Source organism: Reichenbachiella faecimaris (genome assembly GCF_900176375.1).
Lineage (GTDB): Bacteria > Bacteroidota > Bacteroidia > Cytophagales > Cyclobacteriaceae > Reichenbachiella > Reichenbachiella faecimaris.
On record NZ_FWYF01000004.1, the window covers coordinates 288,358 to 346,028 of the forward strand.

Annotated in this window: 58 protein-coding genes (1 of these 58 running past the window's edge); 27 read left to right on the forward strand and 31 right to left on the reverse strand. The window is 40.3% G+C overall.

The window, feature by feature from the left end:
• Positions 1-252, reverse strand: the start of a protein-coding gene (locus B9A58_RS17845; protein WP_084374234.1) for an alpha/beta fold hydrolase. Its footprint begins 630 nt before the window's first position; 252 of the gene's 882 nt are visible here — the first part of the coding sequence; its start codon is at positions 250-252; its stop codon lies off the left edge, out of view.
• Between the two features lie 88 nt (positions 253-340).
• Positions 341-1,987 (reverse strand): dipeptidyl-peptidase 3 family protein, encoded by a 1,647-nt coding sequence (locus B9A58_RS17850; protein ID WP_084374235.1) that lies wholly within the window; start codon positions 1,985-1,987, stop codon positions 341-343.
• 259 nt (positions 1,988-2,246) lie between these two features.
• On the opposite strand from B9A58_RS17850, the gene B9A58_RS17855 reads away from it, so the two are divergent.
• Positions 2,247-2,489, forward strand: coding sequence for a hypothetical protein (locus B9A58_RS17855; RefSeq protein WP_084374236.1), 243 nt, complete (start codon positions 2,247-2,249; stop codon positions 2,487-2,489).
• A 15-nt stretch (positions 2,490-2,504) separates the two neighbouring features.
• On the opposite strand, the gene B9A58_RS17860 is transcribed toward B9A58_RS17855, so the two are convergent.
• Positions 2,505-3,098, reverse strand: coding sequence for an HAD family hydrolase (locus tag B9A58_RS17860; protein ID WP_084374237.1), 594 nt, complete (start codon positions 3,096-3,098; stop codon positions 2,505-2,507).
• A gap of 84 nt (positions 3,099-3,182) precedes the next feature.
• Between B9A58_RS17860 and B9A58_RS17865 the strand changes: the two genes are divergently transcribed.
• The 4 genes from B9A58_RS17865 (at position 3,183) to B9A58_RS17880 (ending at position 6,288) form a co-directional block, all read left to right on the forward strand.
• A complete protein-coding gene (locus B9A58_RS17865; protein WP_084374238.1) occupies positions 3,183-3,419 on the forward strand; it encodes a hypothetical protein in 237 nt (78 codons plus the stop codon).
• Between the two features lie 59 nt (positions 3,420-3,478).
• Positions 3,479-4,156: a molybdate ABC transporter permease subunit gene (modB, locus tag B9A58_RS17870; protein WP_084374239.1), complete on the forward strand. Its 678-nt coding sequence runs from the start codon at positions 3,479-3,481 to the stop codon at positions 4,154-4,156.
• Positions 4,150-4,764 (forward strand): ATP-binding cassette domain-containing protein, encoded by a 615-nt coding sequence (locus tag B9A58_RS17875; RefSeq protein WP_084374240.1) that lies wholly within the window; start codon positions 4,150-4,152, stop codon positions 4,762-4,764. The genes modB and B9A58_RS17875 overlap by 7 nt, the downstream gene beginning before the upstream one ends.
• A 180-nt stretch (positions 4,765-4,944) precedes the next feature.
• Positions 4,945-6,288 carry a serine hydrolase domain-containing protein gene (locus tag B9A58_RS17880; protein WP_084374241.1) on the forward strand — a complete coding sequence of 448 codons (1,344 nt, stop codon included), beginning with the start codon at positions 4,945-4,947 and terminating at the stop codon, positions 6,286-6,288.
• On the opposite strand, the gene B9A58_RS17885 is transcribed toward B9A58_RS17880, so the two are convergent.
• The gene (locus B9A58_RS17885) at positions 6,285-8,906 is read right to left on the reverse strand and encodes a tetratricopeptide repeat protein (RefSeq protein ID WP_084374242.1); all 2,622 of its coding nucleotides are present in this window, start codon (positions 8,904-8,906) and stop codon (positions 6,285-6,287) included. The two genes, B9A58_RS17880 and B9A58_RS17885, sit on opposite strands and share 4 nt — an antisense overlap.
• 142 nt (positions 8,907-9,048) lie before the next feature.
• Between B9A58_RS17885 and B9A58_RS17890 the strand changes: the two genes are divergently transcribed.
• From B9A58_RS17890 to B9A58_RS17905, 4 genes are all read left to right on the forward strand, one after another.
• Positions 9,049-9,666 carry a class I SAM-dependent methyltransferase gene (locus tag B9A58_RS17890; protein WP_084374243.1) on the forward strand — a complete coding sequence of 206 codons (618 nt, stop codon included), beginning with the start codon at positions 9,049-9,051 and terminating at the stop codon, positions 9,664-9,666.
• An 86-nt stretch (positions 9,667-9,752) separates the two neighbouring features.
• Positions 9,753-10,649: a DUF6089 family protein gene (locus tag B9A58_RS17895; RefSeq protein ID WP_084374244.1), complete on the forward strand. Its 897-nt coding sequence runs from the start codon at positions 9,753-9,755 to the stop codon at positions 10,647-10,649.
• Positions 10,650-10,712: 63 nt separating this feature from the next.
• A complete protein-coding gene (locus tag B9A58_RS17900) occupies positions 10,713-11,138 on the forward strand; it encodes an MbcA/ParS/Xre antitoxin family protein (RefSeq protein ID WP_084374245.1) in 426 nt (141 codons plus the stop codon).
• Positions 11,135-11,590, forward strand: a complete 456-nt coding sequence (locus B9A58_RS17905) for an RES family NAD+ phosphorylase (RefSeq protein ID WP_084374246.1) — start codon at positions 11,135-11,137, stop codon at positions 11,588-11,590. The genes B9A58_RS17900 and B9A58_RS17905 overlap by 4 nt, the downstream gene beginning before the upstream one ends.
• On the opposite strand, the gene B9A58_RS17910 is transcribed toward B9A58_RS17905, so the two are convergent.
• Positions 11,559-12,707 (reverse strand): aminotransferase class I/II-fold pyridoxal phosphate-dependent enzyme, encoded by a 1,149-nt coding sequence (locus tag B9A58_RS17910; RefSeq protein WP_084374247.1) that lies wholly within the window; start codon positions 12,705-12,707, stop codon positions 11,559-11,561. The genes B9A58_RS17905 and B9A58_RS17910 overlap by 32 nt on opposite strands.
• 3 nt (positions 12,708-12,710) lie before the next feature.
• Complete coding sequence (locus B9A58_RS17915; RefSeq protein ID WP_084374248.1) at positions 12,711-13,301, reverse strand: sugar transferase; 591 nt, start codon at positions 13,299-13,301, stop codon at positions 12,711-12,713.
• Positions 13,302-13,378: 77 nt separating this feature from the next.
• Between B9A58_RS17915 and B9A58_RS17920 the strand changes: the two genes are divergently transcribed.
• Positions 13,379-14,035, forward strand: coding sequence for a DUF4159 domain-containing protein (locus B9A58_RS17920; RefSeq protein WP_084374424.1), 657 nt, complete (start codon positions 13,379-13,381; stop codon positions 14,033-14,035).
• On the opposite strand, the gene B9A58_RS17925 is transcribed toward B9A58_RS17920, so the two are convergent.
• The 4 genes from B9A58_RS17925 to B9A58_RS17940 all read right to left on the reverse strand — a co-directional run bounded on the left by B9A58_RS17925 (position 14,032) and on the right by B9A58_RS17940 (position 16,877).
• A complete protein-coding gene (locus B9A58_RS17925) occupies positions 14,032-14,601 on the reverse strand; it encodes a pentapeptide repeat-containing protein (RefSeq protein ID WP_084374249.1) in 570 nt (189 codons plus the stop codon). The genes B9A58_RS17920 and B9A58_RS17925 overlap by 4 nt on opposite strands.
• 51 nt (positions 14,602-14,652) lie before the next feature.
• Positions 14,653-15,492, reverse strand: a complete 840-nt coding sequence (locus B9A58_RS17930) for a TolB family protein (RefSeq protein WP_084374250.1) — start codon at positions 15,490-15,492, stop codon at positions 14,653-14,655.
• Entirely contained in the window at positions 15,489-16,145 is a 657-nt protein-coding gene (locus B9A58_RS17935) for an alpha/beta hydrolase (RefSeq protein ID WP_084374251.1), read from the reverse strand. The genes B9A58_RS17930 and B9A58_RS17935 overlap by 4 nt, the downstream gene beginning before the upstream one ends.
• A 75-nt stretch (positions 16,146-16,220) precedes the next feature.
• Positions 16,221-16,877 carry a LysE family translocator gene (locus B9A58_RS17940; RefSeq protein ID WP_245827109.1) on the reverse strand — a complete coding sequence of 219 codons (657 nt, stop codon included), beginning with the start codon at positions 16,875-16,877 and terminating at the stop codon, positions 16,221-16,223.
• A 99-nt stretch (positions 16,878-16,976) separates the two neighbouring features.
• Between B9A58_RS17940 and B9A58_RS17945 the strand changes: the two genes are divergently transcribed.
• Together B9A58_RS17945 and B9A58_RS17950 are read left to right on the forward strand one after the other, a co-directional pair.
• Positions 16,977-19,265 (forward strand): FdhF/YdeP family oxidoreductase, encoded by a 2,289-nt coding sequence (locus B9A58_RS17945; protein WP_084374252.1) that lies wholly within the window; start codon positions 16,977-16,979, stop codon positions 19,263-19,265.
• 128 nt (positions 19,266-19,393) lie between these two features.
• The gene (locus tag B9A58_RS17950) at positions 19,394-21,544 is read left to right on the forward strand and encodes a transglycosylase domain-containing protein (RefSeq protein ID WP_084374253.1); all 2,151 of its coding nucleotides are present in this window, start codon (positions 19,394-19,396) and stop codon (positions 21,542-21,544) included.
• A 79-nt stretch (positions 21,545-21,623) separates the two neighbouring features.
• On the opposite strand, the gene B9A58_RS17955 is transcribed toward B9A58_RS17950, so the two are convergent.
• Complete coding sequence (locus B9A58_RS17955) at positions 21,624-22,154, reverse strand: hypothetical protein (protein ID WP_139793969.1); 531 nt, start codon at positions 22,152-22,154, stop codon at positions 21,624-21,626.
• 35 nt (positions 22,155-22,189) lie between these two features.
• On the reverse strand, positions 22,190-22,726 hold the full coding sequence (locus B9A58_RS17960) for a Crp/Fnr family transcriptional regulator (protein WP_139793970.1): 537 nt from the start codon (positions 22,724-22,726) through the stop codon (positions 22,190-22,192).
• A gap of 222 nt (positions 22,727-22,948) precedes the next feature.
• On the opposite strand from B9A58_RS17960, the gene B9A58_RS17965 reads away from it, so the two are divergent.
• Entirely contained in the window at positions 22,949-24,313 is a 1,365-nt protein-coding gene (locus tag B9A58_RS17965; RefSeq protein WP_084374256.1) for an MFS transporter, read from the forward strand.
• Between the two features lie 48 nt (positions 24,314-24,361).
• On the opposite strand, the gene B9A58_RS17970 is transcribed toward B9A58_RS17965, so the two are convergent.
• Entirely contained in the window at positions 24,362-24,769 is a 408-nt protein-coding gene (locus B9A58_RS17970) for an SRPBCC family protein (protein ID WP_084374257.1), read from the reverse strand.
• Positions 24,770-24,776: 7 nt separating this feature from the next.
• Positions 24,777-25,409: a LysE family translocator gene (locus B9A58_RS17975; protein ID WP_084374258.1), complete on the reverse strand. Its 633-nt coding sequence runs from the start codon at positions 25,407-25,409 to the stop codon at positions 24,777-24,779.
• Between the two features lie 327 nt (positions 25,410-25,736).
• On the opposite strand from B9A58_RS17975, the gene B9A58_RS17980 reads away from it, so the two are divergent.
• From B9A58_RS17980 to B9A58_RS18000, 5 genes are all read left to right on the forward strand, one after another.
• The gene (locus B9A58_RS17980; protein WP_176214835.1) at positions 25,737-27,890 is read left to right on the forward strand and encodes a TonB-dependent receptor; all 2,154 of its coding nucleotides are present in this window, start codon (positions 25,737-25,739) and stop codon (positions 27,888-27,890) included.
• Positions 27,891-27,918: 28 nt separating this feature from the next.
• Complete coding sequence (locus B9A58_RS17985; RefSeq protein WP_084374260.1) at positions 27,919-28,341, forward strand: DUF2141 domain-containing protein; 423 nt, start codon at positions 27,919-27,921, stop codon at positions 28,339-28,341.
• Positions 28,342-28,360: 19 nt separating this feature from the next.
• Positions 28,361-29,029: a tetratricopeptide repeat protein gene (locus B9A58_RS17990; protein ID WP_084374261.1), complete on the forward strand. Its 669-nt coding sequence runs from the start codon at positions 28,361-28,363 to the stop codon at positions 29,027-29,029.
• A 152-nt stretch (positions 29,030-29,181) separates the two neighbouring features.
• Entirely contained in the window at positions 29,182-30,258 is a 1,077-nt protein-coding gene (locus B9A58_RS17995; RefSeq protein ID WP_084374262.1) for a sensor histidine kinase, read from the forward strand.
• A complete protein-coding gene (locus B9A58_RS18000; protein ID WP_084374263.1) occupies positions 30,255-31,010 on the forward strand; it encodes a LytR/AlgR family response regulator transcription factor in 756 nt (251 codons plus the stop codon). The genes B9A58_RS17995 and B9A58_RS18000 overlap by 4 nt, the downstream gene beginning before the upstream one ends.
• 148 nt (positions 31,011-31,158) lie before the next feature.
• Here B9A58_RS18000 and B9A58_RS18005 read toward each other — a convergent pair whose 3' ends face one another.
• Entirely contained in the window at positions 31,159-31,899 is a 741-nt protein-coding gene (locus B9A58_RS18005) for a TrmH family RNA methyltransferase (protein WP_084374264.1), read from the reverse strand.
• 181 nt (positions 31,900-32,080) lie between these two features.
• On the opposite strand from B9A58_RS18005, the gene tamL reads away from it, so the two are divergent.
• The 4 genes from tamL (at position 32,081) to B9A58_RS18025 (ending at position 36,067) form a co-directional block, all read left to right on the forward strand.
• The gene (gene tamL / locus B9A58_RS18010; RefSeq protein WP_084374265.1) at positions 32,081-34,450 is read left to right on the forward strand and encodes a translocation and assembly module lipoprotein TamL; all 2,370 of its coding nucleotides are present in this window, start codon (positions 32,081-32,083) and stop codon (positions 34,448-34,450) included.
• A 4-nt stretch (positions 34,451-34,454) separates the two neighbouring features.
• On the forward strand, positions 34,455-35,345 hold the full coding sequence (hemF, locus tag B9A58_RS18015; protein ID WP_084374266.1) for an oxygen-dependent coproporphyrinogen oxidase: 891 nt from the start codon (positions 34,455-34,457) through the stop codon (positions 35,343-35,345).
• A 114-nt stretch (positions 35,346-35,459) separates the two neighbouring features.
• Positions 35,460-35,873, forward strand: coding sequence for a hypothetical protein (locus tag B9A58_RS18020; RefSeq protein WP_084374267.1), 414 nt, complete (start codon positions 35,460-35,462; stop codon positions 35,871-35,873).
• Positions 35,870-36,067 carry a helix-turn-helix transcriptional regulator gene (locus B9A58_RS18025; RefSeq protein WP_084374268.1) on the forward strand — a complete coding sequence of 66 codons (198 nt, stop codon included), beginning with the start codon at positions 35,870-35,872 and terminating at the stop codon, positions 36,065-36,067. The genes B9A58_RS18020 and B9A58_RS18025 overlap by 4 nt, the downstream gene beginning before the upstream one ends.
• A 101-nt stretch (positions 36,068-36,168) precedes the next feature.
• On the opposite strand, the gene B9A58_RS18030 is transcribed toward B9A58_RS18025, so the two are convergent.
• The 10 genes from B9A58_RS18030 to B9A58_RS18075 form a co-directional block, all read right to left on the reverse strand.
• Complete coding sequence (locus B9A58_RS18030; protein WP_084374269.1) at positions 36,169-36,504, reverse strand: T9SS type A sorting domain-containing protein; 336 nt, start codon at positions 36,502-36,504, stop codon at positions 36,169-36,171.
• Between the two features lie 359 nt (positions 36,505-36,863).
• Positions 36,864-37,436 (reverse strand): hypothetical protein, encoded by a 573-nt coding sequence (locus B9A58_RS18035; protein ID WP_139793971.1) that lies wholly within the window; start codon positions 37,434-37,436, stop codon positions 36,864-36,866.
• A gap of 39 nt (positions 37,437-37,475) precedes the next feature.
• On the reverse strand, positions 37,476-38,282 hold the full coding sequence (gene ispE, locus B9A58_RS18040) for a 4-(cytidine 5'-diphospho)-2-C-methyl-D-erythritol kinase (RefSeq protein ID WP_084374271.1): 807 nt from the start codon (positions 38,280-38,282) through the stop codon (positions 37,476-37,478).
• 74 nt (positions 38,283-38,356) lie between these two features.
• Positions 38,357-39,169 carry an enoyl-ACP reductase FabI gene (locus tag B9A58_RS18045; RefSeq protein WP_084374272.1) on the reverse strand — a complete coding sequence of 271 codons (813 nt, stop codon included), beginning with the start codon at positions 39,167-39,169 and terminating at the stop codon, positions 38,357-38,359.
• 85 nt (positions 39,170-39,254) lie between these two features.
• Complete coding sequence (recN, locus tag B9A58_RS18050; RefSeq protein ID WP_084374273.1) at positions 39,255-40,910, reverse strand: DNA repair protein RecN; 1,656 nt, start codon at positions 40,908-40,910, stop codon at positions 39,255-39,257.
• 106 nt (positions 40,911-41,016) lie between these two features.
• Positions 41,017-41,925: a type IX secretion system protein PorD gene (porD, locus tag B9A58_RS18055; RefSeq protein WP_176214836.1), complete on the reverse strand. Its 909-nt coding sequence runs from the start codon at positions 41,923-41,925 to the stop codon at positions 41,017-41,019.
• Positions 41,906-43,108, reverse strand: a complete 1,203-nt coding sequence (gene coaBC / locus B9A58_RS18060; protein ID WP_084374275.1) for a bifunctional phosphopantothenoylcysteine decarboxylase/phosphopantothenate--cysteine ligase CoaBC — start codon at positions 43,106-43,108, stop codon at positions 41,906-41,908. Before coaBC ends, porD begins: the two co-directional genes overlap by 20 nt.
• 11 nt (positions 43,109-43,119) lie before the next feature.
• A complete protein-coding gene (locus tag B9A58_RS18065; protein ID WP_084374276.1) occupies positions 43,120-43,443 on the reverse strand; it encodes a DNA-directed RNA polymerase subunit omega in 324 nt (107 codons plus the stop codon).
• 2 nt (positions 43,444-43,445) lie between these two features.
• Positions 43,446-44,261: an outer membrane protein assembly factor BamD gene (locus B9A58_RS18070; protein WP_245827110.1), complete on the reverse strand. Its 816-nt coding sequence runs from the start codon at positions 44,259-44,261 to the stop codon at positions 43,446-43,448.
• A gap of 75 nt (positions 44,262-44,336) precedes the next feature.
• Entirely contained in the window at positions 44,337-46,010 is a 1,674-nt protein-coding gene (locus tag B9A58_RS18075) for an OstA-like protein (protein ID WP_084374277.1), read from the reverse strand.
• A 153-nt stretch (positions 46,011-46,163) separates the two neighbouring features.
• Here B9A58_RS18075 and tilS point away from each other — a divergent pair, with 153 nt between their 5' ends.
• The 3 genes from tilS to B9A58_RS18090 all read left to right on the forward strand — a co-directional run bounded on the left by tilS (position 46,164) and on the right by B9A58_RS18090 (position 49,045).
• Positions 46,164-47,498 carry a tRNA lysidine(34) synthetase TilS gene (gene tilS, locus B9A58_RS18080; RefSeq protein ID WP_084374278.1) on the forward strand — a complete coding sequence of 445 codons (1,335 nt, stop codon included), beginning with the start codon at positions 46,164-46,166 and terminating at the stop codon, positions 47,496-47,498.
• Positions 47,491-48,015, forward strand: coding sequence for a cyclic nucleotide-binding domain-containing protein (locus tag B9A58_RS18085; RefSeq protein WP_084374279.1), 525 nt, complete (start codon positions 47,491-47,493; stop codon positions 48,013-48,015). The genes tilS and B9A58_RS18085 overlap by 8 nt, the downstream gene beginning before the upstream one ends.
• A 103-nt stretch (positions 48,016-48,118) precedes the next feature.
• Entirely contained in the window at positions 48,119-49,045 is a 927-nt protein-coding gene (locus B9A58_RS18090) for a malate dehydrogenase (protein ID WP_084374280.1), read from the forward strand.
• Positions 49,046-49,165: 120 nt separating this feature from the next.
• On the opposite strand, the gene B9A58_RS18095 is transcribed toward B9A58_RS18090, so the two are convergent.
• Positions 49,166-50,152 carry a hypothetical protein gene (locus B9A58_RS18095; RefSeq protein ID WP_084374281.1) on the reverse strand — a complete coding sequence of 329 codons (987 nt, stop codon included), beginning with the start codon at positions 50,150-50,152 and terminating at the stop codon, positions 49,166-49,168.
• Between the two features lie 258 nt (positions 50,153-50,410).
• On the opposite strand from B9A58_RS18095, the gene B9A58_RS18100 reads away from it, so the two are divergent.
• The gene (locus B9A58_RS18100) at positions 50,411-51,358 is read left to right on the forward strand and encodes a sugar phosphate isomerase/epimerase family protein (protein ID WP_084374282.1); all 948 of its coding nucleotides are present in this window, start codon (positions 50,411-50,413) and stop codon (positions 51,356-51,358) included.
• 126 nt (positions 51,359-51,484) lie between these two features.
• On the forward strand, positions 51,485-51,877 hold the full coding sequence (locus B9A58_RS18105) for a DUF1801 domain-containing protein (protein WP_084374283.1): 393 nt from the start codon (positions 51,485-51,487) through the stop codon (positions 51,875-51,877).
• Between the two features lie 115 nt (positions 51,878-51,992).
• On the opposite strand, the gene B9A58_RS18110 is transcribed toward B9A58_RS18105, so the two are convergent.
• The 5 genes from B9A58_RS18110 to B9A58_RS18130 all read right to left on the reverse strand — a co-directional run bounded on the left by B9A58_RS18110 (position 51,993) and on the right by B9A58_RS18130 (position 57,580).
• Positions 51,993-52,610: a DUF4386 domain-containing protein gene (locus tag B9A58_RS18110; RefSeq protein WP_084374284.1), complete on the reverse strand. Its 618-nt coding sequence runs from the start codon at positions 52,608-52,610 to the stop codon at positions 51,993-51,995.
• A gap of 224 nt (positions 52,611-52,834) precedes the next feature.
• On the reverse strand, positions 52,835-53,221 hold the full coding sequence (locus tag B9A58_RS18115) for a hypothetical protein (RefSeq protein ID WP_084374427.1): 387 nt from the start codon (positions 53,219-53,221) through the stop codon (positions 52,835-52,837).
• Between the two features lie 11 nt (positions 53,222-53,232).
• Complete coding sequence (locus B9A58_RS20825) at positions 53,233-53,508, reverse strand: CPCC family cysteine-rich protein (RefSeq protein ID WP_084374285.1); 276 nt, start codon at positions 53,506-53,508, stop codon at positions 53,233-53,235.
• 228 nt (positions 53,509-53,736) lie between these two features.
• Positions 53,737-57,195, reverse strand: a complete 3,459-nt coding sequence (locus tag B9A58_RS18125) for a pyruvate carboxylase (protein WP_084374286.1) — start codon at positions 57,193-57,195, stop codon at positions 53,737-53,739.
• Between the two features lie 178 nt (positions 57,196-57,373).
• Entirely contained in the window at positions 57,374-57,580 is a 207-nt protein-coding gene (locus B9A58_RS18130; RefSeq protein ID WP_084374287.1) for a YwbE family protein, read from the reverse strand.
• Between the last annotated feature and the right edge of the window lie 91 nt (positions 57,581-57,671).

Here is a 57,671-nt window from a genome sequence, read left to right on the forward strand (position 1 = left end):
GCCTGGTAGATCCATAGTGACCACCTGATAATCCTTACAAAACTTCGATTGCTGAACATCCCAATAAGACTTATCTATATTCCAGCCATGTACAAACAGCAGAGCTATTTCACCTTCCCCACAAGTAGAATAATTGATCTTGGATTGATTTGTAATCAACGCCTCATTTGTAATTTCCCTTAATGCTTCCTTGTTCGATTGGCAAGATGTCATGAGTATTCCTATGACTAAGAGGCTTGAGAGCTGTTTCATAATGAAAAAGTTAGTTGAACAAAAAAGTCCACTCGAATAAGTGGACTTAAATCTTAATACTAATGCAGACCTTAGCTACTTGAGTTGTCTACAGATTGTCGGCTTGAAGACCTAAGGTTTCAATCCCCTGCTTAAATACAATATCTCTTGGGATTCCAGCAGCCCCCACTCTGTCCAAATCAGTCTGTAGCTCTGGAGTCACTATTCCTTTTTCTTTGAACAAGGCATCCACACCCGCATAGTCTCCATCACCTTGTAATTTCAATATGACACCAGACAAAGAGTTCATTGCCGCTTGAAACTCCTCAAAATTCACTTTGTAGGTTCCATTTTCGGGATTGTACGAAAACGCATTTTGCTCTTTAAAATAATTGAATCGAATCATGTTGGCTTTACCATGTGCACTACTTGCCCCAAATCTTACAGAACGAAAAATACCAGCTAAGAATGTGGTATAATAATCCATCAACTCACCCTCTATTTCACCCTTCTGTTGCAACTGCGTAACCATATACAGTCCCAGAATATCAGCCTTTCCTTCTTCCAATGCGGATCCATGTTCTTTGAGTGCCTGCCTAACCGTACCACTTCCATTCAGTGTATTCTTAATACCCAGGCCATGTGCCACTTCATGAAACATGGTATTCGCAAAAAACGCGTCGAATGTCACGTGCTTACGCTGTGACTGATCAATCAAAAGGTTATTAATTGGCACCATGATTTTATCAAACTTGGCTCTCATGGCATTTTTCAATTGCAACCTACGCGTTCCTTTTTCAAGCTGTACCCTTTCGTCATTTGGCAAATTGATTGCAATGGTTTTACTTCCTGCATTACAATCTCCAGCATAGTACACCACATCATAAGCGTTCAAATCTGAATCTGTGCCCGGGGACTCCTGTTTATATTCGTCTGCTACTGGTAGGTTTTCCTGAAGTTCTGGCAAGAAAGACACAAACTTTGCCAGTCGTTCGCTCCATTCCATATCCTTGATCAGCACATACGCTTCATGAGCAGCTTTATAGTTGTACAATTTATCTTCATAGTTTTCAATAGGACCTACCACAAAATCAATCCTATTCGATTTCATGTTCATCCATTCTAAATCACTTGCTAAATAATCGTCAGAAAGTAGTGCATCAGCTCTCAAACTCAAGTAAATACTAAAGTCTTCATCATCAGCCAATTCAGCGGCTTGCCTTAAAAGATGAGCCGCTTGATTCACCTCTTCTGCAAACGCCACATTAAACGGTACCGTGTATAATTCACCTGCTTCATTTCTCCTTATCAGTGTATAAAGGCTCGTTTTGTCAGGGTCTTTGAAGTCTTCAAACTCCTTTTTTGTCATATCTTCCGGATAGTATTGCGCGCCTGCCGGTTTTTCACCTACTCCGGTCACAAAAGATTCATCACCTCGAAGTCTATCCCAGGGTCCATAATTAATGGTCGCAAATTGACGAGTAGCTTCGTCGGGCAGGCTTTCCAACAATGCATTTTTATCACCATACGCCTCTTTCCAAAAAAGTCCGTCCATTATTTGAGATACCTCCATAAGTATTGGTATCATTTGGCGCTGGTTGTCAGATAATTGGCTCAAATCTGCTGTCAGGGCATATTCTGCATATTCATTGACTCTGCTCACTATATCAATGGACGGTTTTTTCATTGGTGTTTCTTTTGGTGAACAGGAAAAAATCACGACACTCAAAGTCAGGTAGATACTAAAATTTTTCATTTGGATAATGGTTTTGATAGATGGTGAAGATAACAAATGAATGTAGTAATCTAAAAAGCCAATTCCATCAATATTGAATTAATTCAAGAATAATCCATCTGAATTTAATCAAGCCAAGTGTTTAGGTACGTTTTTTGCTGTATCGAACGAAATGAATTGGACAAAACCTAGATAATTAGAAAAATCGGGTTATATTCCATAAAGAAACTAATAACTGACAATTCACGTTTGTTAGTTACATAAACTAGAATTTTTAAGTATGGCGGAGCAAAAGCAAAAAGGAAGACCAGCAACAAAACCAGTAGCACTAAAAGAAGGATATTACATTGAATTAAGAACAAAAGGCTCTAGTTCTGCGATTAAATTACGTAGAAACAGCATGGCCGAAATAGAATTTGCCACTAAGCAATATGAAAAAAGTAAAATAGTAAACTATCTAGGCCAGGTCAAAGATGGCAAATGGATAGATGGAAAAAACAAAGGCAAAAAAACAAGCACCTAATTGCTTTAAATTTTATCACAAGTATTTAGTCACATCAACAACCTTCATACCTGCGGCTTTTGCAGCCTGTATGCCAGGTTTTCCGTCTTCAAATACAGCACAATCCACAGGTCGAACTCCTATTAATTCAGCACATTTCAGAAAAGTTTCTGGATGAGGTTTGTACTGAGTGACCTCGGTAGCTGTGACTACATGTTCGATATATTGTCCAAGTGAGAAGCGCTCAAACAATTCATTCACTACCCTCCTATTGCTACCAGTGCCTATAGCCATTGGCAATTTTCCGTGATAGTCCTTAATGATTTCGAATACTGGCTCTATCATTTGGGTACGTTCTAGATTACGCTCCACAAATGCTTTTTTATCCTCCAGCGCTCGCTCAATATCAAAATTCACAATTCCATAATCTTCTTGTATGATACTCATGGTATCTCTGGTAGGTATACCTCCACGGCTCTCAAATATATCTCTAGGATAATGAATACCATACCGTGCGAGTGCATGATTATATCCGTCGTGATGCAAAGGCATAGAATCGAGGATGGTGCCATCCATATCAAAAATCAGTCCTTTTACGTCTGATGGTACTGGGATATTTATTGTCTGCATTCGTTTATTTTTGCTACAAACCTAAATGGATACGTCACAACAATCAATCCTTTTCCGTTAGATAATTGTTAATACTTATAGCCTATGATTGATCTTAGAATTACAACTAAATTTAAAGAGGAAGAGGCTTGGAAAGCCCAACTCAAAGAATGGTGTGTAGCACATAAGATTACTGAGGATCCATCACTGGACGAACCTATATTGCTCGAAGCCAAGAAAATAACAAAAGGATTGGCAGCCATTGAAACTTTTCTCCAGGAATACAAAGCCTTTATGGATGATTGGTATGATTGCCGATGCGACAAATGGATGGACAAATAGCTTTATTCTACCTATGAAAATTCACTTTTACATCTGCATTCCATAACTTCACAGACTCAATGGAAGATTTCTTGACCCCACTTTGGCTGAGTAGCAAATTAGCACTTATCACTACCTTTTCCCTATTTTTTCTGGCCGTACCTGTTGTATATGGTTTGTCTATGAATAGATTTTTTGGACAAAAATTTCTAAAAGTCATTATTGCCCTGCCACTGATTCTACCCCCCTCTGTTTTAGGATTCTATTTGCTTTTGGCATTCCAACCTAATAGTATGCTTGGTACAGTCTGGAATGCCTTGTTCGACACCCGACTTGCTTTTAGTTTTCAAGGTATTTTGATTGCATCAATCATTTTTAGCCTCCCCTTTATGGTTAATCCGATTTTGTCAGCTATCGAAAACTTACCCCACAACCTAACAGAAGCATCTTATTCACTTGGCAAAACCAAATGGCAGACTTTTTATAAAGTTCTGTTACCTAATGTACGTCCTTCTATTACATCAGCTGCCATCCTCACTTTTGCGCATACCATTGGAGAATTTGGTGTGATTTTGATGATAGGAGGCAATATCCCAGGAGAAACCAGGGTAGCTTCTATTGCAATATTCCATGAACTTGAGCGGATGAATTATGAAATGGCCAACCAGTACGCTGCTGTACTTTTAGGATTCTCATTCATCGTTTTATTTCTAGTTCAGTATATCCAAAAGAATCCAACTCGCCCAATTATATGCTGAAGCTAGATATAAAACTAAATTTTAAAAGCTATCAGCTGCGGTTGAACAATGAAGTTCTACCAGGTGAAACGCTGGGTATATATGGTAAATCTGGAATTGGTAAATCCACACTTTTGAAAGTCATTGCTGGGCTCCAGCCGTCTAATCAAAGTACTATCGATTGTGATGGGAAGTTGTGGAACTCTGGAATAGAAAAAAATCAGGTACTCTCAAAAGATAGGGAAGTAGGCATGGTCTTCCAAGATTTTGCGCTTTTCCCAAATCTGACAGTGAAGGAAAACCTAGAGTATGCCCGAAGAGTTTCTGAGTCGGATTTTCAACAACTCATATCGACATTGGATATCGAAAATATTCTAGACAAAAAGTCGACTGAAATTTCGGGCGGGCAGAAACAGCGTACAGCTATAGGTAGAGCCATTGCCTACAATCCAAGCATCTTGTTAATGGATGAACCATTTGCTGCGCTTGATGATCAAATTAAAAATAAGATCAAGTCATTTCTAAAATCCTACATTTCAGATCAAAGAAAAATAGCCATCATTGCCAGCCATGATCATGCCGATTTAGAATTTTTCACAGATCGAATCATAATGTTTCAAGAAGAATAAATTCGATCCAGCTTACTCTAGCTTTCATCTAAATTTGAAGTTGCCTATTGACGGATTTCAAGATGACCAATATTATGTTTTGAGTCAAATAAAATGATTCTATCAAAACCACTTTAAAATATAAGCGTCAAGCACTAAGTTAGTGCTAATAGAATGTCACCAATTGAATCTAGATGATTTATGAAAATTTTTAAATGGATAATTATAGCCACCCTATCTTGTGGGTTTGTGGCAGGGGTACTCACCTATTACCCCAAACTTGTCATCATGTCTGGTTATTCCGCCAAAATAGCCTGCTCTTGCACTTTCATAGGTGGGCTTGATAAAGAAACGATCTACGCCAAAGAACTAAACTTTAGCCCAGCTAATTTGGTGAAGTTCGAGATTGATACGGCACAACAAACTGTTACTGCTTCTGTTTTTGGATTACAAAAAAAGACTGCAGTTTATCGCGAGGGACTGGGATGTGCTTTGCTGACGGAATTAAAACCAAAAGATGCCTATCGCACAAACCTCAAACTGCACAAAACGCCAGATGACAGTCTCCTCAACTGGTTTGACAACAGAAAGAAACCAACCTCATCAGCTTTATCTACTGCTATAAATAAGGCTTTCACAGAAGTCGACCTTAGAAGCCCTACAAAAAATACCCGTGCGGTTGTGGTCTTGCACAAAGGCAAACTGATTGGTGAACAGTATGCTCCAGAGGTCAATCAAAACACGCCCCTGCTAGGATGGTCAATGACCAAGAGCCTTACTTCCACTCTTATAGGCCTACTAGTTGATCGGCATAAGCTAGACATAGAATCAGTCACTGAAATACCTGAATGGCAAAACGATGAACGATCCAGCATAACCTGGAAGCATTTGCTTCAGATGAACAGTGGACTTCGCTGGAAAGAAGATTATGCAGACCTGAGTGATGCAGTCACTATGTTATTCAACAGTGATGCTATTGGTCAATACGCACTAAGCGTGCCAGCAGAATCCACCCCTGGCACACTATGGAATTACTCCTCTGGCACCAGCAATATACTTTCTAGTCAGATGAGACGATTTTTTAAGACCAAGGATGACTATTTGAGATTTCCATACGACAGTCTATTCAATCGGATAGGTATGTACAGCATGCTCATTGAGACAGACGCTACTGGAGCCTTTGTAGGCTCTTCGTACGCTTGGGCAACAGCCAGGGACTGGGCTAAAATCGGTCAGCTTTATCTTCAAAATGGTGTTTGGCAAGGAGAGCAAATAGTTTCTGAGAATTGGATATCATTCGTCCAAGAACCAGCCGCAGGATCTGAGCAACTATATGGCGGACATTTTTGGATCAATAGTGGTGGGCACTTTCCTAATGTTCCATTGGATGCATACAGTATGAATGGCTTTCATAGTCAGCGAATAATGATTATTCCATCTAAAGATTTAGTCATTGTCAGATTAGGTGTGACTTACAAAAGAGGTGACTTTGATTTTAATGAGTGGTACGGTCAGGTGATCGAGGCAGTAGATAAAGATTACTAATCCTCACACACCAGGCTTTCATACACCTCTTCTCTATAAGCTTCTGAGAATAGTTTGTTGCCATGAGTGTCATAATAAACCACCACATAGATATCGGCCTCAGGCACAGCAGTTTCTGTAAAGTAGAGTTGTACTTCATCATTACCCAAATTCATCACATCATGAAATACTGTTGGGATGATCAACTCTTTTTTGCTATGATATATACCGTATCCTTCTTCCTTTCTAATCAGTAAGATTTTTTCGCTTGGCGAATCTTTAATGAATTCGTAGTAAAGCACATCAGACAAAACAACTTGGCCATCAGACATTTTTACTATTTGCCAAAAGCCATGGTTAAGTCCCAAAAAACTAGAATCAGACCAGTAGGCTATTTGCTCATATCCAGGTTCTACTTTAATCTCATTGTATTTATCCAATAAGCCATATTTTCCATCTTCATTTACAATAAAAAGATCAGAATTATACGATTTGATTTTTTCCTGATAATCCAATCTTAAAAGCACCCGGTCAGTGAAATTATAAGCTCCAAATTTCCCATTGTACAGCACTGGGGCCACGTTATTCTCGGCGACGCTTATGGCATCATACCTAATACGCATGATCAAACGGCCATCCCTACCAACCGCTCCGTATTTGCCATTTTTCTTTACGTAAAAAGCACTATCAGAAATATAACCAAGCTCATCACACTCCAATCTAAATTGCTCAATTCCATCCTTGTATAGAATGTTCTTACCTCCTTCTTTCACAACCAAATAATGGGTGTCTGTTTGAATCTTTGGGCCTATTGACTTGAGGTATTGATCTTCAACAATCTCTACCACCATCTTATTAGGGAAAATAGCCAAACCATCTTTTTCCCTAAAAACGATAGCAATATCCTCGCCCAAGAGCTTAAGAGAGTCAATACCAATGATAGGTTCATCATAAATATTCTTGTTATAGACAAACCATTTTCCGTTTCTGGTAAGTCCAAGCCATTCAGCGTTTTGCAGCACACCTTGATAAACATTTGAAGAAAGCTGGCCAAGCTCGGGGTCAAATGTGGTGTAGCCCTCATCCATCTCTATCACCCATGTTTCGTGACGGGTGTTGATTCTTCTTGTTGATTCAGGTGTAATCACTTCCAAATGATGGTTCAGCAACACTTCAGCATCTTCTAGAAACCCAATAATATATTTATCATTGATGAGTTCAACTTCTTCAAATAGCAATTCCACCTCAAATGACGTGTCTCTTGCTAATTTGATCTGCTCTCTGCTCGAAACTCCAAAATTTTCACCTTGTTGGAATATCCAAAACGAACCCTTTCTGTAAATATCATCAAATGCTGGTCTGATATATTCTTTGCCAGTCACTGACATCACCCCCAGTTTGCCCTCTTTTTCAAAAACCAGCAGACTGTTCTCCACAAGTTCCAGATCCTCATAGCCAGGGCTTAAAAGTCGGAATCCAGATTTATGGATTACACCAACCATTCCTCCTTCTTCCACTGCCAATAACCCACTTCCCAAATCCTCAACCTGCCCGTCATAACCGTCAAAGATGACATCTCCATTACGATTGATCAGCTGTTTAGCACCCTCAGATTCTACAGCAAGCAACTCATCCCAAACACTCCCACATTTGTAGTTGTCCTGAACTCGTTGATAAGACCCTTCTAAAAACACTCGCCCTTCAAGATCCAAAAATTGAAAATTTTCATCGCGCAAAGCAATGGCTAATGATTCCTTATTGAGTTCTTCTAACTGATTCACAGAATCCATGAAATTGGATTTGATTTTTAGATCATTTTCCAAACCAGAAAAAGTCATTCTGTCCAGATAGTAAAGCATATTCAAGGTTCGTGTGGCAAGTACAGGGTTATTATACTTATTAAAAAAATCAATCATACGATCCGAATCCAACTCTCCCACGTAGTCCTCGAAAATTTTCTTTTCGATAGAGTGTCTATAAGGTGTACTTGGTTCTTCTTTTAAAAATCTCTCAAGGTCTTCTATTTTTCCCGATCGAGTTTTATCCTCATAGATCAGCTTATCATATTGAATTTGCGCCTTTTCGACTTGATTGGCCTCTGGGTAATGGCGCATAAAACCGGCATAAACTTGCCAAGTATGCACAGCTTCTACTTCAGCAAAAACCAATTGGTTTCTTAGGGTGACGGCTTGATCAAAATCAGCTGCATCATTGTACAATTGTATGAAATGCTCATAGGCCTCAATGTCGTTCTTAGTAGAGGCCACTGCAAATGCCATACTGTCAATCGCAATCTTCTTGTTTTTCAAATCATATACGTAAAGATCAGCGTCCTCCAATTCATCCAAATGATCTTCGTCTTGCTCCTTGATGTGCTCACAAGCAAATTCAATATAAAAATGAGCAGTATCTAAATGGTACTTTGGATAAGCATCATTGGAATAAAGCAAAGCCCAGACATACTCTGTAGCAGGATTGAGGCTATCTTCCTCCATGGACTTGGTCAAGATATCCTCTGCTTTTTCAAAATCACCCTTTTCATAGGCGCGCATGGCCTGCTTAGTTTTCTCAGCAAAAAGGTTTTGAGAGGAAACACAGCTTAAAAAGAAAATGAAGAAGAAAAGAAAACCTTTTTTCATACTGTCGCTAAATTACATAGAGTCTATGAGACAATCACACAACTGTCTGCATTAGGAGCCCTAGTGGTAGTTTTGAGCTTATATCTCAATTAAACTTTATATCATAAATTCGCCATCATTACCTCAACGTCAATTCCATTCAATGACCATACAGCAACTCAATAAATTTTTAGGAAATATAGATTTGTATCTGCTGGATCAAGTCTTGAAAAACAAAATACGAACAGATGCCAAAATTTTAGATGCTGGCTGTGGAGAGGGACGAAATCTGATCTATTTTCTAAACAATGGATTTGACGTTCAGGGAATAGATCAAAATGCTGATGCCATTCGAATGTTACAGTTCATTGTAGGCTCAACGTACTCGACATACCCTAAGAGCAATTTTCTCATAGGAAAATTGTCAGACCTCCCCTATTCAGCAAATCAATTTGATTATGTAATATGCTCTGCTGTACTACACTTTGCCCAATCCGAAGAGCACTTTTGGCAGATGATAAAAGAATTGGACAGAGTATTGGCAGCTGACGGAATACTTTTCATCAGAATGACCTCAGACATTGGACTGCAAGGGCATGAAAAACTATCGAATGGATTATATCATTTACCAGACGGTAGTCAACGGTTTTTAATTACAAAAAAAATGATTAATACCATGCTTTTCGATCTGGGGTACGTCAAAATTGAACCTGTAAAAACTGTGGTGGTAGAAAATCAACGATGTATGACTACATTGATTCTAAAAAAAACTGAGCAATAGAAAATTGACATTTATAACATAATGCACCCGTCCTCCCGTTATCTTTTCAAGGATTGCATTAAATTTACTGCGTTGTGCAGGTGTTTATGTTGAAAAAAATAATTCTGTTTTCCTTTTTTGTTCTGACCTCTTTGGTCAGTCAGTCTCAAAGCTTTTTGGGATGGCAACTGCATGATCGATATTTTTCAATTTATGCAGGCACAGGCTGGACGGGCTATGTGGGAGACTTGACGAATGGAAGTCCCTTTTCAAAAGGCTTGTCTCATCTTAATTTTGGCATTGAGGCCAGACTACTGACACGAATAGGTGCACGGGTTCAATTCTCCAGATACAAATTGGAAGGCACTGACAAAAATGCGAGCGACAGTTCATTCAATCGACAGCGTAACCTTTCTTTCCATTCTACTAACTATGAGTGGCAAGTAGAAGGGGTTTACTATTTTTTGAAATACAGAGGCAAGTACCACAAGAGACGAACGTATGAGCCCTATCTGGCTGCTGGATTTGGAAAAACCTACTACAATCCTAAAGCTGACTACACGGATGTTAATGATGTGACAACCACGTATGACTTGCGAGACATAGGCACTGAAACTGAGTCTTATGGGAAATCAGCATGGATTATACCAGTCAACCTAGGAGTAAAAGCAGCATTGAACGAGTTTCTCAATTTATCTCTCGATCTGGGTTATCGATTCACTTTCACAGGTTATTTGGATGATGTATATGGAAATTTTGCAGGCCCATTTGATGACGGCTCCATTGAGGCCACTTTGAGCAACAGAAAAAATGAAGTGCCAGAAATCAATGAAGAAGCTTATGATACCTTAGTGCCGGGCGCACAACGAGGCAATAGCAAATATGATGGCTACTTTTTAGTAAATATCAATATTGAATTGTATTTGCCTCAGGACTTATTCAGAGCTAAAAACGGCAGACAAAGAAAAGAAAAAATCCTGGGCAAACCCTCAGCTTACGATTAAGGTAATTTTACCTTTTTAATAGGGTAAGTTTACTTATTCTAGGATAAATGTATATCTTTGAGTATGGGAAAAACAAAACCATACACCTTATCGCTCGATCTTCCAGAAATAGTCTCAGAGCCAGACATTCTATATGCTGTAAGAAAGAACAACATTAATTCTGCTCATATTGGCGCATTGAAGGATCTGTCTGGCTTAAAAGACGACATCCTTTCCTCCACGCTCAATATGAATACAAAGACCTTTAGATCTTATAAATTAGCACCATCACCCATCAAACCTCATGTACAAGAGCATGTGCTTGCCATGCTATCACTTTTTAAGCATGGGATTGCTGTATTTGGTACAAGCACAAAATTTAATCAATGGCTGAGCAAGGTTAATTTTTATTTTGATAATGATGCTCCCTTACATTTTCTAAATACCATCAGTGGAATTATTCATGTAGACCAAAGATTGAGTGCCATACAGTATGGAGACAATGTATGATGGTTTATCGAGTATGTCATGAACGTTTTGCCCATCAGCTGGTTAGTTCCGGGCGACCCAATCGATGGAATCAGCGTGATCAGCATGTCATTTACGCATCAGGCAGCATTTCCTTATGCGCGCTAGAACTACTCGCCCATACCAATGGTATTCGACCTAGTGGGACATTCAAAATCATGCATATTGAGATTTTAGACAGGCCAGAAATTACAGATCTTTCAACTAATTCTCTTCCTCCTGACTGGCATGAATTATCTGCTTACCCAATCACACAGCAAATTGGAAGTCTCTGGTATCAGTCAAAAAAATCTTTGGTTCTTCGAGTGCCATCTGCCATCATCTCGCAAGAATCAAATTTTATACTGAACACAGCCCATCCAAATTTTGACAAACACATTAAACTCAAGGAAATTGCCGATTTTATCTGGGATCATCGTTTTCCCGAAAATTAACCGAGTAGAGGCAAACTGATTTCAATTTTTCTATCACAAAAGATTGTTGTGCACTTGTAAGTCCACACCCCGAAGGCAAACAGAGCCCTCTTTTATATAAACCTTTAGAAATATCACTACCTATCACTTTTTCTTTATCGAAAACAGGCTGTAGGTGCATAGGTTTCCATAATGGACGTACTTCTATGTTGAATGCATTCATTTGGTGAACAATAGATTCAATGTCCACATCCATCTTATCATTAAACAGTATGCAGGTCAACCAACGATCCGATTTTATGTCATTGGCCTCCATTTGAAATTCACACCCAAGAGGCACTAAGGCAGATTGGTAAGTTTCAAAAATTTGCTGCTTCTTTTCTACACGTTCGGACAGGGTCTTGATTTGTGATAGCCCAAGTGCGGCAAGTACATTACTCATTCGATAGTTATAACCTACTGTTTCATGGTGATAGTCAAACGTACTTGATTTGGCCTGTGTGGCCAAGTACAAGGCTTGGTCAGCTTCTTCTTTATGATTGGTCACAAAAGCACCTCCTCCTGATGTAGTAATCAGTTTGTTGCCATTAAAGGACAGTATCCCACGATCAACTATTTTGCCAATTTGTTCACTATTGACAGTGCCTGACAAACATTCTGCAAGATCATGCAGAAGCTTGACGCCATGATCTCTACCTATTTTTTTCAACCGCTTTACGTCGGCAGGCATCCCATACAGGTGAGTAGGTATGATGGCTCTTACTTCTTTGGTTTTGGATAAATAATCTTCAACTAATCCTGGGTCTATATTCCAAGATTCTGCTTCCGCATCTATAAAAACAGGTGTGGCTCCTTGATATTTTATAGGGTTGACAGCCCCGGCAAAGGTGAGATCACTAGAAAGAACCACATCTCCTGTCGACACACCTAAAATTCTCAGCCCCAGATGAAGTGCTGCCGTTCCTGATGACATGGCTACTGCATACTTGAAACCAGTCGCTTGACATATTTCTTCTTCGAACCGCCTTAAATCCGGCCCCATGGGCGCCAACCAATTAGTATCCAATACTTTTTGAAAAGCTTTAATTTCATCTCCGGTCTGATGAGGGGGCGATAAGTAGATTCGTTCTTGCTTCAAAGATCAGCCAATATTTTCTGTGTAACCCATAAACTTTGAGTCAGGTAAATCCTTGCGCTTGCCCTTCACCATTAGCGTGATGGTTTTTAATATAATTTTCAGATCCAGCCAAAAATTCAAATGATCCACATAAAAAGCATCCAAATCAAGTTTCTTCTCCCAACATAATTCATTACCTCCGTTCACTTGCGCCCAGCCAGTGAGGCCTGGCAAAACCCAATGGCGTTTTTTATGAACATCTGAATACAAGTCCAAGTATTCCAACAAGTAAGGTCGAGGACCAATCAGACTCATTTCACCCTTCAGCACATTCCACAATTGTGGTAATTCGTCCAATGAATACTTTCTCAGCCAATTGCCCAACATAGTGACTCTTTGTGAATCGCGTTTTACGCCATCTTTCATGGTTTTGAACTTCAATAATAGAAAAGGTTCTTCTAGCAGTCCAGGTCGTTGCTGTTTAAAAAAAATGGATTTTTGATCCCAATAAACCAAAGCAACCAAAACCAGTAAAAGTGGAAATAGTAAGACCAGCAATACCAAAGCAGCCAGCTTATCAATCACCAATTTCACAGATTTATAGCAAGGAATCATTTTAGTCTGATTATAGAAATCTTTCTATGGTTTCGAACCCATATCTCAAACAAATATATTACGTTTATCCTTCAATTATGACAAAGTACTTACTCCTCTATTCCTGTCTGTTTATCTCCTTTGGTTCTCTTGGTCAGAACCAAGTCCAACTCGCTAAACTCAAGTATGATGGTGGTGGTGATTGGTACTCCAACAAAACAGCCTTACCCAATCTGGCGTCGTTCTGTAACAGACACCTCAGAATGGATTTAGACAAAGTAGATGAAGTGGTCGAAGTAGGTAGCCCAGATATCTTCTTATATCCTTATATCTATCTCACAGGGCACGGCAATGTAGTTTTCAATTCACGGCAAGCAGAAAATCTAAGGAAATATATGATTGCAGGTGGCTTCCTTCATATTGACGACAACTATGGCATGGATCAATTCATCCGCTTGGAAATGAAGAAGGTCTTTCCCGAATTGGAATTTGTGGAATTGCCATTCAATCATCCCATTTATGATCAGAAATTCAAGTTTGAAAATGGCCTCCCAAAAATTCACGAGCATGATGGTAAGCCACCTCAGGGGTTGGGTTTAATCTTTGAAGGGCGTTTGGTGTGTTTCTATTCTTATGAATCTGATTTGGGCAATGGGTGGGAAGATCAGTCCATTTACAATGACCTAGAAAGCAAAAGACAGGAAGCATTAAAAATGGGTGCTAACATCTTGTCTTATGCTTTTATGAATTTTTAATCCACTCGAATATCAAATGTATCGAGTAAACCAATTAATCCATCCCTTGAGAACCTGGCCTTAGCAATTTTATTGTTCAGGGGATTGATGGAAAAATGCAGCGCAGTTCTGAGGTCAGCTTTTTCCAAATTGGTATTGTCGAATTGAGCCTTGGTCAATTTACAATCTAAGAATTTGGATTCGGTCAGGTCTGCTTCTACAAAATCTGCTTCTTCCAAAGTACAAGACTTAAAAGTTGTTCCTTTCAACTTAAGTTGATAAAAGGAAGTCAAATTCATCAAGCACTTTTCAAAATTCATTTCTAATAAAAAAGGGTTGCAGGATGAAAAATCAACTCCTTGCAATTTGCAACCAACAAACTTCACATCTTTAAATGCAGTATCTCCTAATTTTACACCTGAAAAATCGCAATCCACAAATTCACATTCCATGAAAACCCGGTGAGATAAATTCACGGCATTGAATAAACAGTTTTTGAAAGTGCAGCTCTCATACTCCCCTTCAGGAAAGACATCTTGGGAGTAATCTATATTTTCAAAGGTTTGGTCGTAAAAGGATTCAATCATTGTAGGCTATTTAGCCTAGCAATATGGGCATGAATAAGCTAAACAACAAAATCATTGAACCACAAATGAAGGCGCGTAGTTATAGCCGGATCGGGTCAGTTCTGTTTGATTAGTACCGTCTGCATTCATGATGAATATTTGCTGATTATCTCGCTTGTTACCGCGCTCAAATACTATCCATGTCCCATCAGGAGACCATCTTGGCCTGATGTCCAGGAGAGGATCATTCGTTAGGCGTAGGATTTTACCTGAAGCTATATTCATCTTGTAGATTTCCATATTTCCGTCTTGGTTGCCATAGTACAAAATATGCTTTTGGTCAGGCGACAACTGAGGCATTAGTTTGTCACTCTTCCCAGAACTCAATTGGTCTTTATCTGTGCCGTCAGGTTTCATACACCAGATTTGATAATCGCCCGATACTTGGCTTGAATAATAAATGCGCTCGTTCGAGGCCCAAGAAGGCATTGTGCAATTTCCTCCTTCGGAAATTTGCCTGATATTTTCACCATTCGAATTCATCGTAAATATTTCCGACCCACCATTTCTGCTCGACACAAATACAATCCGTAAACCATCCGGAGACCAGGATGGGCTGTACTCAGCACTACTGGCATCTGTCAATTGCTGAAAGTTGGCTGATTCCAGATTCATCAACCAAATCTTCCACCAGCCTTTTCGCTCTGAGGTAAAAACCATGTACTTCCCGTCAGGAGACATTACAGGGCTGCTGTCCTTCCTTGGGTGGTCAGTGATTTGTTTCAACTTTCCATCCTGATTGATGGAATAAATATTGTCATTATTATTTACCTGTCTGGTAAATAAAATCTCATACTGCTGAGCATAAGCTGATTGAACTAAGAAAATTAGAATAGTCAATATCTTTTTCATGGCCTCAATTTATCTAATCTATCCAATAATGGTTGGCCTCTAATATTCAGTAGAAAATGCCCTATGCCAGGGAATATTTCTAGTCGAGAATCAATACCTAAAGATTTTAATTTTGATTGCAGGGATTTGCTGCTCCTCACCCAATAGCCGTCATCCGCTCCCACCAACAACTGTACTTTCACCTCCTCAAGCCGTTTGAAATTGGTGTCAGAAGCGGATACACTAGCTGGCATGCCAGTAACGGAATGGAACAGTTCTGGTGCAGCCATCACTAACTTAAAGACTGGTGAGCTGTTGGCACTAAAACATACTGCATGAAACTTGCCCCCTTCTAAACTATAATTGTCTTTTAGATATTTTCGAATGGCTATCAATGCTTCGATCTGCCCGACACCCAAATAAATAGGTGCATCAATCAAAATCCAGGACTCGTTAGACTTAAAGTCTTTCCAGTAATAAGAACCTTCCAAACTTTCTAATTCTGAAGGCCCTACCACCACAGGGTAATCCTTTCCAGCATCATAAGACCCAGGCAGATGCAAAATGAACTCAACAGTTTTACCAGATTCAGTTTTGGTGGTGATCAGTTCAGATTGTGCTAAAGCACTGCATCCAATCACCAACATAGATAAGGCACTCAAAATTTTCTTCATACCTCTATTTTACTCACCTCGAACGAACGAGTTAATCAGAAAGTGACGAATCGTGAACTTTGGGATAAAACGTACTTACCTAGTTCTACCAAAACTATCTGGCTTATTGACCATTAATGTTAGCAGACCGAGTGTAATATAAATAGTGGCACTGAGGTACTTTTGAATATTGATGAAGCGTATACTGGACTTGAAATACTTCACTATCTTACCAGATAGCAGCACATAACACATATCACTTACAAAGGCTATTACCAAAAATACCAAGCCAAGAAACAAGATTTGAGAAGTGGTACCTCCGCGATCCGCATTGATAAATTGGGGCAAAAAGGCAAAAAAGAAAATAGCTGATTTAGGACTCAGGGTGTTCACAATAATCCCTTCATAGAATATTTTACTTAGCGATTTCTTCTCTGCCTGAATAGATACTATAGGCGTAACTTTATCAGTCAATTTTTTAATGCCCAAATAAATCAAATATATGGCGCCTCCGTATTTTAAAATAGAAAATGCAGTGGCCGAAGCCACCAGCAAAGCCGAGATCCCCACTGCAGCTGCTATCACATGAATCATAGCACCCAGTCCAACTCCCAGAACAGAAACCAATCCAGCCTTATAGCCTTGCTCCATGCTTTTCATCATGATATACAACACAGCTGGCCCTGGTACTACAATCAAAATAGTTGCTGCTGTGATGAACAATAGGATGTTTTCTGGGCTTGGAAAAATCATGGGTATACGGTTTGTTTCGGATAAATATAAATTAGAATTTCAAAGTGAATCAAATGTCACACACTTTACTTTCCATTCACTTTCGTTTAACTTCAACTTATGAATACAAGAAAGGTTGCCATAATCCCACCAGAAGAGTTCGCAAAGCTCAAATATCATGACGCACCCGAGCGTGCCGTGGGTCTGCCTGCAATAAGTTCTACCATGAAGCATATCAGTGAGGAAATGGGAATTATTGATGGGCTTAAGGTACTGAACAAAATGAATCAGCACGGCGGCTTTGACTGTCCAGGCTGCGCTTGGCCAGACCCTGACTATCATCGCTCTGCCTTAGGCGAATACTGTGAAAATGGTGCCAAAGCCATTGCAGAGGAAGCCACCAAAAAACGTGCTGATGCCAATTTTTTCAGACAGCACAGTGTGGAAGAAATGAGCTGCTGGAGCGATTTTCAAATTGGTAAGTCAGGGCGCATCACAGAACCTCTCTACTTAGCAAAGGATAGCTCACACTACCAACCTATTGCCTGGGATGAGGCCTTCACGAAAATTGGAAACAAACTCCAATCACTAAGCAGTCCAGATGAAGCAGCCTTCTATACTTCCGGCCGCACTAGCAACGAGGCGGCTTTTATGTACCAGTTATTCGCTCGGGAGTTTGGCACGAACAATCTCCCAGACTGCTCTAACATGTGTCATGAATCCAGTGGAACGGGATTAAGCAAAACTTTGGGGATTGGCAAAGGGTCTGTGACATTAGAAGATATTTACCAATCTGATTTGGTAGTGGTCATTGGGCAAAACCCTGGAACGAATCATCCACGCATGCTCGCTGCATTGGAAAAATGTAAGCAGAATGGTGGCTCTATCGTAACGATCAACCCTATCAATGAAGCTGGCACCAATGTTTTCATTGATCCACAAAATCCACTAAAAATATTGAAAGGTGGCACCAAACTGGAAGACCTCTACTTACAGGTAAAAATCAATGGGGATGTTGCCCTACTCAAAGCAGCTTTGCTACTCATGCTCAAGGCAGAAGAAGATCGACCAGGAACGGTTTTCGACCATGAGTTTATCGAAAGAAAATGTGAAAACTATCAAGAGTTGATTAATCATCTGCATGAATCAGATTATGGCACATGTGTATTGGAAAGTGGCCTTACTGATGTACAGGTTAGGAAATTTGCAGACTATTTAATTCAAAAGAAAAAAATTATCTTCTGCTGGGCAATGGGACTGACCCAACACGAAAACGGTGTGGAGAATGTGCAAGAAATTGTGAATATTCTTTTACTCAAAGGGAGTATAGGCAAACCTGGGGCAGGCACCTGTCCAGTTCGTGGACATAGCAATGTGCAAGGTGATAGAACCATGGGCATTTGGGAAAAACCAAAAGAGGACTTTCTGACAAAACTTGATGAACGATTTAATATCAAAAGCCCAAGAAGCCATGGCTATGATGTAGTAGATGCTATTCGAGCCATGGATAGCGAAAAGATAAAAGTCTTTATCAGCATGGGAGGCAATTTTATTTCTGCCACTCCTGATAGTCAGTTTACTGGTGCAGCCATGAAGAAGTGCGAGCTGACTATTCAAATCTCTACCAAACTGAATCGATCACATTTAGTGACTGGAGAGGAGGCCATAATTCTTCCTTGTCTTTCCAGATCAGAAGCAGACGAACAAAATGGCAAGCAACAATTCGTCACTACAGAAAATTCTATGGGGGTAGTGCAACAAAGTCTGGGAAGTTTCGATCCTGCATCCTCTGCATTGAAAAGTGAGCCAGCTATAGTTGCTGGATTGGCACTGGCCTCTTTACCCCAATCCAAAACCAATTGGCAGGAAATGATCTCAAACTATGACATCATTAGAACCCATATTGAGGCCGTCATTCCTGGCTTCAATGACTACAATCAAAGAGTCAGAAAAAAAGGAGGGTTCTATCTACCTAACGGGTCTAGAAATGGGGAATTCAATACTGAATCTCAAAAGGCGATTTTCACGGTTAATCCATTACCCAAAAATGACATTGATCCAGACCACTTTATTTTAATGACCATACGCTCTCATGATCAATTCAATACTACCATCTATGGTATGCACGACCGGTATCGAGGTATTCACAACGAGCGAAGGGTAGTTTTGATGAACCCATCAGACTTGGATAATCATGGATTTGAAAAAGGACAAGTGATTCATCTGACTGGTCATTATGGAAAAGAAACCCGTGAAGCCAGAAATTTTAAAATTATTCCTTACAACATTGCCAAGGGCTGTTTGGGGGCCTACTTTCCTGAAACCAATGTGCTGGTACCTATCAATCATGTGGCCAGAGAAAGTAATACACCCGTTTCGAAATTTGTGGAAGTGTCTGTTCACACCTAGCCTATTGGGTTTTTCAGACAAGTCACGCTGATAGAACTTTGACTCCTCACAACTCGCAAATAAATTCTAATCAGAAGGTTTAAAACCCACACAATTTTTCGTGAGTTTTGCGTTCGATTATCCAGTGTATGAGTAATAAGAAGAGAAAGAACCCCAGTGGAAAAAAAGTAAATCAAGCCAGTACATTTAGCCTGCTGATCAATTGGTCTTTACGGCTATTGGTTGTAGCATTAGTGGTTTTTATCTTGTTTTTCAGCGCCGTACATTCAGGTGTATTTGGACCCATTCCAAGTAATGAAGATCTAGAAAACCTGATCAACTCCCAAGCTTCTGAAGTCTATAGTCAGGATGGCAAACTGATCGGCAGGTACTTTCTAGAAAATCGCTCTGAGGTGAAAATAGATAGCATCTCTCCTGACCTCATTCATGCACTAGTAGCGACTGAAGACTCCCGTTTCTACGAACATCATGGTGTGGATCATCAAGGCATGCTCAGAGTATTGGTGAAATCCATCATTCTTGGTCAAAATGCGGGTGGTGGCAGTACAATCAGCCAGCAGCTAGTTAAAAATGTCTTTGGACGTGAAGCGCATGGTTGGATGACCATGCCAGCAGTAAAAGCTCGTGAAGCTGCAATTGCCAATAAATTGAATGAGGTTTATTCCAAAGACGAAATCCTTGAATTGTATCTCAATACGGTTTCCTTTGGTGAAGATACTTATGGTATCAAAACTGCCTGTGAGCGCTTTTTCTCTACCTCTCCTGGTGATATTAAGACTGAACAAGCTGCCGTACTGATTGGGATGCTAAAAGCCCCTCATTCCTATAATCCCAGACTCAACCCTGAAAGGTCTAAAACCAGACGCAATGTGGTTCTGGGTCAAATGGCAAAGGAAGGGTATTTGTCTCCTGACTCTGCTGAAATCCTAAAAGCACTTCCGCTGGAACTCAACTACAACAGAAACATTAGTGAAGCCTCAGCAGCTCAGCACTTGACCCAACACCTCAGACAACGTACCCAAAAGTGGTTGGATGAAAACTCCAATAAAGAAGGAGAATCTTACAGCCTGGAAACAGATGGCCTGAAAATCTATACCACTATAGACTCACGCATGCAGCGATATGCTCAAGAGGCTGTCATTGCACATCTTGACCATCTGCAAAAAGCTTTTGACACTGACCTGAAACAACAAGGCAAGTGGTCAGCTGAAATAGATGCCACTCTACAGTCTGGTTTTTTAATCACAAATCCACACAACGGGCAAGTACTCGCATGGGTAGGCGGACGTGATTTCAAAACTTCTCAGTACGATCATATTTTATCCGAGCGACAAGTAGGCTCAGTATTTAAACCAATAGTTTATGCCAAGGCGTTGGAAGATGGCTATGAACCTTGCGATTTTATTCCCAACAGACAAGTCCAATATACTCAGTATGATGGCTGGACGCCACAAAATTCGGATGGTGACTATACGGGCAGCTATTCCATTCTTGGTGGACTTACTCACTCTATCAACACCATCAGTGTGCAACTCTTGATGGAATCTGGCATTGAAGATGTAATCGAGTTTGCAGAAAGCTTGGGTGCCAAAAGTGATTTGCCAGAAGTGCCCTCCATAGCGCTAGGTGTGGCTAACATGTCTGTAGAAGAAATAAGCAACATTTATACTCCGTTTGCTAACGAAGGCTGGCAGCATCAGCAGGTGATCATCACTCGCATAGAAGATGCAGATGGGCAGGTTCTTTTCTCCAATATACTGGATGCGTCTGAACGTGTAGTTTCAGAGAAGGTCTCCAGACAAATCACTAACATGATGCAATCTGTGGCCAATCAGGGAACTGCCAGAAGGCTTCGTAGTTGGTATGGGATTCAAGGAGCAATAGCTGCTAAGACGGGCACTACACAAAACCATGCGGATGGTTGGTTTGTAGGTTATACGCCTGATTGGCTTGGAGTGGTATGGGTAGGTGCGGACAATCCTGGTTTACACTTCAGTAATATCAAAGATGGTCAGGGGGCTAACATGGCCTTACCCATTTGGTCCAAATTCTACCAAAAAGTAAACGCTGACCCAGAGCTGAGCAAACAATTGCATAGTTCCTTTCCTTTTACAAATGACCTAACATGCGAGCTCTTTCAGGAAGACAACTTCTTACAAAAGACCTTTAGGAAAAAACTAAAAAAAAACAAAGACACTGGGCTAGAAGAATCTGAAGATGCTCAGGAAGAACCCAAAAAGAAGAAACGCTTTTGGGATATTTTTAAGAAGAAGAAGTGAGTCATTTCCAGATTGATATTAAATCATGACATACAAACTACACCTTATAGAGGATTTGAGCTGATGGTATTTCACTAAGCTATGAAGCGAACAAGTAATTGTCAATCGCCTGCTTCCAGTCTTGTAAATCCTGCTGATACATCTGATTGATGTGTGTACGATTCAGTTCGTTACCTTCAGGTGTCAAACCAATGAAAGTATAAGTCACGCTAACCTTTGTTTGGGTGTTTTCAGCTTCGGATTCACACTTGACGGATATAGTCCAATCGCGATGTCGAGTGGATACAAAATACTGGATAAAGTAAGATGCAGGATCGAACTGTATAACCCTCCACAGACAACTTGGTTCTTTATTATCTCCATCAATTGAAAACGTAGTGCCTACTTCTATCACTTCTGTCTCAGGATAAATCAATTTTGGATTCCAGCTTGGCTCCCATTTTCGCTCTTCAAAAGCATCGAACAGGGGAAATACAAGTGTTATATTCTCGTCAATAATGAAAGATGCTGTTTGGCTAATTTTTTCTGCTGCAAATGGTCTTGTATTCATGAGTTCTGATTTTTTGCATCCCATCAGAGATAGGGTTGCTAATATGATTAAATGTTTCATGAGGCAAAATTGGCTCGTGCCTATCTCAATTGCATTTACATTTGTTGAGAAAATCGTTTGCGAGCCCGACTGAGTTGCGTGGGTGTAATGCCGAGGAAGTTTGCCACCAGATAGTGTGGAATGCGGTTGATGAGATTGGGATATTCTTCTAAAAACAGCTTGTACTTTTCAATGGAATCCAGATTGACCAGAGCTACCAAACGGGATTGCAATTGTTGATTCATTTTCTCAAAAGCTCTATTAATAATATCAGTGATCTCTTTATTCTTGTTGACGTGAGACATAACTTCAGAGAAATTTGCCATGGAGATAGTAGTTTTTTCTACTGCTTGCAAATTGATGGTAGCTGCTACATTGGGGATAAAATTTCCTGAAAGAATATCACCTTCATGGTAGAAATGTGTGGTGACTTCATTGCTGTCCTGATCATAGACAAAACCTCTGACCACTCCTTGTTCAATACTACCAATCTTTTGATTCAAATAGCCTTGCCTGATAAAATAATCGCCTTTTTCCAACACCAAGGTCTGATGCAGTGAATCCACGAATTTGTAAGGCTGTGCGATTGGCATGATCATATACTTTCTCTATCACAACAAATATAACCATCCCTAAATGAGGGGCTGTCATCAATATCTATTTACTGCATTTTAGCAGATTAGCATTTGTGATAAAGCATGTTATGCTTTGTCAACCGTCATTTTTAGCTAAAACTAAGTAGTCTACATTTGTAAGTATAAATACGTAATTAAGAACTCAAAATTACGTAAAACCAAATCGAACACTTATAAATTATGCAGACCATTATTTCACAAGAAAAAGCCACTCGAATCAATTTATTCGACCTTGAGTCACTACAAATGCGAACTTTCCACCTTAGTTGGATTGCTTTCTTTTTATGCTTCTTTGGTTGGTTTGCGCACGCTCCACTCATGAATTCTACCATTGGTCCAGATATGGATCTAACCAAGGCACAAAAAATCACTGCATTTATTGCTTCAGTAGGTGTTACTATTTTTGCTCGGCTGATCATAGGAAGTCTTTGTGACAAAATAGGGCCTCGAAAAAGCTATACCTATTTACTGGTATTTGGCGCCTTAGTAGTCGCTGGTTCTTCTTTTGCTTACAACTGGGAAACCTATCTGATCTCAAGAATGGCCATTGGTGTGATTGGTGCGTCATTCGTTATCACGCAATATCATACCACCAAAATGTTTGCCCCCAATGTAGTGGGCATTGCCAATGCCACCACGGCTGGCTGGGGTAACCTTGGTGGTGGTGTAACGCAGGCCATGATGCCCTTGATCGCTTCGGGTATGTTAGCCTTAGGGTTTGCAGAATCCGAACTTTCTAAATGGAGGCCTGCCATGTTTGTCCCAGCATTGATCATGTTGGGTGTGGCGTTCCTTTACTGGAAGTATACCAAAGACACTCCAAAAGGAAACTTTGATGAGGCACCTGAAGAGAAGCCTCAAACTGAAAAGGGCGAATCTGGCCTATTTATGTCTGCTGTGAAAGACAGAAGAGTCTGGATTTTGTTTGCCATCTATGGCGCCTGTTTTGGTCTAGAATTGTTTGTCAATGGTCGTGCTGCTACCTACTACCAAACCAAGTTTGAACTTAATGAAACTACAGCAGGTATGATTGCGGCTCTTTTCGGTTTGATGAACCTTTTTGCACGCTCTATGGGCGGGTGGTTAGGCGACAGATTCTCCAAAACTGGTGGGCTCAGCGGAAGAGTAAAATGGTTGGTGATGGTATTGTTTGCTGAAGGATTTGCCCTTATGCTGTTTTCAAGAATGGATATGTTGGGTTTGGCGATCATTACGATGATCATCTTCTCACTTTTTGTACAAATGGCAGAAGGCGCTACTTTCTCCGTAGTACCATTCATCAATACAAAATCACTGGGAGCTGTAGCAGGCATTGTGGGTGCAGGCGGCAATGTAGGTGCTGTCATGTATGCTCAATTTTTACTGAGAAGTGGGGCTACATTAGAAAACAGTTTCCTGTATTTCGGAATGGCTGTGGTAGCTATTAGTCTACTTGGGCTAGGCATCAAATTTTCTGATGCTGATGAAGCTGCTGCTGTCGAAGAGCAGAAAAAATTAGAAGATATCAAAAAGCAACTGCTATCCAAGCAGAAATTGGCCGCTTAAGATTTTTTGGGTTTAATGTTGTAAAAGCCGGCTCGTTAGTCGGCTTTTTTATGACTTGACGAGTCTGTCAGCTAAGCCATCCAGATAATTATCCCAACCACTATTATGTGCATCATAGCTTTCTTTGGATAAAAAACCAGTATGTTCTAGCTGAACGAGTGTTTGAAGGCCGTCATCCTTGAATATTACGGTCACCATAGTCTGCTCGTCACTTCCTTGCCATTGCCAAGAGTATTTTAGTTTTTCGTTTGGAATTACCTCTTCGAATAGGCCATTCATTACGCCTACTGCCTCGGCAGACTCTGCATACAGGTTCATGACACCTCCAGCCATTGGGTTGCATTCAATTTTTGTTATTGGTGCAATAGTCATCTGCGGTGAAATCCAGGCTTCGAAAAGTTCTTTTCTACCTACAGGTATGCTAAATTTCTTAAGAATGGTCTCTATTCCTTGCATCAAGATTTTACTTTTTAGCCATAGCTAATTTAATTCCTAAACCTATAAACATCATGCCCGTCACACGATCAAGCCAGGTCTTAAATTTGTAATTGGCTCGCATACGACCAGACAAGATAGAAGCAAAGAAAGCCAATAATAAGCACCACACGGTTCCCATAATCAAAAAAGTGAATCCTAGCAGAGAGAACGTCAACGCACTTTGCGAATAACCAGGGTCAACAAACTGCGGAATGAAGGCCAGGAAGAATAAGGCGACTTTCGGATTCAATACATTAGTGAGTACCCCAGACATGTAGATTTTCTTAAGGCTTTTGTTGTTACTGGGGTGATCCAGTTCAAATGAATCCTGAGGCTTAGCTACAATAGACTTGATACCTAAGAATATCAGATAAGTAGCTCCCAAATACTTCACCACCTCAAAAGCCAAAGCCGACTTGGCCAGAATAATAGACAAACCCAGTGTAGCAAAGAGACAATGTACCAGTACGCCCGTAGAGATACCCAATGCAGACATCAGTCCTGCCTTTTTGCCCTGAGAAATGCTTCTCCCTAAAATGTACATGGTATCTGTGCCTGGGGTAAGAATCAATAAAATTCCGGCAATTAGAAATGTTTCAAAGTTGATAATTCCGAACATAGGTTTTGAGTTTAGGTTTTGTTACTTCTGCACATACGAGAGACAAGTATAAAAGTGACATCCCCTATGGTCTATAAATATTCAAGTGCTCAACAGAATTCAGTCTCTTGTATTCTCTGACGCGGAACTAAGTTCCACGTATCTCCTCCCATGACAGTTATGAAAGTCGGTAAAACCGGATTCACCCAAAATTTCACCACCCCCTCTCCGATTCATCCACCTTATCCCCCAACTCATCTGCTTCATTCCCCAGCTTACCTATTTATTATTCTGAATCCTACCTCTATTACTGAGTTTTGGATCATCAAAAAAAAAATTAAAACTCAGATGACCAAATCAATTTTAACTCTAATCTTCCTTGGCACTTCTCTACTCACTGAAGCGACCACGCTGAAAGGACGAATCACTGACCCCAGTGGCGAAGGACTGCCAGGAGTCAATGTATTCATCAAAGACACTTATGATGGGGCTACCACAGATAGGTATGGCAACTATTCGTTTGATACTTACGAAACAGGCGAACAAACTTTAGTTGCCAGCTTCATTGGTTACAAAAAACACGAAGAGACCATAGATCTGTCGAAGACTATCGCACTCAATATTGAATTGAAGGAAGAAGTCAATCGTCTTTCTGGCGTGACTATTACGGCTGGCAGTTTCGAGGCGAGTGACGAGAAGAAGGCAGTAGTGCTCAAGCCACTCGACATTGCCATGACAGCAGGTGCTTTGGCAGATATCCCAGGAGCTTTAAGCAAATTGCCTGGCACCACCACCAATGGAGAAACAGGCAGGCTCTTTGTACGCGGGGGAACAGCTGCAGAGACGCAAGCTTTCATTGATGGGATATTGGTACATAGCTTCTATACACCTGCTCCCAACAATGTACCTTCTAGAAGTAGGTTTTCTCCTTTCCTGTTTAAGGGCACTTTCTTTAGCACGGGAGGATACTCGGCTGAATACGGTCAAGCTTTGTCTTCTGTTTTGTCTTTGAATTCTAATGACATCGCAGACGAGACCAGAACAGACCTGTCTTTTATGACAGTAGGCATGGATGCTTCTCATACTCAGAAGTGGGAAAACGGTTCAGCCTATGGGCAGGTAAACTACACCAACCTAGACCCCTATATGGGATTGATTGATCAGGCTTATGACTGGGAAGATGGCTATACATCACAGAGTGGTACGTTCATGCTTCGTCAGAAACTCAGCAAACACGACATGCTGAAGGTATATACCAACTACGATCACAGTGCCTTTGTAGTCAATCAGCCTAGTATCAATCACTCAGACAATGACCACACTGATATGGTCAACAATAACTTCTACTTAAATACGAGCTACAAGAGAGCGATTGGTGAAAACAGCACGGCCTATATCGGCACTTCTTACGGACGCACCTATACAGACGTTATTTTCAATGAAGCGCATGTAAAAGACACGCAACAGAGTGTGCATACTAAGGGCTACTTCACCTCGGACATCAACAGTATTTCTGTGAAAGTAGGTGGAGAGGTCATCAGTACTAAACACGAAGAAAATACTGTGATAGAAAATGGAGAAACTTTCATTCCAGACTATAGTAATCACCTGTCTGCTGGATTTGCTGAGGCGGATTATTACCTGACCAATAGCTTAACAGTCCGTGGTGGATTGCGCTATTCGCACTATTCCATGTTTAGCGAAAGCGCGATATCTCCTAGACTATCCATGGCCTTAAAAACAGGTGAAAACGCACAGCTATCGTGGGCGTATGGAAAGTTTCATCAATTACCAACTCGAGATCTATTGCTTCGCTCACAGCAAATGAGCTATGAGCGAGCAGACCATTACATGATGAGCTATCAGACCATCAACAATGGTAGAACTTTTCGCTCAGAAGTCTATTACAAGCATTATGATGACTTAGTGAAATTCGATGGCAACGATCCTTACAACCCGACCACCTTCAACAATAATGGCGGCGGCTATGCCCGAGGTATTGACCTATTCTGGAGAGACAGCAAAACTTTCAAAAATGTAGACTACTGGGTATCGTATTCTTACATTGATACCGAAAGAGACTTTAGAGATTATCCGTACCAAGCCAAGCCAACATTTGCTGCTGGACACAACTTCGCTATAGTGTACAAGCACTTTATTCCAGACATCAGAACGCAGATTGGGGCTTCATTCACTTACAACAATGGCCGTCCCTACAACAATCCCAATGAAGATGATTTCAATGGAAATAGGACGAAACACTACGCTGATTTGAGTTTCAATTTTGCCTATTTATTCAAGCCCAACTTCATCGTTTATGCCTCAGCAAGCAACCTACTCGGACGCGACAATGTGTTTGGTTATGAATACGCGGATAATGCCAATTCTAATGGCGTGTACGAATCCAGAGCCGTAGGACAGCCAGCCAAAAGATTTTACTTCATTGGGTTGTTCATAACCCTGACCAAGGACAAGAATAAAAACAACCTTGAAAACTTATAACAACATCATTCAATCAAAATTTAAAGAAATGAAAAAGTCAATTTTAACTGTATTGGGGATAGTGGTAGCCACTCTTTCTATACTCGCATCAGATGGTCAAAATGTACTGACCGTGGTAATTAAAAACGTGCAAGGCTCGGACGGCCTCCTCGAAGTCACTCTCTTCGACTCAGAGGGCAACTGGCTCAAAGAAGGTCAAAAGCAAAAGGTATCTATAGATAGTGGCACTGATGTAAAAGTGGAATTCAAGAATCTTCCAAAAGGTGCCTATGCCGTAGCAGTCATTCATGATGCCAACGCTAATGGTGAACTGGATACTGGTTCTTTTGGAATACCCACAGAGGCTTATGGCTTTTCCAATAACGCCCGTGGTATGTTTGGGCCAGCCGATTTTGACGAAAGTCAATTTGAGCTAAACGGCAACAAACAAATCGAAATCAATATCAAATAACTCTGTTAACATCAAAACTATGAAATCTCTAAATATCCTTATCGTCTTTGTAATTGCTGCGACATTCGCCAATGCACAAAATAAAAAGTATATCAAAACGATGGAATCCAGTATCCCAACCATCTATCAGGCAGAAAGTATCGCAGACTTGGATGCCTCTGCCAACAAGTTTGATCGTATTGGTCAGGCCGAAGCTGATCAATGGGAACCTTACTACTATGCCTCATTGTCGTACGTTTTTAAAGCTTTTAGAATAGAAGATTTGCAAGCCAAAGACCAGATTCTTGATCAAGCCCTGGTTGTACTCGGCAAAGCCTCTACACTTTCGGAAAACAATTCAGAAATAATTGCGCTTCAAGGGTTTATCAATATGATCAAAATTGGGGTAGATCCGGGCACGCGAGGCCAGACCTTGTCTCCCAAGATTATGGCTGACTATGGTAAAGCATTGAAATTAGACCCTAATAATCCAAGAGCCAACCTATTTATGGGACAGATGTTATATGGCACGGCACAATTCTTCGGAACAGGCGTAGACGATGCATGTGCCTTGGTTGATAAATCCATCATGCTATTTGAATCAGAAAAGCCAGCATCTAGCATAGCGCCAAGTTGGGGGTTGCCCAGTGCCCAACAATACAAAAAACAATGCGAAACAGCATTAGCAAAAGCAGAAACTCAGGAATAGCTTTTCAACAGTCAAAGAACTGTCATCACGAGCATGACGAAGTGATCTCAAACGTGAATTAGGATTAGTATTCATGAGATTGCTTCACTTTGTTCGTAATGACGAAAGACTTTTGAACCAGCCTCATTATTTTGCAGCATTCATTTCGACATATGGCAAGCATTACACACTGCAGTAGTATATCTAAGCACCCCAAAGAACTGATCAATAGCTGGTTCACCATTCCTTTTATAGGAGCTTTAGTCATTACCCTAATTTATGATTTTAATAATTTGAAGTCTCAAGAATATGGCGTATTTGTTCAAAGCTGGAGTGTCTCTTATGCCTTTTGGACTGTTCTGGCTAATGGCAACAGTATTATTATCTACTTAATTGACAAACGATGGACTTGGCTTGATCACCCTTATCGACGGGCAGCAATAGGTATCACTAGCATTTTGATTTATACACCGATCGCTTCTTTACTTATCATTTATTGTTTTGTAGAATTTGTCTTGGATGTAAGGTTTCAAATTGTACTGGAAAACAAAAGCATTTTTAGTTTACTCATGGTACCCATGGGAATAACCATATTAGTTGCCTTGTGGGGTCATGGAAGAGTTTTTTTCATTGAATGGCGACAAGCCGCAATTGACGTTGAGCGATTGAAAAACGAAAATCTTAAATCAAAATTCGAAACGCTCAAAACTCAGGTTAATCCACATTTTTTATTCAATAGTTTGAATGCTTTGACTTCTCTAGTCTATGCCGACCAAAGCAAGGCCGTGGAGTTTATCCAAAAGCTCTCCCAGGTCTATCGTTATGTGTTGGATCATCAGAATGACGAAGTGGTACCACTTCAAACTGAAGTAGATTTTCTAAAGTCATTTGTTTATCTCAATACCATTCGCTTTGGCGACAACTTTGAAGTGGTGTACAAAAACATGGATACGTTCTTGGTTAATGAAAACATCCCACCAGTGACCTTGCAAATGCTCATAGAGAATTGCATCAAGCACAATGAAATTTCAAAAAAGAATCAACTGAAAATTACAGTTGAAAGAAAAGACGATCGAATAAGCGTTGACAACAACATCAATCTGATCACTTCAGCTAAGCAGGACTCCAGCGGGCTGGGTCTAAGTAATATCATTTCCAGATATGAAATGCTGTCCGACCAAAAGGTAGAAGTCATTCATTCAAAAGACTCGTTCGAAGTCATAGTTCCTATTCTTTCTCTGGAGTCATGAAAGTATTAATTGTAGAAGACGAAGGCATAGCAGCAAATCGCCTGATCCAGTTATTGGATCAACTGGACAATTCTATTGAGGTGGTCGAGCATTTGGATTCCGTCAAGTCAGTTATCGAATGGTTTCAAACCAACCCTACACCTGATCTTGCTTTTTTCGACATCCAATTGGCGGATGGCTTAAGTTTTGAAATCTTTGAGCAAATAGAGATTAGCTGCCCTATCATCTTCACTACGGCCTATGATCAATATGCCATAGAAGCATTCAAGGTGAATAGTATCGACTACCTCCTCAAACCTATGATGGAAGCTGATTTGCAGCGGGCACTAGAAAAATTCAACAAGCAAAAAGAGTCCATTCCATCCATGGATGTAGCTGCGCTTATGCATCTCATACAGCAACAAAACAAGTCCTACAAAGAACGTTTCGTGATCAAGGTAGGTGAACACCTCAAATCTGTACTTGCAGAAGAAGTGGAAATTTTTCTAAGTGAAAATAAAACCACTTACCTCCTATCCAAAGACTGCAAAAGATTCATCATCGACTTCACGCTAGATCAAATTCAGGAAGCTGTAAACCCCAAGTCCTTTTTTCGTATCAATCGAAAATATCTTATCCATATTGAAGGTATCAAAGACATCATTTCTTATTCCAATAGCCGTTTGAAACTAGAATTACATCACTTCAATGCTGATGACCTGATTGTCTCAAGAGAAAAGGTCGTGTTGTTTAAAAAATGGCTGGATCGCTAAATTCAGAACGTTTATGGCGAGACATTTGATGTCAATCATATCCTAGCTATCTCCAATTGAAATTTTGCACGCCATAAATGGCGAATGAGATTGTAATACCTGACTGCTTCAACTAGCTGCACGGCCTCCAGCACAGGATACTTGTTACTTACGCCTTCAACAACCGCCTAAAATTATCACAGAAAACAGCAGTAGAGACTGCAACATTCAGTGACTCAGCACTGCCATAGCCTGGGATAAAGACTTCTTGCGTAAGATATGGCTTCAAGTCTTCTGATAAACCCTCTGATTCATTGCCGAATACCACTACGGCTGGTTCTTGAAATTTGAGTTTATGAATATTGTCTCCTTGTAAAGTGGTCCCGTAGACATGTTCTGATTGATCCAACAGTTCTGCAAGATCAGTATAGTGAACCCTCACTCTAGCAAAGGAACCCATGGTAGCAGAGATTACTTTGGGATTATAACAGTCCACAGACTCTGATGAACAAACAATCTGCTTGAACCCGTACCAGTCGGCTATTCTAATGACTGTGCCCAAATTGCCAGGGTCTTTGATTCTATCAAAGGCCAATATGGATTGGCTTGTATCTATTTTGGTTTCGTCGGGGATTTTGACCAAAGCCAAGGCAGCATTGTTGGCGGAGAAACTGCCTGCTTTTTTCAAGTCAGCTTCTTTTGTTTCACTGATCAGTTCATGATGGTTTGACAGCAGCTCCTTGTGTTTAGCCATAAAGTCAGTCGTAGCAAAGACTTTAATCACTTCTAGACCTGATTTCAATAACTCTAGCACATTTTTTGCCCCTTCCACGACAAATTGATTTTCCAGTTGCCTGAATTTTTTTAATTGTAGGGATTTAATGAATTTTGACTCTCGATTTGAAATCATCAATTGTTGTGCTTTATTTATCAAAATTTAGCTTTTGCGCGGCATTCACAGAGATCTAAAACCGACAGCTGACATTTTTCCAAACTTAATGGATTATCAGTAAATCAAGGCAATTGATCATCGACTAGACAGAGAAAAGATTAATAATTTCAAACCTTCATATAGGCCAATCCTACTGGTCATGTTCCTGTTGCTTACAGGATGCATGGGTCGTAGATTTTTACCTGCTGGAGAGTCCCTGCTGGTAGAGCAAAAACTGGATGGTGCTGACAAATTGAATAAAGAAGAAATTCAGACACTCTACGCCTACAAGCCCAACAGAAAAATTCTTTTCATTCCCTGGTCTCCTTATGTTGGCATTTACCAACGCGGCCTCAAACGCTATGACTCTGCTAAGTACGAAAGCAATAAAGAAAATATCCGTGCCAAATACAGTCAAAAAATTGCTAAGGCCACCAAAGAAAAAAAGGAGAAAAAACTTCGTACCAAGATGAACAAGAAGCTAACCAAGCAAACGAGAAACATCAAGGAAGGCAACTTTGGTATGCGTATGGGAGAGCCAGTAGCTATATATGATACAGTCAAAGAGAATATCACTGTGCAGAAAATCAAAGGCTACATGGAAACCAAAGGCTATTTCAACTCCAAGGTCTCGTATAGCTCGGAGAACACTTTCAAAATGGTCACCACGGTTTATAAAATAGAAAAAAACCAACCCTACGTGATTGATTCTTTGTTTTACAATATCCCTGACAGTGCCATTTACCAAAAGGTAAAAGAAAGTAATGAAACCTCCTTTTTAAAACTCGATCAGAATTATGAGCAAGCTCATCTGGTAAGCGAGCGAGACAGACTCAATGATCTGATGCTCAATAGTGGTTACTACAATTTCAATCGGCAGTTCATCAGTTTTGTAGTGGATTCTTCCTATCTGGGAGATAAAAAGGTAATTATTGGGTTGAGCATTCGAAATCCAAACAACCAGCCCAAGCACAAAGTCTATACTATAGACTCCGTGATATTCACTACTGATGCGAATATCACAGGCCTGACATCCAATCGACAAACGGAAAAATTTGAGGGCATCACCTATCAGTTCTACAGCAAGAAATACTCAGAAAAAATACTGGATCGAAGAATATTCTTAAAACCAGGGGACCTATATCAAAAATCCAACACACTCGAAACACAGAAGCAACTTTCGAATATGGACATATTCAAGTTCATCAATATCAATTATGACACAACAGGCGGTAAATTCATTTCCAATGTATTCACCAGCCCTCTCAAGAAGTTTCAAACTTCTTCTGAGCTTGGAGTCAATGTAAGCAAGGGTTTGCCTGGTCCATTTTTCAATGCTTCTATTAAAAATAGAAACACCTTCAAAGGTTTGGAAGTGATGGAGCTAAGTGGCCGAGTGGGCTTTGAAGGATTGTCTGGTGCCACTGATACAGACAACCCCTACTCATCCTTGGATTATGGTGCAAACCTGGCTTTCACCTTTCCACAATTCATGATACCCCTTAGTCCTAATTTCAGATCAAAACTGGGTCATCTCAACCCTAAGACCAGACTATCGTTTGGTTTGAATTATACCAATAGGACAGAATACCTGCGATCCAATGTCAATACATCATTGATTCTAAGCTGGCAGAACTACAAAAAACGGCGCAACTATGCACTGAATATTGCGGATATAAGCTTTATTGATTCTAACGTAACTGATGACTATCAAAAATTCTTGGATGACCTTGAAAACAACGGCAACAACCTTAACAACTCCTTTCTTCCATCTTTTGTAAGCAGCACCTGGCTTTCTGTCACTCACAACATCAACGACTATGGAAATAGACAAGAAAATTCGGCCTCCTTCAGATATCAAATCGAAGCTGGGGGCAACCTCTACAGTTTAGTCGCCAGGAACACTTTCGATAGAGAATTGGAGTACTTCAAATACGCTAAGTTTGATGTGGACTACCGCCATTCATCACCCATCACCTCTCAAATAATCATGGCTTATCGAGCCCATTTAGGGGTGGCCTATCCGTATGGTGACAATAAAACGCTTCCCTACGAAGAATTCTTTTTTGCAGGTGGTAGCAACAGCATTCGCGCCTGGCAACCCAGACGTTTGGGTCCTGGATCATTCTTGCCAGTAGATTCCTTAGGTGTTTATAATAATGACTTTGAGCAACCAGGAGAAATTCTACTCGAAACGAGCATTGAACTTCGACATAAAATATTCGGTTTTCTGTATGGGGCACTCTTTGTGGATATGGGCAATGTCTGGACCATGCGTGAAGATCCTGTAAGACCTGGCGGCCATTTCGAATTTAATGACTTTTTAAAAGAAATTGCTATTGGTGCTGGTTATGGCCTGCGACTAGATTTCTCATTTTTACTACTTAGGCTGGATGCAGCCTGGAAAATCCATGACCCTGGAGATCAAACCAGATATAGTGATAGTATAAAACGCGGGAGGTTTGATTTACCAGATTATAAAGACTATAAATCTTTGGTTTGGAATTTAGGTATTGGATATCCTTTTTAGAATTATGAACAAAGAAGAAATACAAGATTGGTTTAAAGGGTTACAGAATGACATCTGTAAGGCATTGGAACAAACAGACGGCAGTGGTAAATTTCATGAAGACCAATGGGAGCGATCAGAAGGTGGAGGTGGAAGAACACGGGTAATTAAAGCAGGCAACATTATAGAAAAAGGTGGGGTCAACTTCTCAGCCGTACATGGTCCTACGCCTACCAAAATATTGGAAGCGCTGAAAATAGACCCAGCAGACTTCTTCGCCACGGGAGTATCCATAGTGATGCATCCACACAGTCCCATGGTACCCATTATTCACATGAACGTACGATACTTCGAGATGAGCAATGGTATCAGCTGGTTTGGTGGCGGTATTGATCTCACGCCTCACTATGTGGATGAAGCAGATGCCAGATACTTTCATGCACAAATGAAAGCCTGCTGTGATAGGCACGACTCTTCCTATTATTCAGCATTCAAAAAATGGGCCGACGATTATTTTTATATCAAACACAGAAAAGAAACTCGTGGTGTTGGAGGGGTTTTCTTTGATCGTTTATCAGCCAATCATCAGTTTAGCAAAGCAGATCGTTGGAAATTTGTGCAGGATGTAGGCAGCCAGTTTGCACCAATTTACACACATCTGATGACAAAAAACAAAGACTTGCCTTACGGCGAAAACGAAAAACAATGGCAGTATCTAAGGCGTGGTCGCTATGCAGAATTCAATTTGGTGTGGGACAAAGGCACCAAGTTTGGGCTGGATACAGATGGACGTACAGAATCCATTTTGATGAGTTTGCCACCACAGGCTAACTGGGAGTACAATCACATTCCCTTACAGGATTCGAAAGAGCAACAAACACTAGATCTTCTCCAAAAGAAAATTGATTGGGTATAAAACCTCATCCTTTAATCAAGTACTGTTGTCATAATGTAAAGTTTATTTGTCAATATGGATTTTTCAACTATATTTGTGTAAAGTTTTATTTACATTATATCAAATAATACATACATGACAGCAAGTCAAAATAACAACTGGGCAGAGGAAATAAAGAGGAATACCATCAACCTGGCCTATTGGACTATTGCCTGGACTGCCTCTATGGCCTTGGCAACTTTCGGCCCTATATTTATATGGGAAAATCAGGCCATGACGATCTCAGGCATTGTTATAAACCTTGGACTTGGCGCGGGAATGATATTAGCCAACAAACGTCACCTGAATGGATTAGATGAAATGCAGAAGAAGATTCAGCTTGAGGCAATGGCTATTGCGTTGGGTGTAGGCATAGTCTCAGGTCTTAGTTATTCACTGCTGGATCAAACGAATGTAATTCAAATGGACGCAGAAATTTCTCACCTAGTAATATTGATTGGTCTTACTTATGCGATGGCTATTTTTATCGGACGATATAGATACAAATGAAAAATAGATTAAAAGTACTCCGGGCAGAAAGAGATATGACTCAGGCACAACTGGCAGATCTTTTAGCCGTCTCACGACAAACCATCAACGCCATTGAAAAAGGAAAATTCGATCCGAGTTTACCCTTGGCTTTCAAAGCTTCCAAATTGTTTGAAACCTCTATAGAGCAAATTTTCCTATTTGAGGAGAACTAGAAGGGACAAAAAAAGAATCCTAGCGGCCAGGCTAGGATTCTTTGCATGATACAAAAACAAAACTACTTAACGATTAAGTATTATTAAACCGACGGCTTCGGTTATTTCTTTTCAATTTTCTTCATTACGCTATAGTCAGCGCTATTCACTTCGTAAGAGTAGGTTCCGGCAGGTAGATTAGATATGTCAAATCTTTTCAACATTTTCGTTTTCTTTACTGTCTCACCATGAAGTAAAACTCCAGCGTTGTCCTTGATAGCAATTCTTACTTTACTGTCAGCAGGGTTTTCAACCTGGATATATACCATACCATTGTTCTGAGTGAAAATGTTAGCCTTCACTTCCGAAACTTCTTTGGTGGCTGCACCGTGAATCTCAGCCATTGATACTGTAGAAAAGGTTAATGTGGCGATCACTAATAATGATAAAGCTTTCATAAGAATTTGTTTTTCTTGTTTAATAATTATGTAGCAAGATTAACGGCGTTTGTCGACTGGTGAAAGTAAATTCTGGTGAGCTTCATAATTTCATAGGTGAAATGTAGCCGTTTTCAGATGAATTTTAGAGGTGTTTTTTGGATAAAAATCCGACCAAACTATCCTCATATTTTATCATGTCAATTGACAGGTTTTTAATGCGTAAAGTGCAGATAAATGGAATAGATGAGTGTTTTATTAAAGAGGTTACTTGAAGTAACCTCTTTAATTTTTGACTTTCAAGGCGGCAGTTAATCTAAATTGTAAGCTGTTCTGAAACTTGTTGGTGACAACACCAACAAGGGCGGAAAAGTCCTGCGCTAGTGAGGAGATTTACATTCGAAACAATAAAGTTCTAATTCCTTGATCTTAACTCTCAACTTATCATGTTCAATTCTAACAATCTCGTTCTTTTTACCATAATCAGAAACATTATAAATATCTAGAACATCGTTTTCATATTCATCATTTAATTGTAATCCATAGGAACTTGTTTGATCAGGATCGACTAGAAATTGAGGAGATTCGAACCCATTCTTGCGCATAAGCCTGCTATAATATTCTGCTAAATCAAATTGAAAGGAAGCCAAGTCCAACAATTGAATTGCTCTCAAGGTATCTTTTGCTACAATTAAAGAAGAGTCAGTGTAAATAATCGATATAAACCTTTGATTCGAATTTTTCCTGAACCAACCTGATATTTTACGAGTCCTTTCTTGATTAAAACTAACATGTGATTTCAATTTAAAATATGAAGTATCGAACGACTCATTAATCTGACATTTGAAATTAGAAAATGATAAAACTTTGTCTTTTTTCCAAATCAAGGTATTTTGTCCAAGAGCAGGAGTGGCTTGTATAAATATGAAAACAACAAGAGTAATTAATCTCATTGCAAAAACCTTAGTTGAAACATAAATTAAACTCAACAATCAACTCCATGCGACCAATTCTTTAAAATTAACTCTCACTTTCTCCAAATCCTCATCCTTCCCAAACACCCCAAAAACCGCCGAGCCAGTCCCGGTCATGGAAGCATAGCCTGCCCCTAAGTCAAGGAGTTGGTTCTTAATCTTTTGAATTTCTGGATGGGCGGCAAAGACAGTTTCTTCAAAGTCGTTGACCACATTGCCTTGCCAAGATTTGGGAGATTGTTGAAGGATGGTTTTGAGATCGTATGTTGGCTCTTGAGGTGTGATGCCAGTAAATGCAGTCTTCGTACTCACATGGATACCGGGAAAAACCACCACGATTGAATAATCGGATAAATCAATACTGATATCCTCCATCACCTCTCCTATGCCCTTGACCAGCTTGGGTTTGTTGTCGATGAAGAATGGACAGTCCGCACCTAGTGTTTTGGCGTAAGCTTCGAGTTGAGTGTTGGTCAAACCTATTTCAAATTGGTCATTCAACAATTTTAAAGCAAAAGCACCATCTGCTGAACCTCCACCCAGCCCTGCACCCATGGGGATCACTTTATGCAAGTGCATTTTTACGGGTGGAATATGGTGCTTCTCTGTTAGTAACTCGTAAGCCTTCACGCAAAGGTTGCCACTGCTATCACCTGGAATATCTAAGCCAGATGAGGTGAATTCAAACTGACCAGCTGGCACGATTTCGAGCGCATCTTTCCAGTCAATAGGTAGAAAACAAGAAGAAAGGTTGTGATAGCCATCCGCTCGTTTAGAGGTGATGTTGAGGCCGATATTGATTTTGGCGTTGGGGAAGGCGATCATGGAATGAAGTTAGTAGCCAGAAGACCGAAGTAGGAAGGACTTCTGGCTCCCAACTTCAGTCTTCATACTAAAAATTACTTGGTCATCTGATCGATAATGTCTTGCGTGATTCCTGATGAAGAGAATCCACCATCATGCATCAAATTTTGCATAGTGACCATCTTGGTCAAGTCTGAGAACATAGAGATGCAATAGTCTGCACATGACTCAGCAGACGCATTGCCTAGTGGTGACATCTTCTCTGCATAATCCATGAATACATCAAATCCGCCTACACCCGAGCCAGCTGTGGTCATGGTAGGAGACTGAGAAATCGTGTTCACTCTTACTTTTTTCAATCTGGCAAATCTTTCACCATAGCTGCGGGCGATAGACTCCAGCATGGCCTTAGCCTGTGCCATATCTGAATAATCTGGGAACGTTCTTTGTGCAGCAATGTAAGTCAAAGCCAAGATAGAACCCCACTCATTCATGGCTTCTTGCTTCTCAGCAACTGCCATTACTTTGTGAAATGAAATCGCTGAGATGTCCATGGTCTTGAGCATCCAGTCGTAGTTCAAATCGCCATATTCTTTATTTTTTCTCACATTCGGGCTCATGCCGATCGAGTGTAATACGAAATCCAATTTTCCGCCTAAAACTTCCTGAGACTTGGTGAAAAGGTTTTCCAAATCTTCTACAGAGGTCGCATCAGCAGGAATTACTTCAGCTCCACATTGCTCAGCCAATTGGTTGATCGCACCCATTCTCAGGGCAATTGGTGCATTGGTCAATGTAAACGAAGCACCTTGTTCGTTTGCTTTCAAAGCCACTTTCCACGCAATTGAATTTTCGTCCAAAGCACCAAAAATGATCCCTCTTTTTCCTTTTAATAGATTATTAGACATTTGATTTAGTTTCTATTTGTTATAAAATCGTAAAGATAATTGTTAGACGCTAGTAGTTAGTAGTTAGTAGCTAGAAATGTCCATATCACTCCATTTCAATCAATTCCTTGGCACTGTTTCGCGCTGTATCAGAAGGATTCTCTCCTCCGATCATTTTAGCTATTTCTTCAAGACGATCCGCAGGTTCCAGCTTACGAATCATACTTTCGGCCTTTTCGGCTTCATTATTTTTATACACAAAATAGTGCGCCTGACCACGAGCGGCAATCTGAGGTAAATGACTAATTGAAATGATCTGGTGATTCGTGGACATACGTCGCATCATATTCGCCATTTTCAAGGCAATCTCACCAGAAACTCCTGTATCTATCTCATCAAAGACTACAGTTGGCATAGCTGTTTTACTTGCCAGCAAATATTTGATACAGAACATAAGTCTTGAAAATTCTCCTCCTGACGCTACATTGCCCACAGGCTCAGGTTTGATACCTTTGTTGGCGCTGAATAGGATTTCAATCTCATCAATCCCTAATTTCCAGGGTTCTACCCTTTTATAGACAAACGCTACATGACCGTCAGGCATTCCTACCTCTGCCAAAAGACCATTCAGTGAGATTGAAAATGTATCGATCACGCTGCGACGCTTTTCCGAAAGGAGTTCGGCTGATTTGATCAACTGCTTTTTCAACCTTTCGCTTTCAGCTTTCAATTCCTTAATCTCTTCTTCAAGGTTGATAGCTCCTATAGTTTCTCTTTCTAGCTGTGTTTGAATTTTGACCAAGCCTTCTACATCTGCTACCTTATGCTTTTGCTGTAACTTATATATCAAGTCTAATCTTTGACTTACTTCCTCTAGTCGTGCAGGATTGTGTTCAACATTTTCCTGAATATTGACGATATCGCGAACAATATCGACAATCTCTTCTGTAGCAGATTCAAACCTTGAACTCAAGGTTTCCAACTCTTTTGAAAAACCAGAAATATTTTTTAATGCACTTGCTGCTTCCTTCAAACGATCATTGATAGCCACATCACTTTCATCAAACTCTACTGAAATTTGCGAAAGTTTTAGTTTAATTTCTTCTGCATGTTCGAGCAACTTGAGCTCTTCTTCCAGCTCAGCCTGTTCGGATGCTTTTAGATGGGCAGCAACTAATTCGTCTAGTAAGTATTTCTTGTAGTCTTCATCTGTTTTAGAATTCTTTTCTTCTTCAAGCAGATCCGCAAGCTTTTTAGACAATTGAGTGAAGGCTATGTAGTCAGATTGGAATTGTTGGAGTTCCTTCGCAGTTTGCGCGAAGTCATCTATCAGTTTCACCTTCACTGACTTATTCCCTAACTGTATGCTTTCGTTCTGAGAATGTATATCAATCAATCGTAAGCCCACAGTTTTCATTACCTCAAGCGTAACTGGCACGTCATTGATAAATGCTCTTGATTTCCCTTTGGAATTGATCTCTCTACGAATAATGGATGAAGACTCATAATCTAGGTCTTCCTCTTCGAAAAGTGCTTGTAGACCAAGTTTTGAAATATCAAATTCCCCTTCTACTACACATTTTTTGTCCTTGTCTAGAAGTGCTTTAGTATCTGCTCGATTGCCTAGTAGTAGTCCTACTGCGCCAAGCATGATCGACTTACCAGCGCCAGTTTCTCCCGTAATAATGTTCAATCCTGCATCTGGCTCGAGTTGTAGTTTCTTTATCAGGGCATAATTAGTGATGGACAAACTGGAGATCATGAATTGGCTTTCTTTTCTTGAAGTGACAATGAGGTCAAAAATAAATACTTTCGAGATATGTTGGCTTAATCTTTTTCAAAGTTTGTACAACGAAAAAGATACTAAATCAGTTTTCCAAGATCTTCTTAAACTCTTCCGTTTTTGCCGGCTCTAATGCTTTGAGAATATCATAAACTTCGCGTCGTTCAGCTAAGTTTCCCTGTGAAAAGATACTCACAATTTCGTCCATTTTTGCATCCAGAAACGAAATGATCATAATCGAACGAGGCTTGGCCCTATTCACGGCCTGTACCTTTTTTAAAGCCTCCAAAATATTCGTTCGGGCAGTTTCTGGATCTTCTGCCATCAAATCCAATCCTTTGAGATGATATTCATAAGTCACTTCACGCATGGGTTCCATCACCTGATCTATGCTATTCTGCGCCCACCAGTATCTATTTCTTACACTATTGAACTGATCCCAACCTGCAAACCCAGATTGTTGGGCATTGTTTACCACCTGCCAGGCCGCCTCGTAATACTGCTGCCCTCCCAAGTTTTCAAATGAGTCATAGTCATTGGCCAAAATCATATAGGCATAAAATCCAAGCATGGAAGTGATATTCGACAGGAAAGTATTTGGTTGGAAATCCAAAGGCTGAGATTCTGTATACTCAAAGTTGAAGTCTCGATCTGCAAAGTTGATCAAGACTGCTTCGTAAGTTGAATTATATACAGGACGAGCGGCAACTACCTGTACCGTGGCTTGAAAATTACCTATGGAAGGTTGGGATTCCAGCGTAATATTGATACCACAACTGATGCGCTCATCGTTTTCAAATCGCTCTTCTGCCCACTTTCTATCATTGAGAAATTTGGCAAATTCAACCTCCATTTCCTCGAAAACTCTACGTTCTGTAGATTCTATCTGAATAGACTCCACATTCACTTGACAGTTCAATTCCTGGGCATAGCCAACAGAAAATGAAGCCATCAGAAACAGTAGAAATAAAATACTAGGATAGGATTTTTTCATGAACGCAGTTAAGAATGTCATTGGCCACTTCTTGCTTTGATTTAAGTTCAAAGTACTTTGGTTTTTGATCAACGCTGAAGATAGTAATTTTATTAGTATCCACGGAAAATCCAGCGCCATTATCATTCAAAGAATTGAGTACGATAAGATCGAAGTTCTTTTTAGCCAGCTTCTCCTGAGCATACAGCTCTTCCTTCTCAGTCTCCAAAGCAAATCCTACATTGATCTGATGAGCTAATTTTCGCTTACCCATTTCAGCCGCAATATCCTTATTCTTGATCAATTCGATAGTCATGGACTCGCCAGTCTTTTTTATCTTTTCTTCAGCAGGGGCGGCAGGTTTATAATCAGCAACTGCAGCAGCAAAAATGGCGATATCAGTTTGGTCATAAGCATCAGAAACTGCCTGATACATTTCATCTGCAGATGATACACTTGTGAGTGTAATAGCACTTGATGTGATTTGATAATTGCCTGGCCCAGCAATCAATTCTACGTGAGCCCCTTCATTGGCCATGGCATGCGCCAGTGCCAATCCCATTTTGCCCGATGAATGATTGCCAATAAAACGGACGGGGTCAATTTTCTCGTAGGTAGGTCCAGCAGTGATCAATACTTGCTTACCTACGAATCTTTTTTTTTTAGTGAAGTGTGTTTCAATTTGAGCAAACAGCAATTCGGGTTCTGCCATTCTGCCCTCTCCTACCAAACCACTGGCTAGTTCTCCATGAGCAGCATCCAACACTTGATGTCCAAAAGATTGCAAGGTTTTTAGGTTATTAAGTGTTGCCGGATGCTTATACATATCCAAGTCCATGGCTGGAGCTATCATGACCGGACACTTTGCAGATAGGTAAGTGGCCATCAACAGATTATCGCATAAGCCATGAGCCATTTTTGCCAAAGTGTTGGCACTGGCAGGTGCTATTACAAACAAATCTGCCCATAGTCCCAATTCGACATGGTTTTCCCATTGTCCCTGATCATCTTTTTCAAATGAAGAGACCGCAGGATTTTTAGAAAGTGTGGATAGCGTCAGTGGCGTAATGAAAGTTTTGGCAGATGAAGTCATTACAACCTTTACTTCACAGCCAGCTTTGATCAGGAGCCTGATCAGAAGAGCGGATTTGTATGCGGCAATACTGCCGCATACTCCTAGTAATATTTTCTTCCCCGTTAGCATTGGGGGGCGTATTAAATTTCGATGCCGCCTTCTTCTTTTACCGCGTCTCTAACTAAGATTTTTCCTTCAGAAAATTCTTCGATAGCCACGATAGTAGGCTTTGGCATTCTTTCGTAAAACTTAGAAATTTCGATTTGCTCTCTGTTTTCGAAGATTTCTTCTAGGTTGTCCACAGTAGATGCAAATTCCGCTAATTTCCCGCTCAACTCTTCTCTTACGTTAGAAGAAATTTGTCTAGCTCTTTTAGAAATTACATTTAGAGACTTGTAAATATTGCCAGTAGTAGTTGACAAATCAGTAATATCTCTTGTTACAATTGATGGTTTAACCGCCATTATTATGAATTTTTAGATAATTTTTCCATTTGATCCAGTGACTCCACATAAAACTTCTCAGCCTTTTTTACGAAATCACTATCAGGGTACTTGTCTACGAACTCTTCATAGAGTTCTATAGTTTTCCCGAACCGTTCTTTTTGCTTAGAGCGAATACTCTGCTTCGCATAGCTAAACTCTGAATCGACTGCATAATACAGAATTTCTTCATTTAGTTTAGAATCGGGAAATTCATCAGCGAAAGTCTCGAACGCCACCCGAGCAGCTTCCCATCTTTCCAACTTATGATATTGCTTGGCATTTTCAAATGCCTTTTTCTCTAATTTTCTTTGCAGCTCGTCAATATATTTGGTGGCTGGCTCTGCATATTCACTATAAGGGTTTCTATTGATGAAAACCTGAAACTCGTTGATCGCAGTGTATGTACTACTCTGATCCAAGTTGTAGTCTGGACTTTGTAGATACGCTGAATAGGCGGACATGTAAGCCGCTTCTATAGCCCACTCACTCCTGGAGTATATAGTTGCAAATTCTTTGAAATAGCTTCCGCTAAGGATATATTGTCTTTGGTGATAGTAGGAATATGCTCTGTAGAAGCTTGCTTTTTCTGCGTCAAGGGTACCTTTGATGATCGGCAAAACCTGATCAAACAAAACGGCAGCCTTGTAGTATTCCTCTTCTTCGTAGTAGCGAAGTGCAGCCTCATATTTCAACTGCCAATCTGTACTTTTTTGTAGTCTTTTGAATTCACTACAAGAAATAGCCAAAATTGCCGCAAAAACCAGTACAAAATTCCCTAAAACCCTCATTTTTCGCATAAGCCTGCAAATATAGCTTCTTTAGTTTAATAACAATAAATTTTTGACATGAGATTCAATCATCCTTCGAGCCATTTATCGCTCTTTTGGTAAATGTGGCTGGGCCTCGTTTAGTTGCTTCAATACTTCATTTTTATCTCTTTTTTTCAACTCTTGTTTGACTTTTTTGACGGCTTCTGGATGATCTTCAACTAATTCTCTTGCTCTCTTTTCCAAGTTATCTTTCTTTGTTACCTTATCTCCAGGATGATAGTAGGTGGCTACTTCATACAACTCTGGTCGCTCATCCGCTCTCCAGTCAAACTCATCCAGAAACATTTGGTCTTCTTCCAGTTCATGAGGGGGAATGAATTTAGCCTCTGGTTGTGTATAAAAGGAGATATTGTTCATGATGTTGTTTTTGAAACGCAGGGTCATGGCACTACAAAAGATCTTGTTCATGCCTATCATCAGGCTATCTCCTTTGAGTACGAAGTAATGACTTTCTCCATTACCATTAATATCCATATCCTGAATATCACCAAACTCATTGAAATTGCCAGTCATCTTTCTGCCCTTGATTTGATTGTGCTGCCCAAGTGTATCTATGGATATCAAAAATGCATTTCTTCTCAGTGTCATGATCTTCAAGATATCTTCTTCAAAGAATAAATCAATACTATCAGAAACCATCTGACTGTTTTTGTTCCAGATTACGGGATCATTGTACATGTGGATGGTGGAGTCGGATAGAAAATACGCCACTGAGTCACATTTACCTTGCATATTTAGCTTGTACATGAGGATATTATGAAAAGCCAGAATTCTCTCTTTGTCCTTGTCTACATGCTCTATGGAGACCAAGGTATCTGATGCCATAAAAAATGTATCCTGCCGCATCACACGTTTCATCAAGGGCCGACCATAAACAGTACTTATGCCTTTGTTTTTTTCATATACGGCCTTATCTCCCAGTATGTATATATCATCCTTTTTAGAAGTCATCACTACATTTCCTTTGGCCGTATAAATCTTCTTTTTGTCGTCAATGAAAATTTCATCACCAGTCACTGTATAGTTTTTGGTTTCTATGGTACCCTCATCAAAAATGGTTTGATCTTGAGCCGTTCTAAATTTTCCTCCATCCGCATCTACTGTTGTTCCATCCTTCTTTTCAATATAAGTTGGCCCTTTTGTTACGGCCACTTTCGAAATAGAAGAGTATTCAAGCGTATCCGCTTTTAGGTTAAAATCAGGCGCAACCAGCAATACTTTCTTATAGAAAAATGCCTGGCTGCTTTTAGAGTGATACACTCCGTAAGTACTGGTCAGTGTATTTCGCTCATCTACTAGCTTTCCATGCTCTTTGAATTCTCCAACTTCAGTAACCAGATTATAATCCAAAATATCTGTATAAAGCACCTTCCTACCTTTGCGATAGACCACATCTTCACGAAGCAGAGCCATGCCTTCGTCTCCTTTGTAAATCAATTTCTTAGATGTGATGGTCACAGAATCATCCACAATACGAACGCGACCAAACGCCTCCATCTCATTGGATCTTGAATAAAAATAGGCTGAATCGCAATACACAGTGGTAGACTCCTGGGTGAAAACCACGTTATGCAAAAGTTTTTTGAATCGCACCCTGCCATCTCGCGCATTGGTCAATCGGTCGGCTTTATATTTTATCTTATCCCCCTTCTGTGCCCATACAGCATTAGAAAAGGTCAAAGCACAAACCAACCAAAACAGATATATATTTCGCATAATGAAATTAATAAGGGGCAAAACTACATGGAAACCTTGAGATAAATAAACAATAAAACAATCCTGTCCACGAGCAAATCTGATACCAATTGCAGCGTTGTTCTTTCGCTTCCCTAACGAAAAAAAACTAAGTTTGATTAAAAATTCTACAGGTTGAGCACATTACTCAAATCATTCGAAAGATTCATCAAAAAAGAAAGGCTCTTTGTTCTGGAAGATAGCCTATTGGTTGCTGTTAGTGGCGGGGTTGATTCTGTGGTGTTAGTTCATCTTTTGAAGTCTTTGGGATATGATCTGACTCTTGCCCATTGCAACTTTCAATTGAGAGGTGAGGAATCTGATCTGGACGCCTCTTTTGTGAAGTCTTTAGGGAAATCTTACGATTCAGAAGTACTCGTTGAAAAATTTGACACAAAGGGCTACGCTACTGAGCACCAAGTATCCACTCAAATGGCCGCAAGGCATTTGAGGTACGATTGGTTTGAAAAGCTCCTCACTGATCACAAATACCTATTGACCGCGCATCACGCCAATGACCATACAGAAACGATGCTCTACAATCTGACTAAGGGAACTGGTATTTCCGGATTGCGCGGCATCCCCTTACGAAATGACAAAATAAGGAGACCCCTTCTTTTTACTAAAAGAGAAGAAATAGAGACCTATGCCAAAACAAACCAATTGGCTTGGCGGGAAGATGCTTCTAATCAGGAAGATAAATACAGTCGCAACCACTTGCGCTTAAATGTAATTCCTGAACTCAAAAAAATCAACCCCAGTCTGGAGCAGACCATGCTACAAAACAGCCTGAGATTTGAGGCACTAGAAAAACTTCTGGCAAATGAAGTCTCCACGATCAAGCATAAACATCTAACTCAAAGTAGCCATAGCTTTTCGTTGGGATTGGACTGGTACGACCACTCAAAAGGTGGGCTTTCGATACTGGTTGAATTACTCAAAGGATTTGGGTTCATTTTTGATCAATGTCTTTCAATTGAAGAAGCCATAGCTTCTCAAACAGTAGGCAAACAGTTTTATTCCGAAAAGTATGTGCTCGCAACAGACAGAGGAAAAATCCAGATCGTGTTACGCACATCTGACGAATCATTTTCACTGGAGATTGATAAAGAGGCTTGCTCAGCCACCACACCTTACGCAGACTTCATGATTGAGACCAGAGACAAACCCAAAGAATGGTCAAAGGAGGCAACCGTTGCTTGTCTGGATGCAGACTGTATCCAACACCCCCTGAAAGTCAGAAGTTGGGAACAGGGGGACTTCTTCTATCCCTTGGGCATGACGGGCAAAAAAAAGCTCAGTGATTTTATGATTGATGAGAAAATTCCCGTAAACTTGAAATCACGGGTAACACTATTCGAATCAGATGGAAACATCATCTGGGTAGCAGGTTACCGAATAGACGATCGATACAAAGTCACACCAAAAACCAAGCGTGTATTGATCATTAAAATGACCCATCATGTTTAATCCATTCAAGAAAAAATACAGTATAGAAGAACTTGATCTGATTGCCTTTTTGGCACAGACCAGACACTTTGAAAAATTGGATGAAGATGAATTGGCTCTTTTTCTTCCAAGTATGTACCTCCGAACCTATCAGCAGGATGAAGTGGTTTTTTTCTCAGGCGACCCTAGTCATGCCCTTTACATTATCAAAAAAGGATCTGTATCTCTTTCCATAGATGTAAATGACAAATTTGAGCAATTGGCAGAGTCGCATAGAGGAGGCATATTTGGTGATAATAGCCTGATAGAAGATGCCAAAAGGATTTACACGACAGTGATTACCTCTGAGAAGGCACAGCTATATGTCCTACCCCAAATCAATCTACTCGAAATCTTTCAATCACATCCAGAGGTGAAGGCCAAAATGATGAGCGCCTTTTCTGAGATTTACAATGAGTACACCACTCAACTTTTCAAAACCTACAAGTCTCACTTCGGGTTCTTTGAACTGAGCAAAGTCTACCAGGGAAAAATCTAAGCACTGACCAAGAAATCATTGCTTTTTTCCAAATAAGCACATTATTTGGCTATTTTTGCGGCACGAAAGATCCCTAATTTAGAATTATAAAAATACAAACAAAATGAAAGTAACCGTAGTAGGTGCCGGAAACGTAGGCGCCAGTGTAGCTGAGTATGTAGCCATGAAAGAATTGGCTGATGAAGTAGTGATCCTTGACATCAAAGAAGGTTTTGCAGAAGGTAAAGCCATGGATCTCAACCAATGTGCCACCCTCAATGGATTCAACGCAAAGGTAATTGGTACTACGGGTGACTATTCAAAAACTGCAGGGTCTGCTGTAGTGGTAATCACATCTGGTATCCCAAGAAAGCCAGGTATGACCAGAGAAGAGCTGATCGGAACTAACGCTGGTATTGTGAAGTCTGTAACCGAGAATTTAGTTAAGCACTCTCCTGATGCTGTATTGGTTGTCATCAGTAACCCAATGGATACGATGACTTACCTATCTGCTAAAACCAGTGGGTTGGCTAAAAACAAAGTAATAGGTATGGGCGGCACGTTGGACAGTGCGAGATTCAAGTACAGATTGTCTGAAGCTTTGGATTGCAATCCTAATGACGTAAAAGGCATGGTGATTGGTGGACACGGCGACACCACTATGATTCCATTGACTAGATTGGCATCATACAATGCAACTCCAGCCTCTAGCTACATCTCTGCCGAGCGAATGGAAAAAGTAGCTGCTGACACCATGGTAGGTGGTGCTACCTTGACAGGCTTATTAGGAACTTCTGCCTGGTATGCCCCTGGTGCTGCTGGTGCTGAGGTAGTAGAGGCTATCATTAGAGACAAGAAAATCATGATGCCCTGTTCTGTTTACCTAGAAGGTGAATATGGACAAAAAGACATCTGTATTGGCGTACCTGTAATCTTAGGTAGAAACGGATGGGAAAAAGTAATTGAGCTAGACTTGAACGAGGACGAAAAAGCCAAATTCGAAGCAAGTGCAGCTGCCGTTCGTAAAATGAATGACGCTTTGGAATTGTAAGATTCCAAAATTTAATATTTGAGATTTAAGGTTTCGGCCTAAAAGAAATGAAAAACTCCCACTCGAGTAATCAAGTGGGAGTTTTTCATTTCAAATAAACTCCGTACACCTCACATCCTTCTAATTCAATGCTACCAATTTAGTTTCATTAGTGATGAACCCTTGGGACTTCACTATAAGGTTTACTATACCCAGCTCTGGCACAAACCACTCTGTTTTGTAAGAAACAATGTAACCACCATCATTGACCAATTTATTTTTATCCAAACGGTTTGCCACCTTTTTGGTCCAATATTCCTGTACACTTCTGTTCATTTTTTCTACTGCTACTCGGTTATCATCCGATTGATAATCAAAATCCGCAAATGTTTTAGTCCACAATTCGGACTCTATGATATATGCTGTGTACTGTTTCTTACCTAAAACGAACTCAATTGTCCCGGTCACTTGGGCATTAGCATTATTGACTTGCAGAGTTAGAAAAGACTTAGTCTGAAGCACTTGAGCAGGAGTATATTGCACCCAACTCTTACTCGTACCAAAACCAGCATAGCTAGTTCCTTTTGCTGAAATGACATTTACATCTATTACATCGGATTGCGGATATGTCCAAGTATAATCCAAATATGGCTCAAGCTGGTCACCAATCTTGATTGCTACAGGCAACTTATTCACTCCTAGCAAAGAATACCCTACCTTTTTGCCTTGAGGACTCATCGATTTCTGAAATCCATTTCTACGTGCGATGTATAGAGTATCTTCCTTACACGATATGTGAGATTCATACTCTATGTTATTGATTGTAGTTACCATTTTTGCATGTACAAATCCGTCTTTGTTATCAACTTCAGTTGCTACATATACCATGTCGAAAGTATATTTTGGTTTCATTTTACCTGACATTACTTTCTCATTATGTTCTGCAATTATCCCTTCTCGTTTGGCAGGCTTTGTCTTTGTCCATTTATTTATATCCTGGGCGACAGGGGTGTCATAAGATATAGATGAGAGTTTGTAACTCTGTCCTTGCTTAACAGGTAAACAGTCCTGCGCATATCCCCTGGCACCAATTGATAAAACCAAGAGACTAAGAATACATTTTTTCATTTGTTTTATGTTTAGATATTTTTTTTGAAGTTAATTTTCAATTCTATAAGCTTCAATACCTAACAGTACGGATATTTAGAGTGTTCTTATGGCGAAACCTAGCTTTCAGGGCTTCATAATTTACTATATTAAAGAATAGCTCTCAAAACAAGCTGCTCATGTGAATTACAGTCAACCCCAACCTAAGAGTTTTTAATCGGCACGTCTTGGTGATCAGAACTATTTTATACAAACCCTGGGATTCTCTATCTTTAGGCGATGAGGATTTCTAGAAGAAAATTTATAAAAAATGTGGGTACTACAGCCGTAGTCGCCCCACTAGTAGCATCACCCCTTCGTGCATTGAATCTGGATCAAGTGGATGAACCTTTGAAAGTGCACCTCTTTTCTAAGCATTTACAATTTCTAGGCATCAAGGAGGCAGCTCAAATTTCGGCAGAATTGGGATTTGATGGGTTGGACCTAACCGTGCGTCCGAAAGGTCATGTATGGCCGGAAAATGCGAAGTCCGATTTGCCTGTAGCGATTCGAGAGATAAGACGTGCGGGTGTTGCTTGTGATATGATTACCACGGCAATTACTGACACACACAACGTTCATGATCTAGAAATCATCAAAGTGGCTGCTAAAGAAGATATACAGTTTTATCGTTCCAATTGGTTTAAGTATCACAAAGGCAAACCCATGCCAGAGTCAATCAGTATCTACCAGCAGAGGATCAAGGAATTGGGTGAGGCGAATCAGAAATATGGTATAATTGGTTGTTATCAAAATCATGCTGGAAGAAGTATAGGTTCTTCCTTTTGGGAAATAAAGTTCCTGCTGGAAACAGTAGACGCTAATTATTTCGGGACACAATATGACATTCGTCACGCCATGGTAGAAGGAGGATTGTCTTGGCAGAATGGGCTAGAGTTACTAAAGAATCATATAAAAACAATAGTTCTGAAGGATTTTAAATGGGAAAGAGTTGATGGTCAGTGGAAGGCTGTGAACGTGCCTATAGGAGAGGGTATGGTGGACTTTGTCAGCTATTTCAAGCTATTAAAAAAATATGGTTTAAATCCTCCAGCATCGTTACACCTTGAGTACCCAATGGGAGGAGCAGAGAAAGGCCGGTACGAAATTGAAGTTGATCAAAAGGTAGTTTTTGATGCTATGCAAAGGGATTTGGCTGCTGTTAAGCGTTTGTGGAAAGAGGCATAGTGCTTTTGTTGTTTAAAGTTGGTTCTGCTTCCGTTTATTGGTCAGTCCATTTATAGAAGTATCGTTTTCTTTGCCCCTTTTTGGTTAGCGTGATTTATCGACTTGTTTCATTAAAAATATTTAAAAATGAATCCAGAGATTAAAATTTACAATGATAATCAGATGGTTGAAGACCTGGCCATTTGTGATACTTTGGCTCGTGTGATTGATACAGAACTAGTAGGAGCTGAAAGTAAAATTTGGCATGCCCATCCTGTTTGGTTTTTGGATGGCAACCCGATCGTGGGCTATAGCAAGCAGAAAAAAGGTCTGCGATTGATGTTCTGGAGTGGAGCGGACTTTGAAGAAGAAGGGTTGAATGTACCAGGAGCTAAGTTTAAAGACGCTTCCATTTTTTATCATTCTGTTGATGATATCAACGAAGACGATTTGAAAAGATGGCTTAAAAAATCCAGGGACATTCAGTGGGATTACAAGAACATCGTGAACAGAAAAGGAAAACTGGAACGGATAAAATGACTTAATAAAACGCGGTTGATTAGTCCTGTGAAGCGAGGCAAATGCTTTCGGAAGATGAAGTACAGGCACGGAAGTAACTTCCGTGCGAGTTTGTTTTTGAGGTCTAATTTTAAATTCAACTTTTTTCTTTACCGCCTTTTACAAGAAGCCAAATGGTAAATGACATCTCTCCAATAATACTGGGAATTGCAACTAGTGCTAAAAATATTGAAGCATACGCTTTATAATTTGGCAGCATGAAATGTGCCCCTGTATCAATCATATACATGATACCTGCAACTATGAGAAAAAACGCCACCATTTTTGGCTTTTCAATTATTTTTCCCAGCAGGATAAGATGAATTCCAAAAAAGAAAAGTCCGATAAGCCATATAATGTTGAAGGTGTCTACTTGTTTAAGAATTTCTTGACCAGTATTTGAACTTAATGCTACAGGAAGTGTAAATATGGCCACACCCATAATGGCAGCATGCATCATTCTAAAATACGTACTTAATTTTGATAAAGGGTGTTCTTTGTATATTTCATAAAGTGCCCATGCAACAACAACATCAAAAACAACAGTTAACATAAATGCCAATATTCCAAACCTTACCATTATATGATTCTGTTGGATGATTTCTAACGGGGCTTTGAGAATTGATTCAAGGACGAAAAAATTAGCAAATATTGCAGCAAAGAAAATAATAATGTAGCTGACACCTGCAACAATTGAGAGTGTTCTTGGTTTCATGGTTATGTTTCGTTTTTAGTGTCAAATCATTAACTAACAGTATGATCAGCATTACGCCTAACATTTATGTATATGGCAAGTAGGGCAGCAGCAAACGCTAACCTTACCTCACACACATTGCCCACCTTGTTTTAAATTTATTAAATGTGGCGGACTTTCCAATCCCCACGAAAATATCCTAACCGATAAAACCCCATTCATTCATAGGTTTTGTTGTAGCACGTCTATTCGATTTTCTCATTTTCTATTTCTAGAAATTTCCGTTTGTCTGTTCTATCGGGTTCTCCAAGTTCGTAATGCTGTTCGTCAAGTTCACTGAAATCTACAATGTTCAGATATTCTTCAATAATGGCTTTCTCAATTTTGATTTTACCACTACCAGCCCAATGTCTGTCTTGTCTGTTCTTCTTAACACCAGATATCCAAAATTCATCTTCAGATTCAATATCGTAGAAGTTACCTACTGTCCCGCCAGATTTGAGCTTCTTATATGCATGTCCGTTGAAGTAGACAGTTTGTCCTGACTTAGAGAATTCCACCATTCCAATCCATGCTTCCCCTCGATCATTCTGATCAGTTTTATGTTCGATGTACATGATCCGGCTTTGCATTCTTTTTTCTTTTAGTTGATCCAACTTGGGTTTAAATTATCTCCAGAATTAGGCTTTCTTACATTCTGAATAATTTCTCTTTCACAAGATCCGAATTCTCGAAAATTCTTCTGTCCTTGAATTAATGAAACTCTGTTGGCACCACCTTCATACCCAGGTTCATTAAATTGGATAGGGTCATCTTCCCAAAAACAAATTGGACAAATCGAGTATTCAAGTCGATCCTTTGTGTCGAAACTGTCATATCCGCAACATGGACAATATTTATTCAATTCGATAGGCTTCATCAATGCATTATGTGCTACAACATCCGTATATCACGCACCAGTGCGTGATATGCGTTCAGCACGTATTCCGTTTTTAAACGTTTAAAAAATATTTATTTGACTCAAAAAGCTGCGGGAAGCAGGCGCTGATCTCTGCTTGGAAAGGCCAAACTAAAGGAATCCTTTTGAGAGTTGCAAGTTGCAAACCTATAAGGTTTTGAAAACCTTATAGGTTTAGGTTTCGCAAGATCACTCCAGCTCCACCACCAAATCATCTTGATCCACCATTTCTCCCGCTTTGATCAAAATAGAGGCAACAGTTCCGGATTTGGGAGAGGATATGGTCGATTCCATCTTCATGGCTTCTATCGCAAATAGTGGATCGTTTTCTTCCAGCTGATCACCCACTTTTACAAATACACCAGACAACTTGCCCTGCAATGGCGCTCCAATATGATTCGGATCGTCTTTGTCTGCCTTTTTGTGCGAAATTGCCGTGGCTTTTACATGAATGTCTTTCACCTGTACGCGACGCACCTGGCCATTCAGTTCGAACCCAACTGTACACATGCCCGTTTCGTCTGGCTCCAGGATATACATAAGTTTGACCATGATGGTTTTGCCTTTACCCAGTGTCACCAATATCTCCTCCCCTTTTTTCATCCCATAGAAAAAGGCTTTGGATGGAATCTTATCTACATAACCAAACTCGGCATGATGCTGATAGTACGCATCAAATACCTTGGGATAAAGTTTAAATGATAAGAAATCTAAGAAATCAGCATACTCTGTATATTTCTCTTGAAAGGCCGCAAACTCCTTATCAAAATCAATTGGCGCGAGGTACTCGTTAGGTCGACCCGTGATAGGCTTGATATCCTTGAGTATCACCTTTTGAAGTTTTTTAGGAAACCCACCTTCTGGCTGTCCGAGGTCGCCTCTGAAGAAACCTATCACTGAATCAGGAAAGGATAGTTTTTTACTCTCATCCAACACATCTTCTGGGGTCAGATTATTGGACGTCATGAAGATGGCCATGTCGCCCACCACTTTTGAGCTTGGTGTTACCTTTACGATATTGCCAAACATCTCATTGACTACCGCATAGTTTTTCTTCACACGCTCGAAGTCCTCTCCCACCAAACCAATAGCAGCTGCCTGTGGCTTGAGGTTGGAATATTGCCCGCCTGGGATTTCGTTTTCATACACCTGAGCAGTTCCTGCTTTGAGCCCTGACTCAAACGGATAGTAAATTTCCCGAACATCTTCCCAGTAGTTTGATTGTTTGTTGATGGACTCCAGATTAATATCTGGCTTGCGATCATGATGTTCTAAAACAGAAACTAAAGAGTTGAAATTGGGCTGAGAAGTCAGTCCAGACATAGAAGCCAGCGCACAGTCCACCACATCTACCCCTTGCTCAATGGCCTTTAAGTAAGTGGCGTTTTGCATAGATGAAGTGTCATGCGTATGCAAGTGAATGGGTAGATCCACAGCTTCTTTCAAGGCAGGAATGAGTTGCTCAGCGGCATAAGGAGTCAATAGACCAGCCATGTCTTTGATCGCCAGTATATGCGCACCTTCATCTTCTATGCGCTTGGCCATATTCACATAGTAATCCAGATTGTACTTCTTATTTTCCGGATTCAAAATATCTCCTGTGTAACCCACACAAACCTCGGCCAGTGAATTGGTTCTTTCTTTTACGGCCTTGATGCTCACCTTCATGGCTTCGAGCCAATTGAGCGAATCAAATATTCTGAAGACATCAATACCTTCTTCACCCGCTTTTTCAACAAACTTCTCCACCAGGTTGTCTGGATAAGCCGTATATCCCACAGCATTTGATCCTCTCAAAAGCATCTGAAAAAGGATGTTTGGTACGGCTTGTCTCAACAACTTCAGTCGCTCCCAGGGACACTCATGCAAAAAGCGCATAGCCACGTCGAAAGTAGCTCCTCCCCACATTTCCATGGAGAAGGTCTGTGGTACATTCTTGGCGTAACTTTCAGCCACGGCCAAAAGATCTATGGTTCTAAATCGTGTGGCCAATAAAGATTGATGTGCATCTCTGAAGGTCGTGTCTGTAAATAGAATCTGTTTTTCATCCTTCATCCATTTCACAAAACCTTCACGACCCAATTCATTCAATTTGTCTTTGGTACCTTTTGGATAGTCAGCATATTTATCAAAGGCAGGAATGATAGGTGTGACAAACTTTTTATTGGAGTCTACGAATTTTACATCAGTATTGCCATTGACACTGACTTTAGCCAGATACTTCAGGGTCTTTGTTCCCCTATCCTGTGTTCTTTTGATTTTAAACAATTCAGGATGCTTACCAATAAAATTCACAGTACAATCGCCCGCATTGAATACGGGGTGAGAGATCACATTTCTTAAAAAGCCAATATTGGTTTTTACTCCTCTGATTCTAAATTCAGTCAAGGTTCTCTGAAGTCTTTCACTGGCTCCACGTAGCGTTCGGCCTTTGGCACTGATCTTCACGAGCATGGAGTCAAAGAAAGGTGAAATCCGCATGCCTGGATATGTTGAGCCTTCGTCTAGTCTAATCCCAAAACCAGCTGCATTTCTGTAGGCAATGATGGTACCATAGTCTGGTTTAAAATCCTGAATTGGATCTTCAGTAGTCACCCTGCATTGAATAGCAAAACCATTAACCTTAATATCCTCCTGGCTGTTGAGGAAAATACCTTTGTACGTCAGTGGATGGCCTTGGGCGATCAGGATTTGCGAACGGACTATGTCTACTCCAGTGATTTCCTCAGTGATGGTGTGTTCTACTTGAATCCTAGGATTGACCTCAATGAAAAACACTTCCCCAGCCTTGTCAACCAGAAACTCAACCGTTCCCACATTGTTGTAGTTTACATGCTTGGCAATTCGGATGGCGTACTCAAAAATAGCTTGACGGGTATCTTCTTTCAGGTTAGGGCTGGGTGCCACTTCTACTACTTTCTGGAATCTGCGCTGTACTGAACAATCCCTTTCGTGCAAATGCACAATATTACCATGATTGTCGCCCATGAGCTGCACTTCTATATGCTTAGGCTCATCAATAAATTTCTCAATAAAAACGGTATCATCTCCAAAGAATTTTTCTGCTTCACTTTTAGAATCGTGAAAGGCTTTTTCCAGTTCTTTTTCTGAGCGAATCACTCGCATGCCTCGCCCACCACCTCCAGAGGCCGCTTTGAGCATAATTGGATAGCCTATTCGTCCAGCTTCCTTTTTGGCAATGGCTACACTTACTAAATCTTCCTGACTATCCTGTATGACAGGTACTTTTGCGTCAATAGCTAATTTTTTGGCTTCGACTTTGTCGCCTAGACGTGCCATAATCTCAGATCTAGGGCCGACAAAAATGATCCCTTCTTCTTCACACCTTCGGGCGAAGGTGACGTTCTCAGACAGAAAACCATAGCCTGGGTGAATGGCATCAATATGGTGTTCCTTAGCCAATTTGATAATGGCTTCAATATCTAAATAAGGTTTTAAGGGATCGTCGTCTAATCCAATCTGATAAGCTTCATCAGCCTTATATCTGTGCAGTGAATACCTGTCTTCATAGGTATACATCGCTATAGTCCTGACTTGAAGCTCTGAGGCGGCTCGCAAAATTCGAATAGCAATTTCTCCTCTATTGGCTACAAGTATCTTGTCGAGTTTTTTTAAGTTCTGGGGCATTACGTCAAGTGTTAAAGTTATGGGGGTATGGAATATATTTTATTGTACAATTTTTTTTGATCCTTGTACACAAATATATGGTTTAGCGTCAGCTAAGCAAGAGAGAAAGGAGTAAGTCGCAGACTATTTTTTTCCTATTGGAAAAACAACCCTAACAGGGCTCAGAACCCTGTTAGGGTTAGGCTGGCTCATCTACAATTTCCTTTACCCTTCCCACTTCTCCAGTTTCTAGTTGGACTTTGATACCATGTGGGTGATTAGGCGATTTTGTAAGTAGTCGTTTGACAATGCCGTTTGTCAATTCCCCAGAACGCTGATGGTGCTTCTGCACGATTTCTACTTCTATACCTATGTGTATGTTCTTTCTGATAGTTCCTTCTGACATGTGAGGTGTAGATTATTTGATGTAGTCCCAAAAGTAGAACAGCACATCATCATGGGCAAAGAGAAGTGATCCTAATGTTTGTCATCATCCA

Excerpts from the sequence above, each read along its gene's own strand:
- B9A58_RS17960 (WP_139793970.1), bottom strand. The coding sequence starts at position 22,726 with ATGCCAATCGCACAGCCTTACAAATTCGTGGATTCACTGCATCAGACC.
- B9A58_RS20825 (WP_084374285.1), bottom strand. The coding sequence starts at position 53,508 with ATGAAGCCTATCGAATTGAATAAATATTGTCCATGTTGCGGATATGAC.
- B9A58_RS17935 (WP_084374251.1), bottom strand. The coding sequence starts at position 16,145 with ATGAAGAAAATTTTGAGTGCCTTATCTATGTTGGTGATTGGATGCAGT.
- recN (WP_084374273.1), bottom strand. The coding sequence starts at position 40,910 with ATGATCTCCAGTTTGTCCATCACTAATTATGCCCTGATAAAGAAACTA.
- B9A58_RS17895 (WP_084374244.1), top strand. The coding sequence starts at position 9,753 with ATGTTGAAAAAAATAATTCTGTTTTCCTTTTTTGTTCTGACCTCTTTG.
- B9A58_RS18110 (WP_084374284.1), bottom strand. The coding sequence starts at position 52,610 with ATGAAACCAAGAACACTCTCAATTGTTGCAGGTGTCAGCTACATTATT.
- B9A58_RS18025 (WP_084374268.1), top strand. The coding sequence starts at position 35,870 with ATGAAAAATAGATTAAAAGTACTCCGGGCAGAAAGAGATATGACTCAG.
- B9A58_RS18090 (WP_084374280.1), top strand. The coding sequence starts at position 48,119 with ATGAAAGTAACCGTAGTAGGTGCCGGAAACGTAGGCGCCAGTGTAGCT.
- B9A58_RS17890 (WP_084374243.1), top strand. The coding sequence starts at position 9,049 with ATGACCATACAGCAACTCAATAAATTTTTAGGAAATATAGATTTGTAT.
- coaBC (WP_084374275.1), bottom strand. The coding sequence starts at position 43,108 with ATGCTAACGGGGAAGAAAATATTACTAGGAGTATGCGGCAGTATTGCC.
- B9A58_RS17925 (WP_084374249.1), bottom strand. The coding sequence starts at position 14,601 with ATGATTGAATCCTTTTACGACCAAACCTTTGAAAATATAGATTACTCC.
- B9A58_RS17850 (WP_084374235.1), bottom strand. The coding sequence starts at position 1,987 with ATGAAAAATTTTAGTATCTACCTGACTTTGAGTGTCGTGATTTTTTCC.
- B9A58_RS18070 (WP_245827110.1), bottom strand. The coding sequence starts at position 44,261 with ATGCGAAAAATGAGGGTTTTAGGGAATTTTGTACTGGTTTTTGCGGCA.
- B9A58_RS17990 (WP_084374261.1), top strand. The coding sequence starts at position 28,361 with ATGAAATCTCTAAATATCCTTATCGTCTTTGTAATTGCTGCGACATTC.
- B9A58_RS17865 (WP_084374238.1), top strand. The coding sequence starts at position 3,183 with ATGATTGATCTTAGAATTACAACTAAATTTAAAGAGGAAGAGGCTTGG.
- B9A58_RS18125 (WP_084374286.1), bottom strand. The coding sequence starts at position 57,195 with ATGCCCCAGAACTTAAAAAAACTCGACAAGATACTTGTAGCCAATAGA.
- B9A58_RS18085 (WP_084374279.1), top strand. The coding sequence starts at position 47,491 with ATGTTTAATCCATTCAAGAAAAAATACAGTATAGAAGAACTTGATCTG.
- B9A58_RS18035 (WP_139793971.1), bottom strand. The coding sequence starts at position 37,436 with ATGAGATTAATTACTCTTGTTGTTTTCATATTTATACAAGCCACTCCT.
- B9A58_RS17965 (WP_084374256.1), top strand. The coding sequence starts at position 22,949 with ATGCAGACCATTATTTCACAAGAAAAAGCCACTCGAATCAATTTATTC.
- B9A58_RS17945 (WP_084374252.1), top strand. The coding sequence starts at position 16,977 with ATGAATACAAGAAAGGTTGCCATAATCCCACCAGAAGAGTTCGCAAAG.
- B9A58_RS18000 (WP_084374263.1), top strand. The coding sequence starts at position 30,255 with ATGAAAGTATTAATTGTAGAAGACGAAGGCATAGCAGCAAATCGCCTG.
- ispE (WP_084374271.1), bottom strand. The coding sequence starts at position 38,282 with ATGATCGCCTTCCCCAACGCCAAAATCAATATCGGCCTCAACATCACC.
- B9A58_RS18100 (WP_084374282.1), top strand. The coding sequence starts at position 50,411 with ATGAGGATTTCTAGAAGAAAATTTATAAAAAATGTGGGTACTACAGCC.
- B9A58_RS17855 (WP_084374236.1), top strand. The coding sequence starts at position 2,247 with ATGGCGGAGCAAAAGCAAAAAGGAAGACCAGCAACAAAACCAGTAGCA.
- hemF (WP_084374266.1), top strand. The coding sequence starts at position 34,455 with ATGAACAAAGAAGAAATACAAGATTGGTTTAAAGGGTTACAGAATGAC.
- B9A58_RS18005 (WP_084374264.1), bottom strand. The coding sequence starts at position 31,899 with ATGATTTCAAATCGAGAGTCAAAATTCATTAAATCCCTACAATTAAAA.
- B9A58_RS17970 (WP_084374257.1), bottom strand. The coding sequence starts at position 24,769 with ATGCAAGGAATAGAGACCATTCTTAAGAAATTTAGCATACCTGTAGGT.
- B9A58_RS17900 (WP_084374245.1), top strand. The coding sequence starts at position 10,713 with ATGGGAAAAACAAAACCATACACCTTATCGCTCGATCTTCCAGAAATA.
- B9A58_RS17950 (WP_084374253.1), top strand. The coding sequence starts at position 19,394 with ATGAGTAATAAGAAGAGAAAGAACCCCAGTGGAAAAAAAGTAAATCAA.
- B9A58_RS18020 (WP_084374267.1), top strand. The coding sequence starts at position 35,460 with ATGACAGCAAGTCAAAATAACAACTGGGCAGAGGAAATAAAGAGGAAT.
- B9A58_RS17915 (WP_084374248.1), bottom strand. The coding sequence starts at position 13,301 with ATGATTCCTTGCTATAAATCTGTGAAATTGGTGATTGATAAGCTGGCT.
- B9A58_RS17905 (WP_084374246.1), top strand. The coding sequence starts at position 11,135 with ATGATGGTTTATCGAGTATGTCATGAACGTTTTGCCCATCAGCTGGTT.
- B9A58_RS17975 (WP_084374258.1), bottom strand. The coding sequence starts at position 25,409 with ATGTTCGGAATTATCAACTTTGAAACATTTCTAATTGCCGGAATTTTA.
- porD (WP_176214836.1), bottom strand. The coding sequence starts at position 41,925 with ATGAAAAAATCCTATCCTAGTATTTTATTTCTACTGTTTCTGATGGCT.
- B9A58_RS17930 (WP_084374250.1), bottom strand. The coding sequence starts at position 15,492 with ATGAAAAAGATATTGACTATTCTAATTTTCTTAGTTCAATCAGCTTAT.
- B9A58_RS18045 (WP_084374272.1), bottom strand. The coding sequence starts at position 39,169 with ATGTCTAATAATCTATTAAAAGGAAAAAGAGGGATCATTTTTGGTGCT.
- B9A58_RS17885 (WP_084374242.1), bottom strand. The coding sequence starts at position 8,906 with ATGAAAAAAGGTTTTCTTTTCTTCTTCATTTTCTTTTTAAGCTGTGTT.
- B9A58_RS18115 (WP_084374427.1), bottom strand. The coding sequence starts at position 53,221 with ATGCAAAGCCGGATCATGTACATCGAACATAAAACTGATCAGAATGAT.
- B9A58_RS17980 (WP_176214835.1), top strand. The coding sequence starts at position 25,737 with ATGACCAAATCAATTTTAACTCTAATCTTCCTTGGCACTTCTCTACTC.
- B9A58_RS18105 (WP_084374283.1), top strand. The coding sequence starts at position 51,485 with ATGAATCCAGAGATTAAAATTTACAATGATAATCAGATGGTTGAAGAC.
- B9A58_RS17875 (WP_084374240.1), top strand. The coding sequence starts at position 4,150 with ATGCTGAAGCTAGATATAAAACTAAATTTTAAAAGCTATCAGCTGCGG.
- B9A58_RS17920 (WP_084374424.1), top strand. The coding sequence starts at position 13,379 with ATGACAAAGTACTTACTCCTCTATTCCTGTCTGTTTATCTCCTTTGGT.
- B9A58_RS18030 (WP_084374269.1), bottom strand. The coding sequence starts at position 36,504 with ATGAAAGCTTTATCATTATTAGTGATCGCCACATTAACCTTTTCTACA.
- B9A58_RS18130 (WP_084374287.1), bottom strand. The coding sequence starts at position 57,580 with ATGTCAGAAGGAACTATCAGAAAGAACATACACATAGGTATAGAAGTA.
- B9A58_RS18065 (WP_084374276.1), bottom strand. The coding sequence starts at position 43,443 with ATGGCGGTTAAACCATCAATTGTAACAAGAGATATTACTGATTTGTCA.
- B9A58_RS17860 (WP_084374237.1), bottom strand. The coding sequence starts at position 3,098 with ATGCAGACAATAAATATCCCAGTACCATCAGACGTAAAAGGACTGATT.
- B9A58_RS18075 (WP_084374277.1), bottom strand. The coding sequence starts at position 46,010 with ATGCGAAATATATATCTGTTTTGGTTGGTTTGTGCTTTGACCTTTTCT.
- B9A58_RS18095 (WP_084374281.1), bottom strand. The coding sequence starts at position 50,152 with ATGAAAAAATGTATTCTTAGTCTCTTGGTTTTATCAATTGGTGCCAGG.
- B9A58_RS17955 (WP_139793969.1), bottom strand. The coding sequence starts at position 22,154 with ATGAAACATTTAATCATATTAGCAACCCTATCTCTGATGGGATGCAAA.
- tamL (WP_084374265.1), top strand. The coding sequence starts at position 32,081 with ATGTTCCTGTTGCTTACAGGATGCATGGGTCGTAGATTTTTACCTGCT.
- B9A58_RS17880 (WP_084374241.1), top strand. The coding sequence starts at position 4,945 with ATGAAAATTTTTAAATGGATAATTATAGCCACCCTATCTTGTGGGTTT.
- B9A58_RS17940 (WP_245827109.1), bottom strand. The coding sequence starts at position 16,877 with ATGATTTTTCCAAGCCCAGAAAACATCCTATTGTTCATCACAGCAGCA.
- B9A58_RS17985 (WP_084374260.1), top strand. The coding sequence starts at position 27,919 with ATGAAAAAGTCAATTTTAACTGTATTGGGGATAGTGGTAGCCACTCTT.
- B9A58_RS17995 (WP_084374262.1), top strand. The coding sequence starts at position 29,182 with ATGGCAAGCATTACACACTGCAGTAGTATATCTAAGCACCCCAAAGAA.
- modB (WP_084374239.1), top strand. The coding sequence starts at position 3,479 with ATGGAAGATTTCTTGACCCCACTTTGGCTGAGTAGCAAATTAGCACTT.